We start from the raw sequence: 57,671 nt of genomic DNA on the forward strand, positions 1-57,671 counted from the left end.
GTTCCCGGGGAGGGGGGCGAGCGGGTTGCGAACGGCCTCGTACACGGCGATCGTCCGCGCCGTGACCGTGCTCAGGTCGGTGTCCGACGTGCCCGAGTCCGGCACCATGTCCGGGGTGGGCGTGACGGCGCCTGCGTCCGGACCGGTCGCGAGGAGGTCGGTGATCGCCGCGGCCAGCCGGTCAGGGGCGCCAGGGGGGACCGCCCACGGGGAGCCCTCGAACAGCTCGGCCAGCCCGCCCGCGGTGGTCGCGATCACCGGTACGCCGAAGGCGCGGGCCAGGTTGGCCACCCCGCTCTGCTCGGCGTCGCGGTAGGGCAGGACGACGGCCTCCGCCGCGGCGAACCAGGCCGCGATGTCGCCGTCCGGCACGTACCCGGTGAACACCAGCCGGTCGCGCAGCCCGTGCCGGCGCGCCAGGCGGCGCACCATCGCCTGGTGCAGGTGGTCGCGTGCCTCGAACACCCGGAACGGGCCGTGCCGCCGACGTACCGCGCCGGCGACCACGACCCGCACCGCGCCCAGCGTCGCGGGCGGCAGCGCCGCCATTGCGCGCACCAGGTCGTCGAGCCCCTTGCTGACGTGGATGTGGCCGAAGGCCAGAAGCACGCGGGCGTCGCCCAGCCCGAAGCGGGCCCGCAGGCCGGCGGCGGTGCCGGTCGCGGGCGGCGGCGGTGCGGAGAAGTGCGGGACCACCGTGGCGTTGTCATCCAACCCGAGGGCGCCGAGGGTGTCCCGCGCGGCCCGCGTGTGCACGATGAGCCGGTCGCAGCCCCGCGCGATGTGCCGATACAGCGCCCTCCCGGGCCCACGCAGCAGCGCCGTGTCGCGGGTGACCTCGTGCAGCGTGGCCACCACCGGGACCCCGGGGCCGGCCAGCCAGCGCGCCACGGCCAGGGTGCGGACGCCGAAGGCGGGCACCGCGAACTGCACGTGCACCACGTCCGGCCGGAACCGGGCCACGGCCGCGCGCAGCGGCGCCACCCCTCCGCCCAGCGTGCCGATGACCTCCTCGGGCGCGTCGGGATGCGGGCGGGCGGCGACCACCGCGACCTCGTGGCCGCGGTCGCGCACGGCGCGGGCGAGCACGTGGGTGTAGGTCCCGATGCCGTCGCGGGCCGGCGGGTAAGGGCTGACGTAGAGGATCCTCACGGCAACATCGCCTTCACCACGTAGAAGGCGATCGAATCCAGGGCGTACTCGCCGACCCACGGCTCCGCCCGCGCGTCGTCCGCGGGCCCGTCGAGGGCGTCGGCCAGGGCTCCGGCGAACGCGTCCAGCGTGTGGTCGCAGACGATCCCCCGTCGGCTGCGCCGCACCAGGTGCTGGGCCAGGTTGTCCCTGGCCGAGGTGGTCACCACCGGCACGCCGCAGGCGATCGCCTCCAGCACGGCGATGCCGAACCCCTCCCTCGTGGACGGGAAGGCGAACACCCGGCCCGCCTTGACCAGCGAGTACACATCCTTCTGCTCGCTGACGTCGTGCCGGAACTCCACGGCGTGCGCGATGCCGAGCCGTTCGGCCTCCTCGAGCAGCGTGTCGCGTTCCGGGCCGTCACCGATGATCCGGCAGGTGACCGCGCGGCCGCGCTCCCGCAGCCGGGCGATCGCGGCGAGCAGCAGGTCCAGGCCCTTGTGCCGCATCAGCCTGCTCACCACGACCAGGTCGGTGCGCTGCTCGTGCGGCGTGGCCTGGTTCACCCCGTCGAGGTCGACCCCGTTGGGTGCGATCGTGATGGGGGCCCGCTCGCCGAGCTCGGCCCGCAGCCGGCGGGCCGTCTCGGGGGAGACGGCGATGATGCGATCGGGCGCCCGCATCGCCAGCCGCTCGATCCACCACGCCGGCCGCCAGCCGGCGCGCATGCTGTCGCGCCAGTACTCCGGGCCCCACACCTCGTGCCAGGTCGCGATCAGCGGTTTGCGGCGCAGTGTGGCGACCAGGCGCAGCGGCAGCAGGTGCAGGAACGGGATCTGGTCGACGTTGAGCACGTCGAACCGATGCCGCAGCAGCCGGAGGCAGGCCACCGCGAAGACCAGCGCCTGCCAGGTCGAGCGGACACCGTGCCGGTACATCGGCAGCAGCGGGGAGATCGCGTGGAACGTGACGCCACCCTCGGTGCGCACCCGGGGACCGTGCCACCAGCGCATGGTGAACACGTGGAGGTCGGCGTGCGGCGTGAGGTGCGCGTACAACTCGTGGTAGCGGATCTCCCTGCCGCCGAAGCTGTACGGGTGGATGGCATCGGTGACCAGCGCCACCACGGGCCGTCTGGGCACGCGCCTACCCCTCGTCGATGTCCGCGGAGCAGGTGGCGCGGAACGCGATGGCCTCGCCGCCTTCCAGCAGGACCCCGAGGGTGATCGGGCCGGGCTCGCACAGCGCCTTCGTGGGCGGCGTGATCGTCACCGGCTGCCCGTCGGCCAGGGTCACCCGCCCGCCGGCGACGGTCCGGGTCCTGCCGGACTCGGTCAGGCGTACCGACCAGCCGTACTCGCGCTGCCGCCCGGTGACGTTGCGGATGGTGAAGGAGGGCGGGGCCAGGAAGGACGTGGCGGGCATCCGGGCCGGCAGCGCCTGGGGCGCGGCGAACGCCAGCTCGGTGTACCCGGCGGGCGCGCCGGCCAGCCCGGCCGTGCGGAGCAGGTGGCCCCCCTGCTCGGTCTGCGCGCCCAGCGCGGCCACGACGACCGCGCCGAGCAGGGCGGCAGTCGCTGAAGAGGTGAAACGGGGAAATAATCGCGTCATTTACGGCGTGACTTCACCATGATGCCAATGGGACGGTTGATCCTAATGTCCCGGAAGGGGCTGGTGCTCCAAAATGACAGTCACAACGGTACAAACGTTATTAAGGACCGTTCCAATTGGACACTTCGCAATTTCGAGCATTGCGGCGAAAGAGTGGGCTCAGCGCTGGCGGTACACCCGCACCCAGTCGACGACCATCCGCGCCGGGAAGCGCGTCGTGGTGGTCGGGTTTCCCACCCAGCTGCCGCCCACCTGCAGGTTGAGGATCAGGTAGAAGGGCTTGTCGAACGGCCAGCCGGGATAGCGCGGGTATTGGGCGTACGGCTTGCCGTCCACCCACCAGGTGATGCTCTGGGGCGTCCAGTCGACGCCGTACACGTGGAATCCGGCGTCCAGCCGCTCCGGCAGCTTGATCTGGCCGCCGCCCTTGCGGCCCTTGGAGTGGGTGTAGGCCCTGACGAGATGGGTCTCGTGGCCGCGGTTCTCCATGATGTCGATCTCGCCGTACGTCGTGGAGCCGGATCGGCCGGCGTCGCTGCGCTTGAGCCAGAAGGCCGGCCACAACCCCTTGCCGAGCGGCAGCTTGATCCGCGCGGTGAACCGCCCGTACGCCTGGTCGAAGGTCTTCCTGGTCTCCAGCCGGGCGGAGCTGTAGTCGCACGGGCCGTACCAGCAGGCCGGCCGGGTTGCGGCCCGCGTCCGTAGGGCGGAGATGACCAGGCGGCCGGAGCCGTCCTGCACCGCGTTCGCAGGGGTGTAGTAGTGCAGCGCCTTCCGGTTGGACCAGCTCGTGCCGGACAGGGCGGTCCATTTGGCGGCTCGGCCCCGCCCGTTGAACTCGTCGGACCAGCTCAGTTTCCAGGACGCCTCGGGCAGCGCCAGCGGCGGAGGCTCGATCGACTGTGCGGGCGGCGGCGTCGTCCCCCCGTTCCGAGCCCCGTCCGAAGGCGTCTCACCGATGGTGCGGACCCCTGCCGCGCCGGCCGCGACCACGGTGGCGCAGATCGCCGCGGCGAGGATCCAGGTGCGGGAACGGGCCGGGCCGTCAGCCGCCGTCATCGGGCCGGCTGGCGCTCGGACTTCGTTTCGTCGCGCTTCCCATAAATAATGACTTCCGGCGAGGGGCTCCGTCCTGGCCGGGAGAATACCAAAGGGAGAGGCTGCGGTGACCGGAGGTGGCTGGAGGAGCGAGACGGGCGATCCCGACGGTTCGCCCGAGCAGGTGAACGAGCGGCTCTCCCAGCCGTCCCTGCCACCGAACGAACGGTTGTCCCAGCCCTCGCTACCGCCGGTCGAACGCTTCTCGCAACCCTCGTCACCGGTCTCTCAACCGTCGCTGGCGTCATTACCGTCGTTACCGTCATTGCCACCTACCACCGAGCTGACCGACCCCGACGTCGGCTACCCGGCGACCGACCCGATGCCTCCGGGCCGGCAGAAGCGCTTCCGTTCGCTGCTGATCGGCGGCGCGTCCGTCACGTTCGCGATCATCGTGGCGGCCGGTGTGCTGGTGGCCTCCCGCCAGAGCGACGAGCCGGCGGCCGCGGAGCTGGCCGGCAACCTGTTCGCGGCGAGTCCGGCCGGCGGCGCCGACGGCCGGCAGCTCGAGCTCAACGGCGTCGCCGCCGTGGGCGCCACGGTGGTGATCGCGGGCGGCGAGGACGCCGACTCCGGCTACCGGACCGAGTTCTTCCTGTCCAAGGACGCGGGCCGCACCTTCGCCCGCGCCCAGGTGCGGACCGCGAAGGGCGAGCCGCCCGTCGCCGGCGAAGTCCCCCGCCATCTCGCCGCGGGCCCCGCGAGCTCCGGCGGCTGGGTCGCGCTCGGCGACCGCGTCGGCGGCACGGTCGTCTGGACCAGCCCCGACGGCGCGGCCTGGACCCGCCAGCCCGACGCCACCGCCAGCCTCGCCTTCGGCCCGCGCGACCGGGTCGCCGACGTCGCGTGGACCGGAAACGGCTTCACCGCCGTGGGACAGACCTCGGACAAGGGCGACTTCACCGACGCCTCCCCGGTGGTGTGGCTGTCCCGCGACGGCCGGAGCTGGGAACGCCGGGCCGGCTGGCGGCTCCACCCGCCGACCGGCGGCACCCTTGCCCTCACCGACGTGGCCAGCGTCAAGGGAGCCATCGTCGTCCGCGGCGAGAGCTCCAACAAGCCATATGACATCACCTGGCGCTCGACCGACGCCGGCAACACCTGGCAGGCGTTCGCCGTCCCTGGCGAGTCGCGCAAGCCGGAGCTGACCTTCGCCGCGACCGCGACGACCATGCTCGCGGTGCGCCAGAGTGGCTCCCGCGCCACCACCTACACCTCGCCCGACGGCGTGCGCTGGACGACAGCGGCGAGGATCGACGTGCCGGGCTTCCGGCGCCTGTTACGGCTGACCGCCACGTCGCATGCCGCGGTCGCCGCGATCGAGACCGACAGCGGGATCCGGCTGGTCCGCAGCACGGACGGCCGCTCCTGGCAACCCGCCGGCACGACGGCCGGCGGCGCCGAGGTGCGCGACGCCGCCGCGGCCGCGGACAACACCGTCGTGGTGGGCGCCGACGCGGCCCACGGCGGCACGGGCGCCCTGCTCGCGGTACGCGACAAGGCCGGGAAGGACGTCCCCACCGGCATCCCGAACGCGATCGGGAGCGGCAAGGTCGTGGACGCGCTCGGCGCGGCCGACGGCCGGGTGGTCGCAGTCGGTGGGGCCAATGGGGAGGCCGCCGTCTGGACCTCCGCGGACGGGGCCACCTGGCGGCCCGTCCAGGACAAGGAGAAGGCCCTGGCCGGCCAGGGGCGGCAGCGGCTGACCGGCGTCACGCCCGGCTTCGCCGGCTGGCTGGCGGTCGGGTCAAGCGGCCGGGCGCCCGGCCGTCCCCTGGTCGTCACCTCGGCGGACGGCGAGAGCTGGCGGCGGGCAGACGGCGCGGCGGCGTTCCAGCCGGACGGCACGAACCCGCTGATCGCCCGCGGCGCCGCCGCCGGCCCGGACGGCTACGTGATCGTGGGTGAGGACGGCTTCGGCGCGGGCACCTGGTGGTCGCCGGACCTCAAGACCTGGGAGCGCGGCATCCCGGCGGGCGAGGACAACCTCGTCGGCACGCCGGCGACCAGGCGGTGGATGCACTCCGTGACCAGCGGCATGTTCGGCTTCGTCGCCGCCGGCGGCGTCACCGACCCCAACGCCTACGGCGGCGTCTTCATCCGCCGCCCCACCGTGTGGATCTCGCCGGACGGCCGCAAGTGGTCGCTGGTACGCCTGCCGATCCCGGCCGGCGTCAACGAGGGCTGGCTGCCCCACATCGCCTCCCACGACGACGTCCTGGTGACCGCCGGTACGGCCGTCACGGGCAACGGCACGGGCACTGCCGCGTTCGGGTACGCGTCGGTCGACGGCGGCCGGAGCTGGCAGCCGATCTCCCTGCCGGTGGTGGCCGGCGAGCAGTCCAGCGTCACCGCCGTGGCCGTGACCCCCCGGGGCTTCGTCGTGGCCGGCACCGTGGGCAGGCCCGGCGACGTGGTCATCTGGACCTCGGCGGACGGCCGCTCCTGGAAGCCGGAGCAGCCGCGCGGCATCGGCATGTCCGGCCCGGGCGACCAGCGGCTGACCGCGTTCACCACGGTGGACGGCGAGCTCGTCGGCGTGGGTTCCACGGCCACCGGCCAGGGCGACGAGCCGACCGTGTGGCGGCGCCCGCTGTCCTCGGACGAGACCGGCACTCCGTAGCGCGTGCCCCGCACTCTCAGCACGGACCGGCACTCCCTAGCGCGTGCCCGCACTCTCAACACGGGACCGGCACTCTCTAGCGCGTGCCCCACACTCTCAGCGTGGCGTCACCGGCGACCCCGGTGATGGTCGTGCCGTCCCGGCTGAACGCCACCGAGTAGACCCAGTCGGCCGGCCCGTCCAGCTCGCCGGTGCCGCGTCCGCTCGCCACCTCCCACAGCCGTACCTTGCGGTCATAGCCGCCGCTGGCCAGCGTCTTCCCGTCCGGGCTGAAGGCGACCGCGGAGGCCCAGCCCCGGTGACCGGCGAGCACTGTGCGCTCCTTGCGGGCGGCGACGTCCCACAGCCGGACGGTGCGGTCGGCGCTCGCGCTCGCCAGGGTCTTCCCGTCCGGACTGAAGGCCACCGAGAAGACCCAGTAGCGGTGGCCGGAGAGCACGGCGGTGCTCTCGCCGGTCGCCGGATGCCAGAGCCGTACGGTCCGGTCGTGGCCGCCCGTGGCGATCGTGGCGCCGTCCGGGCTGAACGCCACCGAGTCCACCCAGTCGGTGTGGCCGGCGAGGATCGCGGTGCCGTCGCCGGTCGCGGCGTTCCACAACCGCACGGTCCGGTCGCGGCTGGCGCTGGCCACGGTCTTGCCGTCCGGGCTGAACGCCACCGACCCGACCCCTCCGGTGTGGCCGGTGAGCGTGCCCCTGCCACGCCCCGAGGGCAGGCTCCACAGCCGTACGGTCCCGTCGTCGCTCCCCGTCGCGAGCGTCTTGCCGTCCGGGCTGAACGCCACCGCGTGGACGCCCTTGGTGTGGCCGTCGAGCGAGGCGGTGACGCGGCGGGTGGCGGCGTCCCACAGCCGCACGGCCCCATCGGCGCCGCCGGTCGCGAACGTCTTCCCGTCCGGGCTGTACGCGACGGCGTAGGCCGGGTCCGGGGAGAGGGTCCGGGTCACCTGCGGCTGGATCACCGGCGTCGTAGGTCCCGGGACGACGGTGGGTCGCGTCACGACCGTGGGCGTCGCCGGGGTGGCCAAGGCGAAGTAGGCGCCCGTGGCGACGGCCCCGGCGGCCACCAGCCCGAGGGACGCGGTGACCAGGGTGCGCCGTGACCTGAGACCGCCGCGGACGCGCGGACCGGCCAGCGATTCGGTGGCCGGGACCATCCCCGCGTCAGGGAGCGGCACCCCGGCCGAGACCAGGGACGGACCCGAAAGCGAGGGAGGACCGGACCGCGACAACGGACCCGACGGGGATGGCGGACCCGACGGGGATGGCGGACCCGACGGGGATGGCGGACCCGACGGGGATGGCGGAGCCCACTGCCACGACGGACTCGACTGCGAGGACAAGCCCGGCGGCGAGGACGACCCCGCGAGGGACGGTGCGCCCGTCTGGGACGCGGCACCCTCGCCACCGTCCTCCTGCGGCCGCGTCCCGACCGGGAAGAGGGATTCCTGGCCCGTCGCCTCCCGCGCGGGATGGGGGACGCCGTGGCCGAGCAGGTTGAACAGCAGGTCGGTTGCCGACGGCCGGGCCGCGGGACTCTTGTCCAGGCACGCCACCACCAGTGACCGCACCGGCTCGGTGAGCCCGGTGAGATCCGGCTCCTCGTTGAGTATGCGCTGGAAGATGGCCGGGATGCTGTCGTTCCCGAACGGCGGCCGCCCGCTCGCCGCGTAGGCCATGGTGGCGGCCCAGCTGAACATGTCCGACGCCGCCGTCACCACGCCGGCGCTGAACTGCTCCGGCGCCATGTAAGCAGGCGTTCCGAGGATCTCGCTGCTCTCGGCGACCGTGGAGTCCAGGGCCCGCGCCAGCCCGAAGTCGATCACCCGGGGCCCGTCAGGACCGCAGACGACGTTGCTGGGCTTGAAGTCGCGGTGCACGATGCCGGCCTGGTGGATGGCGACCAGCGCGGTGACGGTGGCGACCGCCAGCCGCTCCAGCGCGTCAGGGTCGCGGACCCCCTGCGTGGTGATGAGCCGGCTCAGCGAGATGCCCTCGACGTACTGGCTGACCACGTACGGCTGGTCCCCGCTGGTGTCGGCGTCCAGCACCCGGGCCGTGCAGAACTGCCGTACCTGCCGGGTCGCGGCGATCTCCTGGAGGAACCGCTCGCGGGCCTCGGGTTCCTCCGACAGCCGGGCGTGCAGCACCTTGATCGCGACGACCTGGCCCTCGGGTGACTCTCCGACGTACACGGTGCCCTGGCCGCCCGCGCCCAGATAGCCCGTCAGCCGGTAAGGACCCACCTGGCGCGGGTCGGTCGGCCGCAGAGGACTGAAACTGGGCACACGTACCTTCCCCAAGAAGGATGCTCAGCAGAACGATGGCTTACGGACGCTTATGCACGAAATGCAGCGCTAAAAGCCTACTCTCATGAGGCGCGCATCCGGCCTATCCGGCGGGGCGGTTGGCGAGGAGGTGGGCCTGCGGGATGCCCCGCTGGGGATCGACACGCGCGGCAGCCGCAGGAACGTCAACCCATCGCCGTCAGGGTGTCCCGCAACCGGCGCAGGTCCCGCATGCGGGCCTCGTACGTCGCCCCGACCACCACGAGCAGCAGCCCGCCCACGGCGATCGGCACCCAGCGCGGCACTGCGAGGAACATCTCCGACACGTACGGGGCCAGTTCGCGCACCGCGACCCCGGCGCCCACGACGGCTCCGATCGCCGTGGGCGCCTGGAGGCGGGACCGGGCTCCGGCGAACAGCACCACCAGCGCCAGCGCGCCCAGCGCCAGCGACCGCCGCCATTCCGTGTCCGAGTAGACCGCCACCAGGCTCGGCAGCATCGTGAAGCAGAGGCCCGCACCGTAGGCCGCCCACGACGAAACCGGTGCGCCGCGCCGCCGCAACCAGCCGGATCCCAGCAGGACCAGCGAGCACGGCACCGTGTACGCCTCGACGACGGTGACCTCGTCCGCCCCCAGCCGCAGCCACGAGGCCAGCAACAGCAGGGCGGCGCCGGTGTACCTGAGGCCGTTCACGCCGCCTCGGCCGGCCGAGCCCGCCCACAGCGACATGAGCAGCACCAGCACACCGGCCACGGCGAATCCCACGCTCGCCGCAACCAGGACGCGCAGGCCGAGCGATAACCCCACCGCCATCGCCTCCAGCCCGAGGAACAGCGCGGCGAAGCCCAGCCCCCAGACCCGGAGCTCCTTCAGCCTGGCCACCAGCGCCATGGCGGCGGCCGCCCCCGCCAGGATCGGCAGCACGATCAGCGTCGCCGGCTCGCTGCCGAACGCGAACGCCGCCGCATGTACCGAGGCCGGACCGGCGGCGAGCGCGCATGCCACCGCCCACCAGGGCGCCCGGCCGAGTGTGGCGGCCACCGCCAGCGCGACGGCCGGCGCCGCCTCCACCGCCACCGCGGCCGGGTAGGGCAACGCGAAGGCTTGGGGGACGACCGCGACCATGAGCACCCCGGACACCAGCGCGCCGGACGCCGCCGCCTTCATCGGCCGCCCGCCGGTGCCGCGTACGGCCGCCGCCTTCATCGGCCGCCCGCCGGTGCCGCGCACGGCCGCCGTCAGGAGGCCGGCCGCCACCACGCCCAGCACCACCACGTCCACCGGCGACGCCATCTCGAACGGCTGCCACTGCCGTCCGTTCCACGTGCCCGTCCAGAGCACGTCCAGCCAGGCCAGCGGCGCCGCCAGGGTGGCCACGAGCCGAGGCAGCAGCGTCAGCGTGACCAGCACCGTCACCAGCCCGCCGGTGGCCATGCCCGCCAGCCGTGCCCTCCGCCAGGGCAGCCAGGCGGCGGCGAGCACCACCGCGAGTGCGGGGACGAGGTAGGCCAGGGGCCGCCAGTCCGTGCCCGGGCCCTCCAGTGCCGGCCCCGCCAGCGCGGCCGGCACGGCGATCAGCGTGAGCGCGGTTCCGACGGTGACCGCGGGAGCCCAGATCTCCCCCTCAGGCTTGCCCGGCCTGGCCAGTAGCCATGTCACGAACCCGCCGAGCAGGGCCAGCGCGACCAGCGGCGCCGACCTGACCATGGCCTGACCGACGGACGGGGACACGAGCGCGTACGGCGCGCCGCCCAGCAGGGCGAGGGTTGCGACCCCGCTGCCGGCCAGGGCGGCCGTCACCCGCACCGCTCCCCCGCCGTAGCGGACCACTGCGACGTCGAGCGCCGCCGTGGCCACCAGCATGGCCACCAGCCAGGTCGGCGACAAGTCTCCGGCCAGCAGCGGCAGGACCGGCTGCGCCAGCACCACGGCGACCGGAGCGGGTCCGCGAAGCCGGGTGACCCGGGCATAGACCACCAGGATGAGCGCGGTGAGCCCGAACACCCCCGCCGTGTAGTGCAGCGCGTCGAGGCCGCCGACCCCGAGGAATCCCACCCGCCTGGCCGCGTAGCCGTCGAGCAGCAGCAGCGCGACCGCGAACCCGGCCACGGTCTCGGCCGTCGCGGTGAGCCTGCGCCGGATCAGCACGACCGGCGCCAGCATGACCAGCGCGGTGAACGCGGCCAGCACGGCCGCGCGCCCGCCGATGCCCAGCCGCCCCCAGCTCACCATGGTGAACACCACCGCCGCCACCGTCAGCAGCAGGCCGCCGAGAATGAGCAGGACGTTCCTCGCGGCGCCCGGGGAGACCTCCCGCGTCGGGACCCCGGGCCCCGTGGCTCCGGCTCCGGCCGCCGCGCCGGCGCGTAGGACGCCGAGCAGTTCCGTACGGCGGGCCCGCAACCGCGCCTCCTGATCCCTCAGCCCGGCGAGAGCCTGGTCCACCTGCCAGAGCTCGTGCGCGGCGGGTCCCTGCAGAGGCAGCTCACACCTCGGGCACCTGGACACCGGCTCCTGGGGGCCAGTTCCGGACAACATCGCCCCGCAGTCCGGACATTTCATACTTCCACGCACCCGATACTCCGTTTAAGCCTGTCGAGATGACCCATAGTTCACCGCGACGTCCTTGCGAACCACTGTCACCGGGAACCACGAGGAAGGAAGTTGAGAGGCGCCTAATCTGATGCCGGCCGACTCCTTCTCTGGACGGCCTCGGACTTCGATCCCGCGGTCGACGCGGCCCTGATGGCCTGGCACGGCTGGGACACCATCAGGAACGCCGTGGATTCCGAGACCTACCGACGCGCCCGCGTCTACGACGCCCCGTTCGGGGTCGGGCATCTCGTCGGGGTCCTTGACGGCCGTCCGCTGGCGAACGTCGAGGGGTACGTGCGCAGCATCGTCGCCTGGCTTGAGAGGAACGCCTAGCGATCTTCGTAGCCAGGACGGGCTCCCATGGCTTACCCAGTCCTCAGCTCACCGCTTTCTTCACGAGCGCGGATCGTGGAGGCGGTCACCCGGGTCGCGAGCACGAGGTGGCGCTCGCCATCGCGCGCGGCCGTACGAACGCGGACATCGCCGCCGAACTCGCCATGGGCATCACGACGGTGAAGGCGCACGTCTCCAGCATTCTCACCAAGCTCGGCCTGGACAATCGCACTCAGATCACGCTGCTCGCCCACGACTCGGGCCTTGCCTGACCGGCACCTGTCCGAGGACGACATCGCCGTCCTGGCTGCCCCCCGCTGATTCTGCACGCAACCTCCTCGAAGTCCGATCAACCTCGGCGCAGCGCGGACCATCGGATAAGGCGTGAGGTTCTTTGTCGCCCAGATGTTCCGCTTCGCGTGGGCCGAGGCCAGATCGTGCGCGTTCGCGGTCGCCTTGTTCGCGGGGCTGGCCGCTTCGTCGGTCCTGCCGCTGCCCATCCCGCGCTATGACGCGCTGCTGGTCTATGCCGTGGCGGTGACGGTGACGTTCCGTGCGCTGCGGTGGGAGAGCAACCAGGAGACAGCCGTCATCGCCGGGTTCCACCTGGTCGGGCTGGCCTTCGAGATGATCAAGGTACGGCTCGGATCGTGGAGCTATCCGGAGGATGCCTACACCAAGCTCGGCGGGGTGCCGCTGTACAGCGGTTTCCTCTACGCCGCGGTGGGCAGCTACGTCTGCTCGGCCTGGCGGATCTTCTCGTTGCGCCTCGTGGCCTACCGAACGGTGCCGGTGACCCTGGTGGCGCTGGCGATCTACGTGAACTTCGTCAGCCAGCACTGGTGGATCGACCTGCGGATCCCGCTGGCCCTCGTGCTCGTCCTGGTCACCTGGGGGACGGTGGTGCACTTCACCGTGGGCGAGCACCGGTACCAGATGCCGCTGGCACTGTCGCTCGCTCTCATCGGGTTCTTCCTCTGGGTGGCTGAGAACATCGCGACCTACCTCGGCGCCTGGCAGTACCCGTACCAGCGGGAGACCTGGCAGTTGGTCCACCCCGCCAAGTTCGGGGCCTGGGCGCTGCTGGTCAGCGTCACGTTCGTGATGGTCGCGTCCTGGCAGGCGAGCCGGGGACGGCTGCACCTGCCGATGGCCTCTCGGGGCTGCTCCCGTGGCTGGGCGCTGCCGGTGCGCCGCGTCCCTCCTCAGGTTGCCGCAGCATCTCCAGTTGCGCCTGCTCGCCCGAGCCTTTGGAGGGCAGCGCCTCGCGGCCGCCGACCTCCCGTGCCCGGCGCCGGCGATCGGCCGACATCCGGCTGAGGCGGAAGGCACTTGGCCACGCAAAAGGGTGCGTGCTACTCCAGGGGGAGCAGGCCGCGCTGGAAGGCGACGGCGACGGCGGCCGCGCGGTCGTTGACGCCGAGCTTGGCGTAAATGTGCAGCACGTGGGTCTTGACCGTGGCCTCGCTGATGAACAGGCGTGCGGCGGCCTCGCGGTTGGTGGTGCCCTGGGCGATCAGGGTGAGGATCTCCAGCTCCCGCGTGCTCAGCGGGTCGACGGGAGTGCGTACCTGGCCGAGCAGGCGGGTGGCGACCGACGGGGCGAGCGCGGCCTCGCCGCGCGCCGCCGCGGCCACGGCGCGCACCAGCTCCTCGCGCAGGGCGTCCTTGAGGAGGTAGCCCGTCGCCCCGGCCTCGATCGCGGGCAGCACGTCGCTGTCGGTGTCGTACGTGGTCAGGACGAGCACGCGTGCCTTGAGGCCCAGCCTGGCCAGCTCCCTGATGGCGGTCACCCCGTCCATCCTCGGCATGCGCAGGTCCATGAGGATCACGTCGGGGTCGAGTGCCCGCGCGAGCTCGACCGCCTGGGCGCCGTCGCCGGCCTCGGCCAGCACCTCGAAGGCGGGGTCGCCGGTGAACATGCCGCGCAGGCCGTCCCGGACGATGGGATGGTCGTCGGCGATCAGCAGCCGGATGGGGGCCTCAGACACCAGGGGACTCCTTGAGGATGGCGGGGACGATGGCGGAGATCGCCGTGCCGGTGCCCGGCTCGGATTCGATCTCGAAGCGGCCGGCCAGGCGGGTGACCCGCTTCCGCATCGACGCCAGGCCGAAACCGCCGCTGTCCATGGCCCGCACCGCGTCGAAGCCGGCGCCGTCGTCGCGTACGTCCAGGGTGATCACGTCCTCCATGTACGACAGCGTGACCCCGACCCGGGACGCCTCCGCATGTTTGGCGATGTTGGCCAGGGCCTCCTGCGTGATGCGGAGCAGGGTGGCCTCGACCTCCGGATGCAGGGCGCGGACCGTGCCGGTCGTGGTGACCTCGGCGCGTACGCCGTTCAGGTCCGACCACCCGGCGGTGATCTCCCCCAGCGCGTCCGGCAGCGGAGCCGTCTCCAGTGCCCCTGGCCCGACGGCGTGGACGGACCTGCGGGCCTCGGCGAGGCTCTCGCGGGCCAGCCGGGTCGCGTTGTCGACGTGCCGCCGCCACGCGGGAGGGTCCTCCTCGGCTCGTACGGCCGCCTGGAGCTGGGTGATGATGCCGGTCAGGCCCTGGGCGAGGGTGTCGTGGATCTCCCCGGCCATTCGCTGGCGCTCGTCCAGCACGCCTGCCTCGCGGGCCTGGACGAGGAGCTGGGCGTGCAGGCCGGCGTTCTCCCGCATCGCCTCCTCCAGTCGCGTCACCATCCGCTTGCGCTCGGCGCTGCGTTCGGCCGTGACCTCGCCGACGAAGCTGAACAGGCTGACGACGGCCACGATGGCGGCGGTGAAGAGGACGTGGGTGAGGATCCCGGCCGGGGTGGGCTCGGGCAGCCCGCCGTTGTACGCCGTGATGCTGATGGCCGCCGTGGCTGCCACCCCGGCGAACCTCCACTTCCCGCTCAGCAGATGCCAGGAGTGGAGGTAGCCGGTGAAGGCGAAGAAGCCGGCGAACCAGATCCCGCGCGTACACAACACCGCGATCAGGATGATCAGGCCGGTGACGTAGACGGCCGGTTGACGAGCCGCCATCAGCCGGATCCAGGCCGCGGCGAGCGCGGCCAGGCCGAGCGTGACCAGATGGTACGTCCACGCGTGGTCGCCGGTGAGCCAGGAGAGCACCGTGGAGATCGCCAGCAGCAGGTACGGAACAGCGGCCATGAGGCGCTCGAGGAGCCGCTCCCATCGGTCCAGGCGCGTGTCCGCCACCGTCGACATCCTTCACTCCCAGCGGAAGAACTTGGCTGCGGCGAGGCTCACGACGACCGCGTACGCGGCCATGACACCCAGCGGCAGGAGGCCAGGCGACGCACCCGCCCAGACGTCCTGAAGGGACTCCCGGAAAGCGCCCAAAGGGGTGAATTCACCGATACGGGCCAGAATAAGGGGCATCATCTCGGCGGGCTGCATCAAGCCGGCGAGGTACGCCATCGGGAAGTACAACATCACGCCCACCCCGTTGGCGGTGCGCCCGTTCGCGGCCACGGCGGCGATCAGCAGGCCGATGGCGAACATCGCGGCCGTGCCCAGCAGGAACGCGGCGGCGAGCGGCACCACCTGGGACGGCACGTGCGCGCCCAGGACGGTGCTCGCGACGGCGAGCAGCAGGCCGCAGGCGGTCAACGCGAGCATGAACTGCAGGATGAGCTGAACCCCCAGCAGGCTGCCCGGCCGCACCGGAGTGGTGGACAGGCGGCGCAGGATGCCCCGCTCCCGGTACGTGGCGAGCGTGGTCGGCACCTGGTACAGCCCCACGAGCCCCACGGCGATGGCCAGCGTCATGGGCAGGAGCACCGTGTCTCCCGGCGAGATCGAGCTGCCGAAGACGATCAGGATGAACAGCGGGATGAGAATCGTGAAGATCGAGCCGGGCTCGCGGGCCAGCAGCTTGAGCTCGACGGTGGTGAGCTTGGCGATGACGGTCATGTCGAGATCTCCTCAGAGGTTGAACGAGCGGCCGGTCAGGGCGAGGAAGGCGTCGTCGAGCGTGCGCTTGTCGATGCGCAGGTCGGCGACGGGGATGAGGTTGCGGGCCAGGGCCGAGGTGACGGCGGTGGCGAAGTCGCCCCGTCCGGTGACGGTCACCTTGGAGCCGTCGCGGGTCACGCCGGACACCCCGGGCAGGCCGCTCAGCAGGGCGACCGGGTCGGTCGTGGCCATCAGCGTGAACCGCATCTGGTGGTCGGCGTCGACCCCGTCGATCAGCTGCTCCGGAGTGCCGGTCGCGATGATGCGGCCGCGGTCGAAGACGGCGACGCGGTCGCAGAGCTCCTCCACCTCGTCCATGAAGTGGCTGACCAGGACCACGGTCACGCCGGACGCCCGTACCTTCTTGATCAGCTCCCAGGTGGCCCGGCGGGCCTGCGGGTCGAGCCCGGTCGTGAGCTCGTCGAGGAACGCCACCCGCGGGTTGCCGACCAGAGCGAGGGCGATGAACAGCCGCTGCTTCTGGCCGCCCGACAGCTTGCCGAAGCGGGCGTTCCGCTTGTCCGCCAGACCCCACTCCTCCAGCAGCTCACGCCAGTCGCGCGGCTGGGCGTAGAAGGAGGCGTACAGGTCGAGTGCCTCCCAGACCTTGATGTTCTCGGGCAGCTGGGTGTGCTGGAGCTGCACCCCGATACGCTCGCGCAGCTGGCGGCCGTCCCTGATCGGGTCGAGGCCGAGCACCCGGATGGAGCCGCCGTCGGCGCGCCGCAAGCCCTCCACGCACTCGACGGTGGTGGTCTTGCCGGTGCCGTTGGGGCCGAGGAGGCCGAAGATCTCGCCTTCTTCGACGGAGAACGAGATGCCGTTCAGTACGGTGTGGTCCGCGTACCTCTTGGTGAGGTCGGTGACGTCGATGACTGCCATGGATCAATCATGATTTTCCAGCTCACGGCGCGAATCGCCTCGTTGGCTGTGATTCGCGGTGGATGTGGTTGATCCGGAAATCCACCGAATGGTGGATGGCGCAGGAGGTCGTCAGGGGTCGGCGTGCCGGCGAGCGGCGGCTTTCCGGGGGACAGTGGTAGCTGGGATGCGTGGCGTTACAGACCTTTTGTGATAGGTGGGCGACCTCCCGAGCAGCCGCGCTGTCACAGTCGGGCGCGTGGAACACGACGAGCTCATGGAACGGATGCGGCGTTCCTTCAGCGTGGTGTTGCGCGGCTACGCGAGCGCGGCCCGCCATCTGGTGCCACTGGTGACGCCGGGCGCGCTCGTGCTCGTGCCGCTGAGCGTGGCGTCCACGCTGATCTTCTTGATCGCGGTGAACGACTCCGCGATCGTGGCCAACCGGCAGCTGGAGCTGACGGATGTGCCCCTGGGGATGGTGCTGCTGTGCGCGGCGGTGGTGCCGGTCATCTCGTTGGTCATGGTGGTGCTGGTGTTTCCGGCGGTGCTGATTCTGGCCGTGGGGCTCCTGGTCGAACGGCGGGTGCCGGCCCGTGCGGCATTGCGGGCGGCCGCGCGGCGGGTGCCGGCCATGCTCGCCTTGACCGGGATCGCCGTGCTGGTGCTCGCGTTGATCGTCGCCGCCGGATTCGGGACGCTGCTGGGCACCGGGACGCTCTGGGTGTGCGTCACCGTGATGGCGGTGCTGGTCCTTGTCGCGATGCCGGCTGTGCTGGCCGTGCCGTGCGTCATCCTGGAAGGCCGTTCGCCGCTCGGCGCGGTCGGACGCGCGTACCGGATGTGCGGCCTGCGGGCCGACGCCACCGCGGTCAAGCTGGCGATCGGCGTATGGGTGCTGCCCGTGCTGGCCGTCCGTGCGCTCGACTGGGGCGTGGAGCACCTGACCGGCCCCCTCGCGACGGTCGTGCCCGGTACGGCGGGGCCCGCGCTCGCCCTGATGATCATGCCCTTCCAGGCCGCCGTCGTGGCCCGGCAGTTCCTGCACCACATCGCCCGGATATACGACGACGAGGGATTCGACGCCATCGTCAAAGCGCTGCCCGGCCCGCCACCGCGCCGGGTCTGGGCCGTGCCTGTGCTGGCCGCGCTCTTGGCGCCTGGGCTGGTGTTCAGCGCGGCCTTCTTGGTCAACCCGCTCGGCTGGCCGGAGGTCACCAATCTGCGGAAGTTGACATGGAGCCAACGCGTCGATGACAACCGGCTTCTCGTCTACCCGGAGGATGTACGGGCCCTTTACGCCGATCCCGGCGGCGGCCTGACGGTGTTCTCCGACCATGAACACTACAGCGCCTCCAAGTTGCTCACCTGCGCCGACATCCGCTGCGATGACATGCGAGTCCGCTGGAGCGAGAAGGACGAGGACGAGCCGGGATCGAGCTCACGTCCCCCCGCGACCGCCACCCGGTTGCCCGATGGGCGGCTCTTGCTGCTGAAGTGGGCAAGGATGCCCAAACGCGAGTGGCACGCCCGGCTGCTGATCTGCGACCGAGACGCCTGTGCCCCCGCCCCGGGCGGTCAGCTCATCGCCCGGGCGAGAGACCATGCGCACCTGAACTCGGCACTTGCCCTACGGCCCGGTGGCGGCGTGGTCATCGCCCAGGCCAACGCGGAACCGGAAGAGTGGGGGCCGTCGTATCAGGACACGGTCTCCTTCACCCTCTGTGACGACGTCTCTTGCACACGTCCGCGGACGAAGCAGGCCTCCCGGATGAGTTCGCCGGGATTCACTGACGCGCGGAACACCCTGGCCGTCGCCGTGGGGCCCGACGGTCGCCCGGTCGCGGTGCGGACGGACGTCGAGAACGGCGCCGTCCATGTGATCTCCTGCATGGATCCCGCCTGCGACGAGGTGCGGGCCAGGCGCCCCCTCGGCCCGGTCTGGCCGAACGACATGGACGGGGCGACGGACCAGTACTCGACGCGCCGGGATCAGATCTACGAGTACCGCAACCAGATCGGCGCGAGACTGGCCGTACGGGCGGACGGCCGGCCGGTGATCGCCTACCGGGACGCCGTCGGCGGTGCGGTGCGGCTGCTCGACTGCCGTACGCCGGACTGCGCGCTGGCCGACTCGGTCACGCTCGACCCCGCCGGTCGGGAGCACGCCGTGCCGGCGCTGGCGCTGGACCGGGACGGGCGGGCGCTGGTGGCCTACCAGGATCTCGCCCGCCGCCGGATCATGCTCGCCACCTGTGCCGGCATCCGCTGCACGACCATGACGGTGAGCAAGATGCGCCACGGTCCCGGTCGTGTCATGGCGATGACGCTGGACGCCCAGGGACGGCCGCTGTTCCTGTGGGAGGACGACGACCCGGAAGACGAGGAGCCCTGGGACCTGTTCGTCACCGTCGGGTCCCGGCTCATGACGGAACGGCTGTCGGCTCGTCGTTGAAAGTTTCAACCGTCGTCGCAGATGAACGGGTCACGCCGGACACGAAGATTGAGATCTGGCTGTCCGCATGCCTACGGTGCTGACATCCGCCTACGGCGATCCGGTCAAGGAGTCCGTCATGCGCGCCCGTGTCGTTCCGGCTCTGGTCTTGGCGCTACTCGCTCTGTTCATCAACGTTCCCGAGGCTCGTGCCCAGGTGGTGGGCGGCTTCGACTTCTCCCGGGCCGAGGTCTCCGTCACGGGCCTGCAGGTTCCTTGGGCGCTGGCCTTCCTGCCGGACGGCAGCGCGCTGGTCTCCGAGCGCAACACCGCGCGCATCCTGCAGGTACGCCCCGGCCAGACCCCCACCCCGGTCGCCACGATCAGCGGGGTGAGCGCCTCGGGTGAGAGCGGCCTGCTCGGCATCGCCGTGTCGCCTTCCTACGCCCAGGACGGCTGGGTGTACGCGTACTTCACCAGCACCAGCGGCGACAACCGCCTGGTCAGGCTCCAGCTGAGCGCCCCTCAGACGCAGACGGTGATCTTCTCCGGCGTCCCCAGCGCCACCGTCCACGACGGCGGCCGCATCGCCTTCGGCCCGGACGGCATGCTGTACGTGGCCACCGGCGACGCCGGCAACACCGCCAACGCCCAAAACCTCAACAGCCCGGCCGGGAAGATCCTGCGCATGACGCCCACCGGCGGGGTCCCGTCGGGCAACCCGTTCTCCGGCTCCCGTGTCTGGAGCTACGGCCACCGCAACGTGCAGGGGCTGGCCTGGGACTCCCAAGGCAGGATGTACGCCACCGAGTTCGGCCAGAACACCTTGGACGAGATCAACCAGATCGTCGCGGGCGGCAACTACGGCTGGCCCACGTGCGAAGGCACCTGCTCCAACCCGTCCTTCCGCAACCCGATCGTCACCTGGACGACCGCCCAGGCGTCGCCGAGCGGGCTGGCGTACGCCAACAACACGCTCTTCGCGGCGGCGTTGCGCGGCCAGCGGTTGTGGACGGTGCCACTGACCAGCAGCGGCGGTGCGGGCACCCCGCTGGCCGAGCTCCAGTCCGCCTACGGGCGGCTGCGCGCGGTCGCCGTCGGGCAGGACGGCTGGCTCTGGGTCGCGACGAGCAACCGGGACGGCCGCGGCACTCCGGTGGCCCAGGACGACCGCATCATCCGCATCCCGCCGGCCACGAGCGGAACCGACACCACCGCACCGACCGCCCCGGGCAACCTGGCCGCGTCCGGGACGACCGCCACCGGCGCCACCCTGTCGTGGACCGCCTCGACCGACAACGTGGGCGTGACCGGCTACGACATCCTGCGCGCGACGGGCACGTCCGGCGGCACGTTCGCGCAGGCAGGCACCTCGGCGACCACGTCGTTCACCGACACCGGGCTGGCCGCGAACACCGCCTACCGCTACCAGGTCCGCGCCCGCGATGCGGCCGGCAACCTCTCCCCCGTGTCCAACACGATCACGGTCACCACCTCGGGCGGCACCGGCACGGGTGGATGCACGGCCACGCCGACCACGCAGTCCCAGTGGGGCACCGGCTACGTGATCCAGCCGGTCACAGTGGCCAACACCGGCACGTCGGGGATCAACGGCTGGACGGTGACGTTCACGCTGCCCGCCGGGCACACCGTCACCGGGTCGTGGAATGCCACGCTGTCCGTCAGCGGGCAGACCGTCACGGCCAGGAGCGCCGGGCACAACGGCACGATCGCGGCGGCCCAGAGCACCACGTTCGGCTTCCAGGCCACCCGCCCCAGCGGGAACACGCAGGTGCCCTCCGGCTACCAGTGCACGAGCCCCTGACCGGGTCCCCGATCTGAGGACGCCCACCGGCCGGTCCTGCCCGGATGCGCCGCTCATGACGATGGCGGGCCTGGTCTCTCACGCGCGCTGGACCGAGCACTGCTGGTTCGAGATCCTGTTCCTGGGCCGCGGCCAGGCCGACAACCCGCAGTTCGACGAGACCGTCGAGGACGCCGACATGCGGGTCGAGGGCGTCCCGCTGGCCCGGCTCCTCGACGAGTACGAGCGCCAGTGCGCGGTCTCGAACGAGATCGTCGCCGCCCATTCGCTGGACGACGTGGGCAAACATCCGGAGTTCCGCTCGGCGGGCGCCACCCTGCGCTGGATGCTCATCCACATGGTCGAGGACACCGCCAGGCACGCAGGCCACGCGGACATCATCAGGAGCTGCTGGACGGCCAGAAGGGATATTACTGAGCCAGCGCCTTCTGGTAGCAGCGGGTCAGGGGCGCGTCGACGTACTTGCCGTACGGTTCCGTGAGCGTGTACGCGCACCGCTCGTACAGCGCGATGGCCTCGGGCTGCCGCAGACCGGTCGCCAGCCGCAGCCGGTGGTAGCCCAGCCCGCGGGCCAGCTCCTCCAGCGCCGACAACAACGACGTGGCGATGCCCCGGCCGCGATGGCCGGGGACGACGTACATGCGCTTGAGCTCTCCGGTGACGGCGTCCACGGGCTGGACGGCGCCGCAACCGACGGCTTGGCCGTCCACTGACACCACCAGATATCGGGCGCCCGACTGCACCTGCGAACGTCCCTCGAGCCCGTAGCGGGCGACCAGCTCCGCGAACGCCGCGTCCAGCAACGCGGCCAGCTCGACGTCGTCGGCGGTGCGCTCCTCAATCAGCATGCTGACATGCTAGAGATTGCCGGTTTCGAGGAGTTCACGGCATCCGGGTCCTAGAGGCCGAGCACCTCGGCGGGGTCGGCGAGGATGCGCTGGATGACCAGCCCGGCCGCTCCCAGCACCGCCGCGTCGGCGCCGATCCCGGAGACCACGAGGGCGGGCGGCGTGCCGCGCATCTGCCCGAGCCGTGCGCCGAGGCCGTCCGCCACGGGCCCTTCGAGCCAGGGGAAGAGCCGCGCGAAGATCCCGCCGAGCACGATCCTGCCCGGATCCACCAGGTGCACCGCCGAGGTGAGCGCCACGCCGAGCGCGTGCCCGGCCCGCTCGCACGCCTCCAGCGCCCGCGGGTCGCCCGACTCCAGCCGCGCCACCAGAGCGGCCACCGAGTCCAGCGGCCCGAGCAGGGCGTCCTGGCCGGCGTACACCTCCAGGCAGCCCCGCCCGCCGCACCGGCACGCGGGCCCGTCGGGCACGACCACGACGTGGCCCAGCTCGCCGGCCAGCCCGAACGTGCCGCGGAACACCGTGCCGCCGACGACGAGGCCGGCGCCGATGCCGATCTCGCCGGACACGTAGAGGAAATCCGTGTCCCTGGAGCCGAACCACAGCTCGCCCAGCGCCGCCAGGTTGGCCTCGTTGTCGATCGCCAGCGGCAGGTCGATCACGTCCTCCACCCGCACGTCCCGCCACCCGAGATGCGGCGCGCTCCGCAACACCCCGCCCTCCACGGTCCCCGGCACGGCCAGGGCGGCGCCGATGACCCGCAGCCCGGCGGACTCGGCCTCGGCCGTGGTCTCCTTCGCCAGGTCGCGCAGCCGCTCCAGGATCTCCGCCGGGTTGGAGCTGCGGTTGTCGGCCGGCCGGGTGCGGCGCAGCCGCACGGTGCGGGTGAGGTCGACGACGCAGGCGGCCAGGTAGTCGATGTTGATCTCCAGCCCCAGCGTGGCCACCCGGTGGCCGCTCAGGCTCACCGCGACGCCGGGCCGGCCCCGCTCGCCGCCGCGCACCGCCCCGCTCTCGGTCACCACCCCCGCCTCCAGCAGGTCGGCGACCAGGCTCGACACGGTGGTCTTGGTCAACCCGGTCCGCTCCGCGAGCGCGGCCCGGGTGTGAGGTCCTGTTCGGTGGATGGCGTCGAGTACTACGGCCAGATTACGGGCACGCATGGAATCATGCCGGACACCTCTTGACGACACCCCATCCACCTCCTCAGGATTATGTACAGATTATGGACTAATATCAGGGAGCGCAGGAAAATGACCGCATTCACGCCCACGCCCGACGACCGCTTCACGTTCGGCCTCTGGACCGTGGGCTGGCAGGCCCGCGACCCCTTCGGCGACGCCTCCAGGCCCGCGCTCGACCCGGTCGAGACCGTCCACCGGCTGTCGGAGCTGGGGGCGCACGGCGTCACGTTCCACGACGACGACCTGCTCGCCGTCGAGCCCGACAGGGACAAGGCCATCGCCGCGTTCAGGAAGGCCCTGGACGAGACCGGCATGAAGGTGCCGATGGCCACCACGAACCTGTTCACCCACCCCGTCTTCAAGGACGGCGCGTTCACCAGCAACGACCGCGACGTCCGCCGGTACGCCCTGCGCAAGGTCATGCGCAACCTCGACCTCGCCGCCTCGCTGGGCGCGAAGACGTACGTGTGCTGGGGCGGCCGCGAGGGCGCCGAGTCCGACGCCGCCAAGGACGTCAAGGCCGCGCTCGACCGCTACAAGGAGGGCTTGGACCTCCTCTGCCAGTACGTCATCGACAAGGGCTACGACATCCGCTTCGCCCTCGAGCCCAAGCCCAACGAGCCCCGCGGCGACATCCTGCTGCCGACGATCGGCCACGCGCTGGGCCTGATCAACGAGCTGGAGCACCCCGAGATGGTGGGCCTCAACCCCGAGGTCGGCCACGAGCAGATGGCCGGGCTCAACTTCGTGCACGGCATCGCCCAGGCCCTCTGGCACGGCAAGCTCTTCCACATAGACCTCAACGGCCAGCACGGCCCCAAGTACGACCAGGACCTGATCTTCGGCCACGGCGACCTCAAGAGCGCTTTCTTCCTGGTGGACCTGCTGGAGCACCACGGCTACGACGGCCCGCGCCACTTCGACTACAAGCCGCTGCGCACCGAGGACCCGCAGGACGTGTGGGACTCGGCCGCCGCGAACATGCGCACCTACCTGATCCTCAAGGACAAGGCCACGAAGTTCCGCCAGGACCCCGAGGTCCAGGAGGCCCTGCGGGCCTCGCGCGTGGACGAGCTGGCCCAGCCCACGCTGGCCGCCGGCGAGACCTGGCAGGATCTGGCCAAGGACGACTTCGACGTCGAGGCGGCCGCCCTGCGCGGCTTCCACTTCACCCGGCTCAACCAGCTCGCGCTCGAGCACCTCATGGGGGTGCGCGGATGAGCAAACCCATCAGCGTCCAGCTCTACACGGTCAGGGAGGCGATGGCCGCCGACCGCGACGCCGTGTTACGGCGCATCGCGGAGATCGGGTATCAGGCGGTCGAGCCCTATGACCCGATGACCGACCCCGAGGGCTTCCGCCAGGTGGCCGATGACCTGGGGCTGAGCGTGTCGAGCACGCACGCGTACGCGCTGCTCAGCGAGGAGCCCGCGAAGGTCTTCGACGCGATCGCCACGGTCGGCACCGACCTGGTGATCCTCCCCGGCGGCGTCGCGGAGGAGGAGTTCACCACGCGCGACGGCCTCCAGCGCACCGCCGACCTGCTGAACGGCCTGGCCGAGCAGGCGGCGGGGCACGGGATGCGGATCGGCTACCACAACCACTGGTGGGAGATCGAGCCGCAGTTCGAGGGCCAGCACGCCATCGAGGTGCTGGCGGACCTGCTCGCCCCCGAGGTGTTCCTGGAGATCGACACCTACTGGGCGGCCGTGGGCGGCGCCGACGTGCCCGCCCTGCTCGGCCGCCTCGCCGACCGCACGCTGGCGCTGCACGTCAAGGACGGACCGGTGGTCAAGGGTGAGCCGCACACCGCGGTGGGGCAGGGCGTCATGCCCGTGCCCGGCATCCTGGCCGCCGCCCCCGGCGCCTGGCGCATCGTCGAGCTCGACGAGTGCGCGACCGACGTCTTCGCCGCTCTCGCGGACAGCCACGCCTACGTCACCTCTTTGGAGAGCTCTTGAGTCATGGCCCCGTCGGCGTCGCCCTGGTCGGCGCCGGAAACATCAGTGGCCAGTACCTCCGCAATCTCACTGCCTTCCCCGACGTACGCGTGCTCGGCGTCGGGGACCTCGACGCCGAGCGTGCCACCGAAGTCGCGCGGGAGCACGACGTCCCCGTGTCGGGCCACCTCGCGACGGTGCTGGCCATCCCCGAGGTCGAGATCGTCGTCAACCTCACCGTCCCGTCCGCGCACGCGGCCGTCGCGCTGGAATCGCTGCGCGCCGGCAAGCACGTGTACGGCGAGAAGCCCCTCGCCATGAACACCGACGAGGGGACGAAGATCATGGTCGAGGCCGCCAACCTCGGCCTGCGGGTCGGCGGCGCCCCGGACACCTTCCTGGGCGCCGGGCTCCAATCCACCGTGCACGCCCTGCGCTCGGGCCTGATCGGCGAGCCTGTCGCCGTCACGGCGGCCACGCAGAGCCTCGGCCCGGAGTCCTGGCATCCCAACCCCGAGTTCTTCTACCAGCCCGGCGGCGGCCCGCTCTTCGACCTCGGCCCTTACTACCTGACCGCCCTGGTGTCCCTGCTCGGCCCCGTCGCCCGGGTGGCGGCGGAGAATCGCAGGGCCCGTGACCAACGGGTCGTCGGCTCGGGACCCAAGGCCGGGAAGATCTTCCCCGTGGACGTGCCGACCCACGTCAACGCCCTGCTCGACTTCCCGGGCTCGGCCACGGCGGCGGCCACGTTCAGCTTCGACTCGGCCGTCAACCGCCGCATGATCGAGATCATCGGCACCGAGGGCGCGTTGTCCCTCCCCGACCCGAACACCTTCGAGGGGCCGCTGCTGGCCCGGGGGCTGCACGACGCGGACTGGCGGGAGTTGCCGCTGTCCGGGACCACGGCGGGGCGCGGCATCGGCGTCCTGGACATGGCCAGGTCGATCCGCGCGGGCACGCCACATCGTGCGTCCGGCGAGCTGGCGTACCACGTGCTGGAGCTCATGGTCGCCATCGCGGATTCCGGCGAGCGCTCGGAGTTCCGGCCGATCGCCTCAAGCCTGACCGCGCCGGAGCCGCTCCCGGACGGCTGGGACCCATACGTGGACACGCTGGCCTGATCGGGCATATCCGCAGTTCCGTTGGCTTGAGCCGCCGGGAACCGCGAGAATGGCCCGATGGCTACGAGTGGCGAGACCGATTGGGTGTCCAGGTTCGCGGACCAAGTGATCTCCGAAGCGGAGAAACGCGCACCTGGCACCCCCATCGTCTGCGCCTCCGGGCTGAGCCCGTCCGGCCCGATCCACCTGGGCAACCTGCGTGAGGTCATGACGCCGCACCTCGTCGCCGACGAGATCAGGCGGCGCGGGGTCGCGTGCACGCATCTGCTGTCCTGGGACGACTACGACCGGTTCCGCAGAGTGCCCGCGGGCATCGACCCGTCGTGGGCCGAGCACATCGGCAAGCCGTTGACCTCGGTGCCCGCCCCGCCGGGCAGCCCGCACGTCAACTGGGCCGAGCACTTCAAGGCCCCCATGATCGAGGCCATGGCGGAGCTGGGCGTGCAGTGCCGGATGATCAGCCAGACCGAGCAATACACCTCGGGCGCCTACCGGGAGCAGATCCTGCTGGCGGTGCGCGAGCGGGCCACGATCGACGCCGTGTTGTCGCGGCACCGGTCGAAGCAGGTGGAGGACTACTTCCCGTACAAGCCGTACTGCGACCTGTGCGGGCGCGACCTCACGACGGTCACGGCGTACGACGACGAGACCACCGAGCTGGCCTACACCTGCGAGTGCGGCTTCGGCGAGACCGTACGACTGGCCGAGCACGACCACGGCAAGCTGGTGTGGAAGGTCGACTGGCCGATGCGGTGGGCGTACGAGGGCGTGATCTTCGAGCCGTCCGGCGTCGACCACCACTCCCCGGGCTCGGCGTGGACCGTCGGCGGCAAGATCGTGTCCGACGTGTTCGGCGGGCGGCAGCCGATCGGTCCCATGTACGCGTTCGTCGGGATCACCGGCATGGCCAAGATGAGCAGCTCCAAGGGCGACGTGCCGACTCCGGCCGACGCCCTGGAGATCATGGAGGCACCCGTGCTGCGCTGGCTGTACGCCCGCCGCAAGCCGGCCCAGTCCTTCAAGATCGCCTTTGACCAGGAGATCCACCGGCTCTACGACGAGTGGGACGCCCTGGGCCGGAAGGTGGCCGCGGGCCAGACCCAACCCGCCGAGCTGGCCGCGTACGACCGCGCGGTGCACACGGCCGAGGGCCCGCTGCCCGTAACCCCGCATCCCGTCCCCTACCGGACCCTGGCCTCCATCGTGGACATCACGACCGGCCACACCGAGCAGACCCTGCGGATCCTGCGCGACCTCGACGGCATCGGCGACCTCGACGCGGCCCGGCCGCGCCTGGACCGGGCGCAGCGCTGGGTCGACGCTCACCTGCCCGCCGACCAGCGCACCCGCGTGCGCGAGGCGCCGGACGAGGAATTGCTCGACTCCCTCGGCACGAGCGAGCGGGAGTCGCTGCGGCTGCTGGCCGACGGCCTCGACGACTGGTCGCTCGACGGCCTGACCACGCTGGTCTACGGCGTACCGAAGCTCCAGGCGGGCCTGCCCGCCGACGCCGAGCCGACCCCCGAGCTGAAGGCCGCCCAACGGGCCTTCTTCGCCCTGCTCTACAGGCTTCTGGTCGGCCGCGACACAGGCCCGCGCCTGCCCACGCTCCTGCTTGCCGTCGGCGCCGACCGCGTCAGGAAACTCGTAGGCGCGTGAACGGCGCCGTCCTCATCACCGGCATCTCGGCCGCCGGCAAGTCCACCGTGGCCCAGGCCCTGGCCGAGCGGCTGCCCCGCGCCGCCCACGTTCGCGGGGACACCTTCCGGCGCATGGTGGTCTCCGGCCGCGCCGAGATGACCCCGGAGCCGGCCGACGAGGCGGTGCGTCAACTCCACCTCCGTTACCGGATCGCGGCGACGACAGCGGATCTGTACGCGGAGGCGGGATTCACGCCGATAGTCCAGGACGTCATCCTCGGAGCGGACCTGGAGGGCTTCACGAAGCTCATCCGCACCCGTCCCTTGCACGTGGTCGTGCTCGCCCCGGATCCCGCGGCGGTGGAGGCCCGCGAACGGGCCCGAGCCAAGGACGGCTACGGCGGCGGCTGGACGGTGGCCCTGCTCGACGACATGCTCCATCGCGAAACCCCGCGCATCGGCCTGTGGCTGGACACCGCACGCCAGACCCCTGAGGAGACCGTGGACGAGATCATCTCCCGGGCCGGCGAATCCAGAGTTCATGAAGGTCACACATAGAAAGGACCGATGCAAGGCACTCTCAAGCGCGTTGCATGTATGCGGGAGGACCTTGTTTGCATGAACAAGCAGCTCTCCGCCGCCAGCGTCAGTGTCATCGTTCCCGCGATGAACGAAGCCGAGAACCTTCCCCATGTCTTCGCCACGCTGCCCGACTGGATCGACGAGGTGATCCTGGTCGACGGCAATTCGACCGACGACACCATCGCCGTGGCGCGGAGGCTGCGCCCCGATCTCCGCGTCGTCGTACAGAGCCGCCGTGGCAAAGGCAACGCCCTCATCGAGGGTTTCCAGGCCGCCAGGGGCGACATCATCGTGATGATCGACGCCGACGGCTCCACCGACGGTCGCGAGATCCGCTCCTTCGTCGACACGTTGCTCACCGGCGCCGACTTCGCCAAGGGCTCCAGGTACGCGCCCGGCGGCGGCTCCGACGACCTCAGCCCGTGGCGCTCGCTCGGCAACAAGGTCCTCACCGGGCTGACCAACCTGCTCTACGGCACCAGCTACACCGACCTCTGCTACGGCTACAACGCCTTCTGGGCGCGCCACCTGGAGGCCCTTGACCTCGATTGCGACGGTTTCGAGATCGAGACGCTGATGAACGTCCGCGCCGCCCAGGCCGGGCTCGTCATCCGCGAGGTCCCCAGTCACGAGCGCTCCCGCATCCACGGCGCGAGCAACCTGAACGCCGTGCGCGACGGCTGGCGCGTACTCAAGACGATCATGCGGGAACGTACGCGCGGCACCGCCGTGACGACGCAGACCCAAGTAGCACTTGCCAAATGAGGGATGACATCCTCGGACAATGCGCTACATAGTGATCGGAGCAGGAGCCGTTGGCGGAACCATTGGTGCCCGCCTGCACCAAGGCGGGCACGACGTCCTCCTCATCGCGAGAGGCGCGCACTACGAGGCGCTGAAGAGCGACGGCCTGCGCCTGATCACCCCTGAGAGCACCGAGACCCTCGACATCCCCGCCGCCGACGGCCCCGTGCCGACCCGCGACGACGACGTGCTGATCCTGGCCACCAAATCCCAGGACACGATCGCCGCGCTGGGCGACTGGCCGGCCGACCTGCCCGTGGTATGCGCCCAGAACGGCGTCGACAACGAGCGCACGGTCCTTCGGCGGTTTTCCCGCGTTTACGGCATGTGCGTGTGGCTGCCCGCCCAGCACCTGGAGCCCGGAGTGGTGGCCGCGCACGGCTACCCGTACTCGGGCATGTTGCACGTGGGACGTTATCCCCAAGGTGTGGACGACCTCGCCACGCAGATCGTGGCCGATCTCGGCAAGCGCGGCCTCGTGGCCCGAACGGTCCCCGACGTGATGCGCTGGAAGCACGGCAAACTGCTCGGCAACCTCGCCAACGCCGTGGAGGCCCTCATCGGCCGCCCCGACGGCCCCGTGGACGGCAGGACGGCGGTCGTGGAGCGAGCCCGGACCGAGGCCATGTCCGTGCTGGACAAGGCCGGCATCGCTTACAACACCCCCGAAGAAGAGGCCCAGGTACGTGGCCACCAGGTCGACGTGCGCCCCATCGAGGGCGTCGGTCGCGGCGGCGGCTCGTCCTGGCAGAGCCTGGCCAGGGCCAGCGGCTCCATCGAGGCCGACTACCTCAACGGCGAGATCGTCCTGCTCGGCCGCCTGCACGGCGTGCCCACCCCGGTCAACGAGGTGCTGCGGCGCGAGGCGAACGAGCACGCCCGCGAGAAGCTCCCGCCCGGCTCGATGCCGCTGGAGACGCTGGTCGCGCTCATCGACGAGCGTTGCGCAGCCGAATCCCGCTGAACTCCACCGTGCTCTCGATCACCTCGTGCCAGAACGCCCACAGGTTGGGCAGCACCCGCAGCTGGATCCCCGCCTGCTCGTGCAGCTCGAACAGGTCGCTGACGGGCTCGGGCGGGCCCAGCGGTTCGACGGGGACCTTCGAGACCATCGCGTGCGGCGGGTCGCCGACGGGCGCGAAGTCGTCGGCAGGCAGACGGTAGGCGTACAGCTTGACGTCCATGAGGGCTTTCAGCCAGCAGTATTCAATGGCGTGCACCCGATCACCGCAGCCCCGCCCGATGATCCGGGCCCGGTCCTCGTCGGTCGTCCGCGCGCCCACCCATGCGATCGCGCGCGGGCAGGCACGCGGAAACCAGTAGTCAGGGCATCGGTCATGGCCGACCGCCCACACGTACGGCTCGGTCAGCGCGCTCGTGACCGCCACGTGCGGGACGAACCGCTCGATCGTCGGGTCCTCGGAGAAGTGCAGCACCTGGCCAGGCTCGGGTCTCATGAACGTCATCATCGCGCATACCCCGACGCCGTCTGGGAAGGTGAACCGCGCTCTGACGACAAGGGGTGAGTTGGATGATTCTTTTGGGTCTTCTCCTGGTCCTGCTCGCCGGCGGCGCGGTCGCCCTGGTCCTCACCGAGGAGAGTGCCAGGTACATCCTGTTCGGATACACCTTCGAGCTCAACCACGTGGAGATGTTCCTGGCGGGGGCGGCCACCGCGGCCGTCCTGCTGGTGGGACTCTGGCTGCTGGGCTCGGGTTCGCGCCGGACGGCACGACAACGCCGCAGGCTGCGCCACGCGAGGGCCGAGGCCTCAAGCGAGGTGGCTCGGCTGGAGGACGAGAAACGCGATCTGGAACGGCGGCTGGACCACGAGAACACGGCCGGCGACCGGCTCGTGGCCCGCGGTCCCGACAATCCGTGATCAGGCGGTCTGGCGCGAGGGCATCAGTTTGCCCTCGCGCCAGAGCGCGAACCCCGTGATCACCGCCCCCAGCCCCTCCCAGAGCCCGACGCCGAGGAATCCCGACGGCGCCGTCCCGGTCACCACCAGCGTGGTGAAGACGGCGAACGTCACGAGCCTGAACGGCACGGTCCAGCGGAAGAACGGCGTGTAGTCCGCCGACGCCGCGAACATGTAGTAGACACCCATGTTCACCGCCGCCATCGAGGCGGCGGCCATGAAGACCGCCGTATGGTCACCGGCCGGACGCACGTCGAGCACCTCGAACCCCATCATGGCCAGCTGCGTATCGGGCGAGATCAGCCCGATCAGGCCGAGGGCGAAGGCGAGGGATCCGAAGACCGCGATGGTCCAGCCGGAGAAAGAACGCGGAAGACGCACAGAAATCCTTCCAAAGGGGGGTGTAATCTGCGAGGCGATCTCATCATGCACCCGGAGGTCGCATGCCCCCCAAGCGTGGCCGTCCCATCGCTGTGAAACTCCTCATCCTGCTGCTCGTCCCGCTGCTGTCCCTGGTCGGGCTGTGGGCGTTCGCCGCGGGCCTGACCGGCGGCGATGGCGTCCGCCTGCTCGCGATCAACGATTTGGCCACGAACCTGGCCACGCCGTCCGAGCAGATCAACATCGCGCTGCAGGAGGAGCGGCTGTCCTCCGTGGAGTTCCTGGTCAGCGGGCGCGGCGCCGACGCGCTCGCCAAGCGGCGCGACCACACCGACCGGACCGTGACGACCTTCCGCAGCCTGGTCAAGAACGTACGCGACCTGTCGCCCGAGATGACCACGCAGCTCAACGCGCTGAACGGGGAGCTCGGCCAGCTCGCCGACCTACGCAAGGACGTGGACGGCGCGACCGTCGCGCCGCTCGACGTGATCGGCGGCTACAGCCAGATCGTGGACGCGTCCTTCCGCATGTACGACGCCATGGTCCTGGTGCCCGACATGGCGCTCTACCGGCAGGCCAAGGCCATCACCATGCTGGGCGAGGCCAAGGACCTGCTGTCCAGGGAACGGGCGATGATCGCCGTGGTGCTGGGCAAGGGCCAGGTGGAGCCCAGGGACCGGGAGGCGTTCACGGGGATGGTCGCCACCAGGCGGCTGCTGTTCTCGCAGGCGCTCTCGCATCTGGACGCCGACCTGCGGGGGCCGTACGAGACGTTGTCCGCCTCGCCCGTCTACCAGGAGTTCCTGAAGGCAGAGGACGCCATCAGAGGGCTGGCGGCCACCAACGGCCTGCCCGCGACGGCCGCCACCTGGCCCATCGACGGCGAGAACCTGTGGCGGGCGGTCGAGCGCAGCCAGGCCGCGGCCGTGACCGGCATCACGCAGCGGGTCACCCCGGCGGCCATCGGCATGCTCGTCAAGATCGGCGTGGCGGGCGGCGTGGGCCTCGTCGCCGTCATCGCCTCGATCATTCTCTCACTCCGCTTCCGCAAGCGCCTGGTGAGCGAGCTGGCCGGGCTCCGCGACGCCGCCACCGAACTGGCCGAGGTACGGCTGCCGGGGCTGGTCAAGCGGCTGCGGACGAACACGGCCACGCCCACGCCCGCCGAGATCGCGCCGCTGGAGGTCAGGACGCACAGCGCCGAGGTGGACGACATCGTCGAGGCGTTCAACCGCGTGCAGTCCACGGCCGTGGCGGCCGCGGTGGACCAGGCCAGGCTGCGGCACGGCGTCAGCCAGGTCTTCGTCAACCTGGCCAGGCGCAACCAGTCGCTGCTGCACCGGCAGCTGCTCCAGCTCGACACCATGGAGCGGGCGGCCGAGCAGCCGGAGATGCTGGCGGACCTCTTCAAGCTGGACCACCTCACCACCCGCATGCGGCGGCACGCCGAGAGCCTGATCATCCTGTCCGGCCACGCCCCGGGGCGCGGCTGGCGCAACCCGGTGCCCGTCCACAACGTGTTGCGCGCCGCGGCGGCCGAGGTGGAGGAGTACGAGCGGGTCGAGGTGCTCCAGACGCCGCCGGTCGCGCTGCTCGGCTCGGTGGTCACGGACGTGGCCCACCTGATGGCGGAGCTGATCGAGAACGCCACGTTGTTCTCGCCGCCCCAGACCAGGGTGGACGTGCGGAGCACGGCGACCCCGCACGGCCTGATGGTGGAGGTGGAGGACCGGGGGCTCGGCCTGCCCCGCGTCGAGCTCGACGAGCTGAACGACCGGTTGACGAACACCCCCGAGTTCGACCTCGCGCAGAGCGACCGGCTCGGCCTGTTCGTCGTCAGCAGGCTGGCCGCCAGGCACGACATCAAGGTCACCCTGACGCCCTCGCCGTACGGCGGCCTGACCGCGATGGTGGCCCTGCCCGCCTCGCTACTGGCCGACCAGCCGGTCATGAGCGGGCGGTAGGTACGACACCGCACCGGACTCCCGTGCGGCGGTCGCCGCCAGCAGCCGCCGGAGCGCGTGGCTCGACAACAGCCGCTCGGCCTCTTCGAGAGTGAAGAAGCCGTAGTCGTCCAGTTCCTCGGCCTGCAGCGTGATCGGCGTGTCCGAGCCGACCTCGCCGCAGTCGAACATGAAGTTCACCAGCGGATACGGCACGTCCGGCAGATTGTCCACCCAGGCCACGGTCAGCAGCCTGCCCACCTCCACCTCGAGACCGACCTCCTCGGCGACCTCCCTGGCGCACGCCTGCGCGGGATGCTCGCCCGCGTCGATGATGCCGCCGGGGAAGTTCCAGTGCTCGCGATAGTTGGGATCGACCAGCAGGACCCGGCCGCGCTCGTCCGTGATGTACGCCGCCGCCCCCGTGACCACCCGATTGACCGTGGCCCAGAAATCATTCACACCGGCACTATGGCAGAACTTGGAGCAGCGCCTGGTTCTTGGCCTTGGCCGGCTCCTCGATCCGCTGGAGCTCCGCGCCCGCGCGGTCGAGCACGACCAGGGTGTTGTGCTCGGTGCCGGCCACCCGCACCACCATCCGGCCGTCCGGCAGGTAGAGCGCGCCGATCAGCCGGCCCTTGACCTTCGGCGTACGCCTCTTGCCGGTGGCCGTGTCCACGACGACCGGCTTGAACCGGGACGGCCAGCTGCCGTCCCCGAGTGTGTCCGCGTTCCGCGGCACCTCCACGATGGCGTGGCGGCCGTCCGGCGACATGCTCTGCACGTGGGTGATGAGGCTGACGCCTTTGGCCTGGGCGGACTTGCCGGTCTTGACGTTGAGCCGGTAGAGGGCGTCGGCCTCGCCGGTGTAGCCGGCGACGTACCGGCCGTCCGCCGACCAGGCCAGGTGGCAGACGCCCCTCGACCTGCCGAGCCGGCGCGGGGCGGCGGTGGCGTCGGCCTTGACGGCCATGATCGTGTCGCCCTGCGGGTACGCCACCTCCGTCGAGTCGGCGGACCAGACCGGAGTGAGACATGGCGTGCCGCCCTGGAGGCCGCTCACCATCGTGGTGGTCCTGCCGCCCTGCCTGATCTGCAGCCGGCCGTCCGACGTCAACCAGGCCGCCTTCCGCCCGTCGGGCGAGGCGGCGAACTGCGGCAGGTCGCCCGTCTTGGCCAGCGTGCTCCACTCGCCGCCCTGGTAGCGGCTGAGCTGGTTATTGGAACCGGCATATATCGCCGCACCCGACAATTCAGGCGCGGCGGAGGCCGACGCCGCCGTAGGAGCCAGCACGACGACGGCGGCGGCCAGTACGCATGTCTTCATACGACGTCATGTTGCCCGACCCGCTCAAAGACGCAGGAAAGGCTCGCTGAAGTGGGCGGTGGCGAGAATCGCGTGCTCGGCCCTGAGCGTGGCGAGCATCTCCGCACGGATACGAGCGGCCGCTTCCTGGTCGTCGTCGTACAGGTAACGCACGCCGGGGTCGTCGAGCTGAACGGGATGCAGGACGAGGTCGCCGGTCATGGCCACGTCACCGGCCCGCACGATCTGGTGGCCCGGCGTGTGACCGGCCGTGAGGTGCACGTGGATCCCGGGCGCGACCTCGGCCTGGCCCTCGACGACGTGCAGCTGCCCCTTGATCGGGTCGAGCAGCCGGTCGAGCACGGGGCCTTTCGCGGCGTCCAGCTCGGCCTGCTGGAGCACGTAACGCGCGTTCTCGAACGCCGGAGTGCCGTCGTCGGTGACCACGCCGCCGGCGTGGTCGCTGTGCAGGTGGGTGAGGACGACGGTGTCGATGTCGGCGGGCGTGACGCCGGCCGCGGCCAGCTCACCGGCCAGGGTTCCAGGAACCGGCGCCCAGCTGGACGCCGGGGAATCGGCGCCGCCGATGCCGGTGTCGACCAAGGTGATGCGGCCTGCCGCCGAACGCAGCAGATAGCAGTGGAAGTGCAGGACCCACGGCTCGTCCCGGAGCCTCGAACCGGGGAACATCTCGGCGAGCGGGCGGCGGATCGCCGTCCCCATCGGCCCCACGGCGTCGCAGAGCGGTGTCACCTCGACGCCGGACACGTTTATCGGTTGATGCGGCACGCGCCCCAGATTAGGCGGCGATGGGGTGGCGCGGAACGTACTCGTTCTCGAGGTCGGCGGCGTAGACGGCGCGGCAGCAGTTCGCGCACCGGTACATGATCGGGCCCTCGTCGAGCTCGTGGTGGCACCGCGGGCAGTGGTTGATGGTCTTCATGATGCTCCCCCAAGGAGTGCTGTTGGTCTTATGGAACCCTCACCGAGTTGCAGGGGTCCTGCATGTCGCTTGACACACGATGACGCTGCTCTGGAGGGGGCTCGGTGCCCTTCGATACACCGGCCGCGGTAATTTTCCTCGCAGTACGGCGTTGAGAAGAACATTGTCACGCGGCGTGTCCCGCGCTTGTGCGCGAAGACCCGAGAATCGCCCGGGAATAGCCCAAGAGGGCTAGGCGTTTACTGGGTCAGATCGTGTGGTATGTTCCCACCAGCGTTGAGCTACGGCTCCGCTGATCTTCGATCTCAGCCCCGCTCCTCGGTTCGAGGGCCCGGCTTTCTTCATCACTCGCCGACCTTCGTGGGTTCGGCGCGTTCTCCCCCAGAGGGGTTCACCATGTCTGTACAAACCATTCCTGAACAGCGCACGGCCGCGGCCATGCGGCAGGTGATCGGTCTCCTGGACGTACGCGACAACTCCGCGTTCATCCGGGCCGGGCACCTGCCGGGGCCGGGCGACGTGCGCGTGCCGCCCGACAAGATCAAGCGGTTCGACCTGCGGCCCGGCGACCACGTGGTCGCCACCTTCGCCGGCAACAGGCTCGCCGACGTCGAGTCCGTCAACGGCGCCACGCGGTGGCGCGAGCGGCCCGGCTTCGCCGACCTGACGCCCGTGCATCCGACCGAGCGGCTCGTCATCGAGACCGAGTCGCTCAGCACACGCGTCATCGATTTGATCGCACCCATCGGCAAGGGACAGCGCGGCCTCATCGTCGCGCCGCCCAAAGCCGGCAAGACCATGGTCCTGCAGGCCCTGGCCGCCGGGATCGCCCGCAACCACCCCGAGGTGCATCTCATGATCGTGCTCGTGGGCGAGCGGCCCGAGGAGGTCACCGAGATGCGGGCCACCCTCGCGGGCGAGGTCTTCTCCTCGACCTTCGACCACCCCGACCGCGACCACGCCGCCGTCGCCGAGCTTGCCGTCGAACGCGCCAAGCGACTCGTCGAGTCCGGGCGGGACGTGGTGGTGCTGCTCGACTCGCTGACGCGGCTGGGGCGGGCCTACAACAACCTGGCGCCCAGCGGCGGCCGGGTGCTCACCGGCGGCATCGACGCCCGCGCGCTCTACCCGCCCAAGCGCTTCTTCGGCGCCGCCCGCAACGTCGAGGGCGGTGGCTCGCTCACCATCCTCGCCACCGCGCTCGTGGACACGGGGTCGCGGATGGACAACAACCTGTACGAGGAGTTCAAGGGCACGGGCAACATGGAGCTGCACCTCACCCGCGAGCTCGCCGAGCGGCGGCTGTTCCCGGCCGTGGACCTGGAGGCCTCGGGGACGCGTCGGGATGAGATGCTGCTGCACCCGGAGGAGCAGAAGGTCGTCTGGCGGTTGCGGCGGATGCTCGTCGGGCTGGAGAAGCAGCAAGGACTCCAGGTCCTCGTCGACAAGCTCCGCTCCACTTCCTCCAACGCCGCCTTCCTCCTCGAAGCGGCCGCCACCACCGCCTGACCATCGGCCCACGCGCCGTCGCCAGGGCGAGCCCCGCACCACGGGCCGTCTGGCCACCGCCTCGCAGCCCCCACACCGGCAGGCCGATGGAGCCCGCCAGGCCGCCCGGCACCCGGCGGGTGGACGGTGGGGTGGTGCACGAGAATGGGGCGCATGTTGGCTGACATCGTCGAATACCTGGTCTGCCCCGTATGCCGCGCCGACGTGCGGCTGGAGGAGCGGGCGGTGCGGTGTGCCAACGGGCACGCGTTCGACGTGGCCAAGCAGGGATACGTCAGCCTCCTCGTCGGCTCCAGGCCACCAGGCACGGCCGACAGCGCGGCGATGGTGGCCGCCAGGGCCGATTTCCTCGACGCCGGCCACTATGCCCCCCTTGCCACCGCCGTGGCCGAGAGCGTGCGGGCGCACACATCGGGGCAGAACGCTCCACTAGAACATGAGTCGTCCACCGAAACGAATGACGGCAGCGGGCTGAGGGCGTACCGTGGGGCGGGAATGGAGGCCGGTTACGGCGTGGGACCAGCAGGAGGTCCTGTGTCAGACCGGGACTACGTCGAGGGTCGCCGCGCGGAGGGCAGGACCGCACCGGTGATCGTCGACGCCGGCACGGGAACCGGGCATTATCTGGCGACCGTGCTCAATGCCGTGAGCGATGGCATCGGGATGGCATTCGATGTGTCGAAGCACGCTGTACGCCGGGCGGCGCGGGTGCATCCGAGGGCGGGAGCCTTCGTGGCCGACGTGTGGCGGCCGCTTCCCATCCGAGATGGGGTGGCCGACGTGGTGATCGACGTTTTCGCGCCCAGGAACGGGCCCGAGTTCAGGAGGATCCTGCGGCCGGACGGCGCTGTGGTGCTCGTCACGCCCGCGCGGACACACCTGAGTCCGCTCGTCGAAAGGCTGGGGCTGCTCTCCGTGGACGAGGAGAAGGAGCGCAGGGTCGCGCGCAGCATGGAGGGCTTCGCGGAGACCGGCCGGCGCTCGATCGAGTTCGACATGGAGCTGGGTCCGGGCGACATCGCCCAGGTCATCGGGATGGGCCCGAGCGCCTGGCACACCGACGCGCCCGACCTTGAAAAGCGCATCGAGGGATATGTCTCCCGAAATGTCACAGAAAAAGTAGTAACGCGCGCGGCGTTTCATCTGTCTATCTTCGAGCCCGCACCCCGCTCAAGACCTGTTCCTTGACGGACATGTGCGACTGGTGTTACTGATGGGGTATTTAGTCCGAAATTCCCCCACATTCCGTGAGTATTTCCCTGGTGCAGGCGCAATACTGGACGGCATCCCAGGCCGGGAAACGCGGGACGACAACGGGAGGGGGCGCGCGGGATGAAGGCGGAGGAACGCTGGCAGGCCAGGTTCCAGGCCTCGCGCATGACGCTGCCCTCCTGGGCGCGTCAGGCTCCGAACCGTTCGATCTACCGCTCCAACGCCACGGGGAAGTGGGAGGTCTACGCCTGGGATCGCGTGATGGGCTCCATCCGGCAGGTGACCGACCGGCCCAAGGGCACCGCGTACGCCGCCATCGACCCCACCGGCCAGTGGATCTACTGGTTCGCCGACACCGAGGCCGACGAGTTCGGCATGTGGTGGCGTCAGCCGTTCACCGGCGGCCCCGACGAGCCGGCCGCCCCGGGCCTGCCGCCGGGCCAGCCCGGCGGCATCGCACTGTCCACGACCGGGCTCGCCGCCATCACCCTCGCCAGCGAGGGCATGTTCCGCACTCATCTGGTACGCGAGGGCGAGCCGTACCAACTGCTCTACGAGCACGCCGAGGCCGCCTGGGTGTGCGATATGTCCCTCGACGGCTCTCTTATTGCGATAAATCACGGTGAATACGGCGATTTCCGTCACCCGGCGCTCCGCGTCCTCCGCGCCAACGGCGACACGATCAGCGAGCTGTACGACGGCCCCGGCAAGGGCGTGATCGGTCTCCACTTCGCCCCGGTCCTGGGCGACCGCCGCCTGCTCGCCCTGCACGAGCGCCGCCAGCGCCACGAGCCCCTGGTCTGGGATCCGGTGACCGGCGAGCAGCGCGAGATCTGGCTGAAGGACTCCGGCGATCTGGACGCCGAGTGGTACGACGACGGCCGCGGCCTGCTGATCCTCCGCGACGACCGGGCCCGCAGCTACCTGCACCGCTACGACCTGGCCGGCGGCGGCCTGACCCTCATCGACACGCCGCACGGCGTGATCGACGAGGCGGTGCCCCGGCCCGGCGGCCATGTCGAATACTCCTGGTCCAGCGCTTCCCGCCCGCCGGTCATCCGCTCCAGCACCGGCCAGGTCGTGGTCAACCCCGGCGGCCCGGCCGCGCCGCCGAGCGTGCCGGTCGAGGACATGGACGTCGAGGGCGAGGGCGGCCGCATCCACGCGCTGATCTCCAAGCCCGAGACCGGCACCGCGCCGCACCCGGCGGTCTTCCTGCTGCACGGCGGGCCGACGGCACACGACCGCGACGCCTTCTCCGCCGAGGTCGCGGCCTGGGTGGACGCGGGCTTCGCCGTGGTGCGGGTCAACTACCGCGGCTCGACCGGCTACGGCTCGGCCTGGCGCGACGCGCTCCACGGCGACGTGGGGCACATCGAGCTGGCCGACGTGGCCGCCGTACGCCACTGCGTGGTCGAGCGCGGCATCGCCGACCCGGACCGGCTGGTGCTGACCGGCTCGGGATGGGGCGGCTACCTCACGTTGCTCGGTCTCGGCACCCAGCCCGAGTTGTGGGCGGCCGGCATCGCGGCGGTCCCGATCGCCTGCCACGAGACCGCGTACGAGGACGAGGCCGAGAGCCTGCGCGCCTACCACCGCGCGCTGCTCGGCGGCTCACCCGACGAGCAACCCGAGCGGTACGCGGCCAGCTCCCCCATCACGTACGTCGACCAGGTCAAGGCCCCCCTGCTGATCCTCGCGGGCGAGAACGACACACGTTGCCCGCTACGCCAGATCGAGAAGTACGTCGCCAAGCTCGCCGAGCACGGCCGCGAGCACGAGGTCTACACCTACGACGCCGTCCGCGGCTGGCTCGTGGTGTCCGAGCGAATCGCGCAGCTCGCGGCGCAGTTGGAATTCGCACGGAAGCACGTAAACTCACACTGACCTTGACAACCTGTAAAGAGTTCCTGACCAGGCGGACTTGACCGTCGGGCCTGACCGCTGTCACGATTCGCGCGCACGGCCGCACACCGGGAGGTCCATATCGAGCACCACGCCGCGTCAGCGGGCGCGCAGCACCACGATGGCGAGGTCGTCGGCGCTCGGTTCGGAGGCGAATTCGGCCGCGCCCCTGCGGATGCGCTCAGCGACCGCCCTGGCCGACAGCCCGGCGCACTCGCCGAGCAGCTTGGCCAGGCCACCGTCGTCGTCGAGCAGGCGCCCGCCGGAGCGCCGCTCGGTCACCCCGTCCGTGACGGCCAGCAGCACGTCGCCGTGGTCGAGGTGGACGGTGTCGGCCTCGAACACGACCTCATGGAAGACCCCGAGCAGCGACTGCGGCGTGGTGACGGCTTCGACCTTGCCGTTCGGCTTGAGCCGCAGCGCCTCGGGATGCCCGGCCGACACGAGGCGGACCTCCAGACCGGTCTCCACGGGGGTGATGTCGCCGTGCAGGAGCGTGAGGAATCTCGCCCGCTCCCCCTCCTCCAGGATCGCCTGGTTGAGCCGTCCGAGCACGGCGGCCACGCCGTACCCCTCCCGCGCCAGCAACCGCAGCGTGTGCCGCGCGAGGCCGGTCACGGCCGCGGCCTCGGGACCGGTGCCGCAGACGTCGCCGATCGCGAACCGCCAGGAGTCGTCCCCCGCCTTGAACAGGTCGTAGAAGTCACCGCCGACCTCGTTGGCCTCGCCCGCGGGCTCGTAGATGACGCCGTAGTCCAGCCCCGGCACCTCGGGCTCGTTGGGCGGGAGCAGGCTGCGCTGGAGCGCCCGGTTGGCGGCGGCCTGCTGGGCGTAGAGCCGCGCGTTGTCCATGGCGAGGGCGGCGCGCCTGCCGATGTCGTCGGCGAACTGGATGACGTCGTCGCGGAAGCGGTCGGGCCGGCCCAGGCACATCATGCCGAGGCTGCGGCCGCGTGCCGTCAGCGGCACCGCCAGCACCTGGGAGTCCGCCAGGTGAATGGTGGAGGTGACGCTGGTGCCGGCGGCGGCGACGTCCATGTCCGCCAGCTGCCCGCGCAGACCGTCGATCCTGGCCTCGTCGGCGTGCCAAAGGTAGACCAGCCGCAGCGGTCCCGCGGCGCCGTCGGAGGTGTAGACGGCACACCAGCTCGCCAACCTCGGCACCACGATCTGAGCGATGATCGCCGGCACCATGTCGGGGTCGAGAGTGCCTGCGAGCAGGTCGCTCGCGTCAGCCAGGAACCCCAACCAATGCGGCCCGGCGGACCTCTCCTCCAGCCATTCAGCGGCCACCCTGTCCACGGAGCCAGGTAGCGTGAGCCTAGCCCAATGGACACGGGAATCGCCCGCGAAGGTGACTCCCCACTCTTCGACGTTCGCGGAAGGAGCTTTCGGATCACTCTGGGAGACGCTTCGTTGTCGGAATTCGACCTGTACGGCATCCCCGAAATGCTTCCAAATAACCTCAAACGGCTCGTCAGCGACTTGCTCGGCCAAGTCCCCAGCGACTTGCTCGGCGGTATGGAGCACGCCACCGGTGGCCCACGCGGTCATGACCTCACGCGTGAACCTCATCGCAGCCGTCACAGCGGTCTCGCCGGGCGCGAACGTCGCAGCCAGCACCGCATGGGGAGAAGCAGTCATCCCACCGTGCCTACCACACTTCTCACTGACTTGGGGTAAATCCAAGGACAGGACTACGAGCTACTCATCGTGACAGACTTGAATCACTCGCCGAGGCAGCAGCGAGTGAAGGAGGCCCCATGACCACGGCCAAGGCCGCGCTAAGCCCCGAGGAGAGGACGTACACCGAATCGGATCTCGTGCCGATCCTGGAGACCCTTTTCTCTTGGCGTGACGGCGATTTCCGGCGTCGGGTGCCTCATGCGCCTCCCGGCATTCTCAGCGAGGTTCGGCTGCTGCTCAACGAGGTGGCGGACCGTCGCGAACATCTGGCCAACGAGCTCGTCCGCGTCCGCAAGGAAGTGGTCAAGGAGGGCCGGTTCAACGAGCGGCTGACGCCCGGACCCGGCGTGGGCGCGTGGGCGGAGAGCGTCGAGTCGGTCAACCAGCTGATCGAGGCCCTGGTGAGCCCCGTGAGCGGGGCGGCCGACGTGATCGACGCGGTCGCCAAGGGCGACCTGTCGCGGCGCATCGACCTCGACCGGTCGGCCCGTGGCGAGGTGCGCCGCCTGGGCAAGGCCATCAACGGCATGGTGGACCAGCTCGCGCTGTTCAACTCCGAGGTGACCAGGGTGGCCCGCGAGGCCGGCACCGAGGGCCGGCTGGGCGGCAGCGCCAACCTCCGCGGCATGTCGGGAAGCTGGCGCGACCTCACCGAGGCCGTGAACACGATGTCCTCGCGCGTGGCCGCGCAGGTGCGCGACATCGCGGTCGTGACCACAGCGGTGGCCAAGGGCGACCTGAGCCGCAAGGTGACGGTCGACGCCGTGGGCGAGATGTTCGAGCTGAAGAACACCGTCAACACGATGGTGGACCAGCTGTCCGGGTTCGCCGAGGAGGTCACCCGAGTCGCCCGCGAAGTGGGCACCGAAGGCCAGCTCGGCGGTCAGGCACAGGTCACCGGCGTGTCCGGGGTCTGGAAAGACCTCACCGACAACGTCAACTTCATGGCCAACAACCTGACCTCACAGGTACGCAGCATCGCGACCGTGGCGACGGCGGTGGCCCAGGGCAACCTGTCGAAGAAGATCACCGTCGACGCCCAGGGCGAGATCCTGCAGTTGAAGGACACCCTCAACACGATGGTGGACCAGCTGTCGTCCTTCGCCGACGAGGTCACCCGAGTCGCCCGCGAGGTCGGCACCGAAGGAAAGCTCGGCGGCCGCGCCGAGGTGAAGGGCGTGTCGGGCGTCTGGAAGGACCTCACCGACAACGTCAACTCCATGGCCAACAACCTCACCTACCAGGTGCGGAACATCGCCCAAGTGACCACGGCCGTGGCCAACGGCGACCTCACCCGCAAGATCGACGTGGACGCCCAGGGCGAGATCCTGGAGCTCAAGTCGACCATGAACACGATGGTCGAGCAGCTGTCGTCGTTCGCCTCCGAGGTGACCCGAGTCGCCCGTGAGGTGGGCACCGAGGGCCAGCTGGGCGGCCAGGCGCAGGTCCGCGGTGTGTCCGGGGTCTGGAAGGACCTGACGGACAACGTCAACTCGATGGCCAACAACCTGACCTCGCAGGTGCGCCAGATCGCGGCCGTCTCGTCCGCGGTGGCGCAGGGCAACCTGTCCAAGAAGATCACGGTCGACGCCCAGGGCGAGATGTTGCAGCTGAAGGACACCCTCAACACGATGGTGGACCAGCTGTCGTCCTTCGCCGACGAGGTCACCCGAGTCGCCCGCGAGGTGGGCACCGAGGGCAAGCTCGGCGGTCAGGCGCGGGTGCAGGGCGTGTCCGGTGTGTGGAAGGACCTCACGGACAACGTCAACTTCATGGCCAACAACCTCACCTACCAGGTGCGGAACATCGCCGAGGTCACCACCGCCGTCGCCAACGGCGACCTCATGCGCAAGATCGACGTGGACGCCCAGGGCGAGATCCTCGCGCTCAAGACCACCATCAACCGCATGGTGGACCAGCTGTCGTCGTTCGCGTCCGAGGTCACCCGAGTGGCCCGCGAGGTGGGCTCCGAAGGCCAGCTCGGCGGCCAGGCCCGGGTCGAGGGCGTCGAGGGCACGTGGAAGCGGCTCACCGAGAGCGTCAACGAGCTGGCCGGCAACCTCACCACCCAGGTGCGTGCCATCGCGACCGTGACCAGCGCCGTGGCGCGCGGCGACCTGACCCGCTCGATCGCCGTCGAGGCCCAGGGCGAGCTGGCGGAGCTGAAGGACAACATCAACTCGATGGTGGCCAACCTCCGCGAGACCACCCAGGCAAACCAGGAGCAGGACTGGCTCAAGTCCAACCTGGCCCGCATCTCCCGGCTCATGCAGGGCCATCGCGACCTGTTCGAGGTGGCCAAGCTCACGATGAGCGAGCTGACGCCGCTGGTGTCGGCCCGCTACGGCGCCTTCTACGGCATCGACCCCGAGGGCGACCACGAGCTGGTGCTGATCGGCGGCTACGGCGTACGCCCCGGCCGGGGGCCGCGCCAGCGCTTCGCCATCGGCCAGGGCATCGTCGGCCAGGCGGCGGCCGAGGGCCGGCACATCGTGCTCGACGACGTGCCGCCGCAGTTCATCACCATCGAGAGCGGGCTCAGCCAGTCCACGCCCGCGCAGATCGTGGTGCTGCCGATCCTGTTCGAGAACCGCGTGCTCGGCGTGCTCGAGCTGGCCTCGTTCACCCCGTTCGGCGACGTGCATCTGGACTTCCTGCGGCAGCTCGTCGAGACCATCGGCGTCACGATGAACACGATCATCGCCAACTCCCGTACCGAGGACCTGCTGACCGAGTCGCAGCGGCTCACCCGCGAGCTACAGGAGCGCTCGGACGAGCTGCAGCGCCAGCAGGAGGAGCTGCGCAGGTCCAACGCCGAGCTGGAGGACAAGGCGGCGCTGCTGGCCAAGCAGAACCGCGCGATCGAGATCCAGAACTTCCAGATCGAACAGGCCCGCCGCACGCTGGAGGAGCGCGCCGAGCAGCTCGCCGTCTCCTCGCGCTACAAGTCCGAGTTCCTCGCGAACATGTCGCACGAGTTGCGCACGCCGCTCAACAGCCTGCTGGTGCTGGCCAAGCTGCTGACGGAGAACGCCGAGGGCAACCTGACCTCACAGCAGGTCGAGTTCGCCCGGACGATCCACAGCGCCGGCTCGGCGCTGCTGCAGCTGATCAACGACATGCTCGACCTGTCGAAGGTCGAGGCGGGCCGGATGGACATCCATCCGATCCAGGTGTCGTTGCCGAAGATGGTCGATCTGCTGGAGGCGGCGTTCGCGCCGCTCGCCCAGGACAAGGGGCTGTCGTTCAGCGTGGATGTCGAGTCCGATGTTCCGAACGAGTTGCGTGCCGACGAGCAGCGGCTGCAGCAGGTGCTGCGTAACCTGCTGTCCAACGCGGTGAAGTTCACGCCGCGGGGCGAGGTGAAGCTGCGGGTCGCGATGGCGCCGCCCGGGGTGGACTTCGACGACGACACGCTGCACGACGCCCGCGACCTGCTGGCGTTCCAGGTGGTCGACACGGGCATCGGCATCGCGCCGGACAAGCGGGACGTGATCTTCGAGGCGTTCCGGCAGGCCGACGGCACCACGAGCAGGAAGTACGGCGGCACGGGCCTGGGCCTGGCGATCTGCCGGGACATCGCCAGGTTGCTCGGCGGCGAGATCCACGTGGACAGCGAGCTCGGCAAGGGCAGCACGTTCACGCTCTACCTGCCGGCCTCGTACACCGGGCCGCTGGCCGCGACCGACGGCGGCGTGGGCCGCCGGCAGCTGATGGCCTCGCCGGCGGACGAGCCCGCCACCGTCACCCTGCCCGAGCCGCCGATGCCGCTCGACATGCCGATGCCCGAGCTGGTCGAGCCGCCGCTCGAGACGCCTGTCCAGTGGCAGGGCGACGACCCGCTCAGCGGCGCGAAGATCCTCATCGTGGACGACGACATCCGCAACGTGTTCGCGCTGACCAGCGTCTTGGAGCGGCACGGCTCGACGGTCGTCTACGCTGAGAACGGCCGGGAGGGGATCGAGCAGCTCGAACGGAACGAGGACGTCGCGCTCGTGCTGATGGACATCATGATGCCGGAGATGGACGGCTGGGCCACGACCTCGGCGATCCGGCGCATGCCGCAGTTCGCCGACCTGCCGATCATCGCGCTGACGGCCAAGGTCATGCGAGGCGACCGGGAGAAGAGCATCGCGTCGGGCGCGTCCGACTACGTGCCCAAGCCAGTCGACGTGGATCGCCTGCTCGAACGCCTGCGTGGCTGGCTCAGCCGCGGCCGGGGAGCCACATCCGACTCATCAGTCGAAGGGTCGTGATCGATGCCGGAGCGAGCGAAGATCCTCCTGGTCGATGACCGCGAGGAAAATCTCATCGCGCTGGAAGCCATCCTCAGCTCACTCGACCTGGTGCCCGTGCGTGCCCGGTCGGGTGAGGAGGCGCTCAAGGCGTTGCTCAACACCGAGTTCGCGCTCATCCTGCTCGACGTGCGGATGCCGGGCATGGACGGGTTCGAGACGGCTGCCCATATCAAGCGGCGCGAGCGGACCAGGAACATTCCGATCATCTTCCTGACCGTGGTGGACAGCGCGCCCGACTACGCCTTCCGCGGGTACGCGGCCGGCGCTGTGGACTATCTGACCAAGCCGTTCGACCCGTGGGTGTTGCGGGCGAAGGTGTCGGTGTTCACCGAGCTGTACAACATGAACAAACGGCTGGCCGAGCAGGCGTCCCTGCTGCGTGATCGGGTCAGCGGCGAGCTGCCGCCCGGGACCGGGGATCAGGCGTCGGTGTTGCCGGAGCTGTCGCGGCGGCTGACGGCGGTCGAGGACGAGCTGGCCCGGATCCGGGAGCTGGCCCGGAAGATCCAGGACCCGGCGCTGGCGGCCCCGCTGTCGGACCTCACGGACCGGGTGACGCATCTACGCGCCGGCTTCGACGCCCTGTCCTGATCTCCCCTGCACCGGTGGCCGGCCGGCACGTCCACGTCCTGCGCCCGGCCGCCCAGGGCGTGGGCGGCGGCGCGCATGTGCAGGGACAGCGGGTGGCCGGAAGGCGGCGGAGGGATGGCCGGAGAAGGCGGCGGCCTGAGGAAGGCGGCGGGCCGGGCTGCCGGAGAAATGGTGTAGCGGGAAGGTGCTGGTGCGGGGCGTTCAGTAAGGGAAGGGTGCGGTCAGTGACGGGCGCGTTCGAGTGCGTCCCAGAAGCCGCGACGCAACGCGTGGCGTACCTCATCGTGCAGCAGGAAATCGATCGGCAACGACGACCCCTGCAGCAGCCGCGCCTCCAGGTCGGACGGCATGCGCGGTTTGCGGGCCAGCACCGCCTCCAACCACAGCGCCGGCGCGTCCCTCGCCACGGACTCACCGAAGTCGTGGCCTTCCCGGTGGGCGGCCTTGACGGCGTCGGAGAGCGTGGTGGCGCCCGCGGTCGCGGCGGGCGGCGGCGTGACGGGCGCGGGCTGCGGCCCGGTGTACGGCCCGAGCTGCGACGGCTGGTACGTCCCCCCACTCGACGGCGAGGCGAACTGCCCGGTGCTGGGCGACTGCGGCTGCGCCTGCAGGGGCCCGGTCACCGGAGCCGATGACGTCGGCTGCTCCGCCTGCTGATAACTGGAATAGGTGGGCAGCACGGGCGGTGTGGAGGACGAATGCCCGCGTCCCGACGTCGACGGCCCGTTGGAGGACGGCTGGCTGCTCGACGTGGAAGAGGAGGACGACCCGGCCGCGTGGCTGCCGGTGGACGGCGTGGCCGGGGGCAACGACGACGGCATCGAGGACGGCGAGGGCGGCAGCGAGGCCTGCCCGTTGCTGAGCGGCTGGTGGTGCCCGTTGGAGGCGGCCTCGGTGATGCCGGTCACCAGGGAGATGTATGGCCGCAGGTGGACGGCGCCCAGCTCGACGAGGTCGTCGCACTCCTGCCGGAGCGAGCGGGAGACGGCCCAGCCGCCGTCGGCCGCGATGTGGATGACGCTCACCCTGATGCCGAGGTCCTGCGCGTCGCACACGACCTGCGCCAGGTCCTCGTCCCCGCTGACGACCACGGCGTCGCAGATGGCGTTGTTGCGGGCGAGCGTCATGAGGTCGCGGTGGACCTGGGCGTCGACGCCTTCGCGCCGCCCGGGCCTGATGCGCGACAGTCTGAGCTTGAGGCCGGGGATGTCGGCCAGCGCGTCGTGTTCCGGCGTGCGGCGGCCTTCGACCGTCGCCTCGTACCAGTAGCACCGCAGCAGGGGCAGGCCGGTGCGCTCGCGCGACAGGCTGGTCATCAGCTGGAGCAGCCCCGGGTAGTCCCAGGCAACCGCTTCTCGATGACGCGTGCCGTGCACGGCCATCGCTCCGTCAGCCAGCAGATAGCCGGCGTCTACGAACAGCGCACAGCGATCCACTGACACCGCCCCTTTCATGGTGGTCCGACCTTGCTGGCTCTGCACCGTCAGAGACCGGACTCGGCGGCCCTCTCTCAGGGTAATGAAAGCAGGAGATCGTGCGAGGGTTAATCCCGACGATTCGACGCCTGCCTGCGCACGCGCCAGACCGTTTAGGCAGACCGTACCAGTTTGTCCCGTTCGCGGTCACTGTCGCGCACGCACGCTCAGCGCGGCCACTCCGAACAGGACGACGTCCTTGTCCGTGGCGATCGTCAACCCCGGATCGACTCCGAGCTCAGCCCCGACCGTATCGACATCGACGCCGAACGTCATCTCCGCCGCGCCACTCGACGAGCCGTCGAAGACGTTCGCGGGATCGCGGCCGCCGCCCTCGGGGCTGAGGGCGCCGGAGCCGAGCGAGACCTTGTCACCCGTGAGGTCGGCGTCGCCCTCCCAGGTCACCAGTTCGAGCCTGGCGGGCGGGGCGGCGGGGGTCAGGCCGCCGAGCGGGATGTGTACCCGCCGTGACCGGCCGCCGATCACGGTGGCCGCGTCGAGCACCACGGCCTGGCTGTACGCCGCCGACGGGTCGGTGACGATCAGCACCAGGCTCCAGCCGGCGTGCCGTGCCACTCCCTCCTCCATCGGCGCGTCGGCCGCCCACCACGTGCCGTTCCTGCGTACGCCGGCGACCAGCTCGCTGACGTCGGCGAACGCCTGGTAGACCGGGCCCGCGGGCAGCTCGCGGACGGCCACGTGAGCAGGCCGGACCGGCACGTACGTCCGCCGCCCGGGCGGCCGGAGCTTGATGGGCCCGGCGCGTTCCCCGCTCGCCGACCAGTAGAGCCCGGCCCACACGACCCGGCCGCCCTTCGGCAGGGACAACTCGGCCGAGCTGGAGACGGCGGTGTCCGCCACGTCGTCCCGGTCGAGCGGGGTCATCTGCCACAGGTCGTTGTCGCGCTGGTCGCCCTCGCGCCGCCGGGCGGGCACGCAGCCCGACTGCTCCTCGGGACAGCTCAGCAGCGAGTTGCCGATCGCCCTGACGGTCACCTTGCCGTCGGTGGCGAACCTGGCCGGCGCCCCGGACGTGCGTACGCCTTCCTCGGCCCGCGCCGTGACCCGCAGCGAGCCGGCCTCGACCCGCACGGCGGGCCCCGCGCCCTCGGGCGCCTTCTCGGCGACCAGCACTCGAAGGAACACCGCCGTGCCCTGCCCCGCCGCGAGCGCCTCCCTGGCGCACCGCGCGCCGCCGGCGGCCGGGCGGCAGGCCCAGCCGTCCACCGTGCCCGCCGGCCCGACGAGGGCGGCGGCCTGGTGGCGACGTGCCGCCGGGATGAGCGTCACGCCCCGCGGCAGGTCCACGATGGCCGACAGTGCCGCGCTGGACGCGTCGCCGTAGTTGCGCAGGCGGATGCCGACGATGCCGGGCTGGGCGCGTACGAGTGCGCCGAGCGGGTCGATCGTGGCCCGCAGCCGCGCCTTGCCCGGCGGCTGCTCCGCCCGGACCGGCGGAGGCACCCGCGCGGGCACCTCGCTCGGCTCGGGCAGCGCCCGCAGCACGGACGGCGGCGGCTGGGGGATCGGTGCGGGCGTGCGCTTGTCGATCGGCCGCGCCTCCGAGACCAGCAGCAGCCCGATGGCCGCGGCCACCACGACGGCCATGCCACCGGCCACCGCGGCCTGCTGGTGCCTGGGCACCCGCCGCAACCACACCAACGCCCGCAGCAGCCCGCTCACCCCACCGATGACCGCCGACTTGGTGATCGCGGCCGCGTAGCCGCCGAACAGCGGCCCGCCGATCAGCGGTCCGACGATGACACGCAGCCCGCGGTTGACGTCGGCCAGCTCCAGCAGGACCCCGTGACACTCCTCGCAGCCGCTCACGTGATCGTCGACCGCCTTGGCGTCGCGCCTGGTCAGCCCGCCCCTGACGTAGGCGCTCATCTTGCCGAGCACGGGACGGCACTCGTGCTGCGGCTGCGTGCCCATGTGCAGCTGCAGGTACGCCTGCCGCAACCCCTCCCTGGCCCGGTACGCCAGCGCCGCCACGCCGTTGGCCGACAACCCCAGCAGCGGCGCCACCTCGGCCTGCTTGCTCCGCTCCACCTCGATGTGCCAGAGCACCGCCCGCCATCGCTCGGGCAGTGACAGATACGCCTTGGCGATCGGCGACTTCTCCAGCCCGACGAGCGCCGGATCGACGAACGGCAACCCCGGGTCGTACTCCTCGACCTCCTCCGTGCTCAGCCGGCCCTCGATCATGGAACGGTCGTGGACCGTGCGCCGCACCACGGTCAGCAGGTAGGTGCGGAAGGCGGACTCGGGGCCTCCACCCCTGCCGACCAGGTCGAGGATCTTGGTGAACGCCTCGGCGACCACGTCCTCGGCCTCGGTGTTCGTGACGAGCTGCCGGGCCAGTGCGCGGGCAGCGGCGACGTGGCGCTCGTAGAGCTGCCCGTAAGCGGCGGCATTGCCCTCTCTGACCGCTTGCAAGAGCTCTGCGTCGCTTTGCGGCGAATCGACACCCATGGTGACCTCACGATTACGAAGGGTTGCCCCGCGCAATCATTCCGCATTCCCGCCCATGACTAAACCGCGACGCCGCTTTTGCCCACGTGGGGTGCCTAAGCTTGGACCCATGACAGATCGCGACAACCTGCTGGCCGAGATCAAGAAGAAGGCCGTCGTGCACGGCAAGGTCATCCTCTCCTCGGGCAAGGAGGCTGACTACTATCTCGACCTGCGCCGGATCACTCTCGACGGTGTGGCCGCGCCGCTCGTCGGCAAGGTGATGCTCGACCTGACCGACGACCTCGACTACGACGCGGTGGGCGGGCTCACGCTGGGAGCCGATCCCATAGCGGCGGCGATGCTGCACGCGGCGGCGGCGCGGGGGCGCGTGCTCGACGCATTCGTGGTGCGCAAGGCGCTGAAGGAGCACGGCATGCAGCGCAGGATCGAGGGGCCCGAGGTGAAGGGGCGGCGGGTGCTGGCGCTCGAGGACACCTCGACGACCGGCGCGTCGGTGCTGACCGCGGTGGAGGCGTTGCGGGAGGCCGGGGCCGAGGTGGTGGCCGTGGCCACGATCGTGGACCGTGGGGCGCGTGACCGGATCGCCGGCGAGGGGCTCGACTACCGGACCGCCTTCACCCCTCAGGAGCTGGGTCTCTAGCCGACACCCCTCAGGAGCTGGGTCTCTAGCCGGGCGCGCGGACGGTGAACGCCTGCCTGGCGCCCTGCTCGCCCTGCTCGCGCGGCTTGCCGTTCTCGGTGACGCTGACCGTGCCCGCGTCGCTGAGCACCACGTCGAGCTCGGGCTCGAAGTAGCTGACCTCTTCGCCCTTGCTCATCTCGCGGTGCTGGAGCACGTCGCCGCCCGGCACCCGTACGGTGACGGTGGGGCAGGTGTCGGCCAGGCACTCGACGCGCACCGTCGGCACCTGGGCGGTGGTCTCCTCCGTGGCGGTGCCGGTGGTGGCGAGGCCGCTGGCGCGCTCACGCTCGCGTTCGGCCTGGGTCGGCGTGCCGACCGAGGCGAGCAGCGCGCGACCGCCTATGACCAGGAGTGTCACCACGGCCCCGACCGCCAGGACGGCGAGCGCAAGGCGGGCGAGGCCCATCGGATCTGACCTGTGGCGTCCCACAGTGGGCAGCGTACCGTGACGTACGCCACTCTCACCGGTAGTCGCCTACGCGGTCAGAACGGATCGCCCACGCGGTGGTGCTTGCCGTTGGGAGTGGGGAGCCGCTTGGCTTCGCGGCGCTTCTTGACGACCTCGACGAAGATCGGGATCAGCGAGATCAGCACGATGAGGAAGACGCCCGGCAGGATGTACCTGTCGATCTGCTTGGGATCGACCTGCCCGCCGAGGAAGTGGCCGATCAGGAGCAGGCTCTCGACCCAGAAGACCCCGCCGACGACATTCCACAGGAAGAAACGTTTGGGCGGCATCTCCAGCACGCCGGCGACGGGATTCATGAACGTGCGGACGATCGGCACGAACCTGGCCAGAATCACCGCCTTGGCCGGGCCGAACTTCTCGAAGAACTCCTCGGCCCTGAGCACGTGCTCCCTCTTGAACAACCGCGAATCCGGCTTGTCAAAGAGTTTGCGGCCGAATCGGAAGCCGAGGAAATGCCCGAGCTGGGCTCCCGCGATCGCGCACAGCGGGGTGCCGATCAGCAAGACCGGCAGCGAGAGCGGCTCGATGCCCATTCCCGCGGCCACCGACGCCGAGCTGAAAATCCCCGCGGCCACCAGCAGCGAGTCGCCAGGCAAGAAGAACCCGAGCAGCAGACCCGTTTCGGCGAAGATGATGGCCAGCACGCCGACCGTGGCGAAAGCGCCGAGAATCGTGAGCCACCACGTCGGGTCGAGGAGATTCAAAAGCCAGTCCACGCCGAGAGCCTACCCGGAGCGGGCATCCCGGGCGTCGCCATCGGGCCACGCGCCGTCAAGAACGCGTTCTATCTACCAGTTGGGGTAGTGAGCCGGGATACTGGGCCCTGGCGCGAAGCCGTAACTTCTCAGGGAGATGAATCATGCCTATTGCGACTCCAGAGGTCTACGCCGAGATGCTCGACCGGGCCAAGGCCGGCGGATTCGCCTACCCGGCGATCAACGTGACCTCGTCTCAGACGTTGAATGCCGCTTTGCGCGGCTTCGCCGAGGCCGAGAGCGACGGCATCGTTCAGGTCTCCACCGGCGGCGCCGAGTTCCTCGCCGGCGCCACCGTCAAGGACATGGTCACGGGGGCGACGGCGCTGGCCGAGTACGCCCGGATCGTGGCCGCGAAATACCCGGTCACGGTGGCGCTGCACACCGACCACTGCCCCAAGGACAAGCTCGACGGCTTCATGCGTCCGCTGATCGACATCTCGCTCGAGCGGGTCTCCAAGGGTCTGGACCCGCTCTTCCAGTCGCACATGTGGGACGGCTCGGCCGTGCTGCTCGAGGAGAACCTGGAGATCGCCAAGGAGCTCCTGGAGAAGTGCGCGCGGGCCCGGATCGTCATGGAGATGGAGATCGGCGTCGTCGGCGGCGAGGAGGACGGCGTCGTCGGCGAGATCAACGAGAAGCTCTACACGACCGCCGAGGACGCGCTGGCCACCGCCGAGGCCGTGGGCATCGGGGAGAAGGGCCGCTACATGCTGGCCGCCACGTTCGGCAACGTGCACGGCGTCTACAAGCCGGGGCACGTCAAGCTGCGGCCGAGCGTGCTGAAGGAGATCCAGGACGCGGTCGGCGCCAAGTACGGCAAGGAGAAGCCGTTCGACCTGGTCTTCCACGGCGGCTCCGGCTCGCTGCTCGAGGAGATTCACGAGGCCATCTCGTACGGCGTCGTCAAGATGAACGTCGACACCGACACCCAGTACGCCTTCACCAGGCCGATCGCGGACCACATGTTCCGCAACTACGACGGCGTGCTCAAGGTGGACGGCGACGTGGGCAACAAGAAGACGTACGACCCGCGCTCGTACGGCAAGGCCGCCGAGGCCGGAATGGCCGCGCGCGTGGCGGAGGCGTGCCAGAGCCTCAAGAGTGCTGGGACGAAGATCTCCTAGCCACTGGTGCGGCCTGGCGGGTATGACTTGTCCTATGGATAACCTTCTCGCCGGGCCGCCCCCGACTCATCTGCCGGACCAGCCCGAGGCCAGAGAGGCGCTGGAAGCCGGCGCCAAGGCCGCCGACGTGGCCGCCCGCTTCCCCGCCTTCCCGGCGGCGTGGGCCGCGCTCGCGGAGGAGTACTTCGCCCAAGGGCACGCGGTCACCTCGTACGCCTTCGCGCGCACCGGCTACCATCGTGGGCTCGACCAGCTGCGCCGCAGCGGCTGGAAGGGCCACGGGCCCATTCCTTGGGAGCATGCGCCCAACCGTGGCTTCCTGCGCTGCCTGTACGCGCTGTCGCGAGCCGCCCAGGCGATCGGCGAGAAGGACGAGGCCGAGCGGTGCCTGCAGTTCCTGAAGGACAGCACGGAATCCGGTTACGACGCGCTGTCCAAGGGTTAGCCCTTGGGGTGTTTAGGCACGTTCGGGTAGTCTCACTACGCAAGAGCCCCTGTCGCGCTTGCGCCAGGGGTTTCGTTTTGTGCTCAGGAGACTGAACCATGCCGGCTGCCGTTCTCGTTGGTGCCCAGTGGGGCGATGAGGGCAAGGGCAAGGCCACCGACCTGCTCGGTGGCGACGTCGACTACGTCGTCCGCTATCAGGGTGGCAACAACGCGGGGCACACGGTCGTCATCGGCGACCAGAAATACGCCCTCCATCTGCTTCCCACCGGAATCCTCTCGCCGGAAGTCGTGCCGGTCATCGGCAACGGCGTGGTGATCGACCCAGGTGTGCTACTAAGTGAGATCGACGGCCTGGCCGCGCGGGGCATCTCCGCCGAGCGGCTGCTGATCTCCTCGAACGCGCACCTGATCATGCCCCACCACAAGGCGCTCGACAAGGTCACCGAGCGTTACTTGGGCAAGGCCAAGATCGGCACCACCGGGCGCGGGATCGGGCCCGCGTACGGCGACAAGATCGCCCGCATGGGCGTGCGCGTGCAGGACCTGCTCGACCCGGGCATCCTGGCGAAGAAGATCGAGGTCGCGCTGACCGAGAAGAACCAGGTGCTGACCAAGGTCTACAACCGGCGCGGGATCGACCTTGAGGCGGTGCTCGAGGAGTACCTCGCCTACGCCGAGCGACTCAAGCCGCACATCGCCGACACCTCGCTGGTGCTCTCGAAGGCGCTGGACGAGGGCAAGTTCGTGCTGCTGGAGGGCGGGCAGGGGACGCTGCTCGACATCGACCACGGCACGTACCCGTTCGTCACGTCGTCGTCTCCCACGTCGGGCGGCGCGTGCGCCGGAGCCGGGATCCCGCCGAACCGGCTCACCAAGATCATCGGAATCCTGAAGGCGTACACGACCCGTGTCGGCTCCGGGCCCTTCCCGACCGAGCTGACGGACGAGATGGGCGACTGGCTGCGCCAGACCGGCGGCGAGTACGGCGTCACCACGGGCCGCAACCGCCGCTGCGGCTGGTTCGACGCGGTGATCGCCCGCTACGCCACCCGCATCAACGGGATCACGGACTACTTCCTCACCAAGCTGGACGTGCTGTCGGGGCTGGAGCGGATCCCGGTGTGCGTGGCATACGAAGTGGACGGGGTGCGGCACGACGAGATCCCGATGACGCAGACCGACTTCCACCACGCGACGCCGATTTACGAGGAGTTCCCGGGGTGGCAGGAGGACATCACCAGCGCCAAGTCCTTCGATGACCTGCCGCCGAACGCGCAGGCGTACGTGCGGACGCTGGAGGAGATGAGCGGCGCGCCGATCTCGGCCATCGGCGTCGGCCCTGGCCGCGACCAGACCGTGGTGGTGCGCTCCCTCGTCTGACCGGGCTTCGGCGTTCCTCAGGCGGACGCGCTGACGTCCGCACGCGTTGCGCCGAGCTTCACCCCTCACCTTCGCGCCGCACCGGCGCCGGGGTGAGGGGCTCGGCACAGTGCGTGCGGCCCATGACCAGGCGCGGTGGTCAGGGGGTCAGGACGACGGCCGTCATCGGGGTGTGGAGGGTCCAGCCCACCGTCTCGTACAGCGCCTGGCCCTGGGCGGTGGCCACGAGGATGCCCGTCCGCGCCCCCAGCGACGCGGCCGCCGACGACATCGTGCGCATGATGATCGTGCCGAGGCCGCGGCGGCGGTGGTCGGCGGCGGTTTCCACCTGGTCCATCACGGCGGCGGAGCCCGCCACGGCGAACTGGCCGCGGGCCGCGACCTCGCCTGCCGCCGTCAGGAGCCGGGCCGCGGTGACGCCGGCCCTGGTGGTGACGGCCAGGGTGTAACCCGGTGGAGCCTGCGGGGGTGCGGTGCGGGCCAAGGAGGCGGTCATCATGAACTCCCGGTCCATGACCGTCCAGGCCGGCGGCAGGAAGGAGGCGACGGCCTCGGCGGGGGCGCAGAGTTTGAGCCAGGTGCCGGGCGTCGTCAGCGTCGTGGTCAGGTGGTGGAGGACCTCCGGGGTCGGGGTGGGGATGACGTGGCGGGCCACGTGGCCGGGCAGGCCGACGTCCACACGCAGGCCCCACGGTTCGCGTACGGGACTGGGTGCGCTGCGGGAGATGACCCAGCCGTCGACCCATGCCCGGACCGTCCCTGAATCGGCGGGTTTGAGAACCTCCGTCATAGACAACAGCCTATTGTCCGCCGGTCACCACACGACGGGGCGTAGCAGGATAAAAAGGACACGGCGTGGCACCTCCTAGTCGTGCCCGGCGGCGGGTAGGGTCCCGGGTGTGCACGTTGAGATTCATGGTCACCGAGGTGCGCGGGGCCTCTGGCCGGAGAACACCCTGCCAGGTATGAGCCGCACGATGGAGCTCGGCGTTCACGCGCTCGAGCTCGACGTGGCGCTCACCGCCGATCGGCGCCTCGTGCTCACGCACGATCTCACGGTCTCCGCGGTGACCAGCGCCGACAGACGGCCGCTGCACGCCGGCGACCCGCTCTTCCCGTACGTCGGCAAGCCCATCAACGCCCTCACGCTGGCGCAGCTGCGCATGCTGGACGTGGGCGTGCGGCTGCCGAGGCATCTCGACGACCCCTTCGCGCTGACGCAGGTCGCCATGCCGGAGACCAGGATGCCGACGCTGGGCGCGGTCCTGGGGCTGGTGAACGCGTACGAGGCGGAGAGCGTACGGCTGCACGTCGAGCTCAAGTCCGATCCCACCAGGCCGGAGCTGACGCCGGACCCCGAGATGTTCGCCCAGCTCGTCGTCGACGAGCTCGACCGGCACGGCAGGCTCGGCAACGTCGCCATCCTGAGCTTCGACTGGCGGATCCTGCGGCACGCGGCGCGGATCGCGCCTGGCACGCGCCGGTTCGCGCTGATCGAGCCGGACACCCTGCACTGGCACGAAGGCGGCCTGGGGGACGACATTCCCGCCGCCGCCCGCGCGGCAGGGGCCACCACGCTCTCGCCCGAGCACGTCATGGTGGACGAGGCGCTGATGGCACAGGCGGCCGCGGCGGGACTCGATGTGGCGGTATGGACGGTCAACGAGCCGGGGCTGGCCGGGCGGATGCTGGATCTCGGGGTGGCGGGCATCGTGACCGACTATCCCGATCGCATGCGGGAGGTGTGGCGGGAGCGGGGGCTGGAGCTGCCCGAGCCGGTCGGACCGCTCAGGCCCGTCGGCGTCTGACCCCCGCCATCAGCCGGCGCCGACCCCGGCCATCAGCTAGAGCCAGCCGTTTCTGCGGAAGCCGCGATGCAGGAACACACAGGCGGTGACCATGAGGGCCAGCACGGCCGGGTAGCCCCAGACCTGCTTGGTCTCCGGCATGAAGTCGAAGTTCATGCCGTAGATTCCGGCGATCATCGTGGGCACGGCCAGGATGGCCACCCATGAGGAGATCTTGCGCATGTCCTCGTTGGCCAGCGCGTTCGAGCGGGCCAGCGCGGCCTGCAGGATCGAGCTGCACAGCTCGTTCGAGGACTCCACCTGCTCGCACACCCGGGACAGGTGGTCGCCGACGTCGCGGAAGTACTCGCGCATCTCCGACGGGATCACCCGGCGCTGAGGCAGGGCGGACAGCGGGGCCTGCAACGGGGTGACGGCCCGCTTCATCTCCAGCATCTCCCGCTTGAGCTGGTAGATCCGGTTGATGTCGCGGGAGCTGACGT

General features: G+C 70.6%; 50 protein-coding genes and 1 pseudogene (1 of these 51 running past the window's edge). 26 read left to right on the forward strand and 25 right to left on the reverse strand.

Annotated elements, in window-relative coordinates:
• The 4 genes from ETD86_RS03575 to ETD86_RS03590 all read right to left on the reverse strand — a co-directional run.
• A partial coding sequence (locus tag ETD86_RS03575; RefSeq protein ID WP_138664634.1) for a glycosyltransferase occupies positions 1-1,152 on the reverse strand: 1,152 nt, incomplete at its 3' end.
• On the reverse strand, positions 1,149-2,276 hold the full coding sequence (locus tag ETD86_RS03580; protein WP_138664635.1) for a glycosyltransferase family 4 protein: 1,128 nt from the start codon (positions 2,274-2,276) through the stop codon (positions 1,149-1,151). The genes ETD86_RS03580 and ETD86_RS03575, both read right to left, overlap by 4 nt.
• A gap of 4 nt (positions 2,277-2,280) precedes the next feature.
• On the reverse strand, positions 2,281-2,745 hold the full coding sequence (locus ETD86_RS03585; RefSeq protein ID WP_138664636.1) for a hypothetical protein: 465 nt from the start codon (positions 2,743-2,745) through the stop codon (positions 2,281-2,283).
• Between the two features lie 159 nt (positions 2,746-2,904).
• Entirely contained in the window at positions 2,905-3,804 is a 900-nt protein-coding gene (locus ETD86_RS03590) for a glycoside hydrolase family 16 protein (protein WP_138664637.1), read from the reverse strand.
• A gap of 304 nt (positions 3,805-4,108) precedes the next feature.
• On the opposite strand from ETD86_RS03590, the gene ETD86_RS03595 reads away from it, so the two are divergent.
• Complete coding sequence (locus tag ETD86_RS03595) at positions 4,109-6,466, forward strand: beta propeller repeat protein (protein WP_138664638.1); 2,358 nt, start codon at positions 4,109-4,111, stop codon at positions 6,464-6,466.
• A gap of 76 nt (positions 6,467-6,542) precedes the next feature.
• On the opposite strand, the gene ETD86_RS03600 is transcribed toward ETD86_RS03595, so the two are convergent.
• Both ETD86_RS03600 and ETD86_RS03605 read right to left on the reverse strand, forming a co-directional pair.
• Entirely contained in the window at positions 6,543-8,753 is a 2,211-nt protein-coding gene (locus tag ETD86_RS03600) for a WD40 repeat domain-containing serine/threonine protein kinase (protein ID WP_170222864.1), read from the reverse strand.
• Between the two features lie 185 nt (positions 8,754-8,938).
• Positions 8,939-11,263 carry an SCO7613 C-terminal domain-containing membrane protein gene (locus ETD86_RS03605; protein WP_138664640.1) on the reverse strand — a complete coding sequence of 775 codons (2,325 nt, stop codon included), beginning with the start codon at positions 11,261-11,263 and terminating at the stop codon, positions 8,939-8,941.
• Positions 11,264-11,536: 273 nt separating this feature from the next.
• Between ETD86_RS03605 and ETD86_RS03610 the strand changes: the two genes are divergently transcribed.
• The 3 genes and pseudogenes from ETD86_RS03610 to ETD86_RS03620 all read left to right on the forward strand — a co-directional run bounded on the left by ETD86_RS03610 (position 11,537) and on the right by ETD86_RS03620 (position 13,003).
• The gene (locus ETD86_RS03610) at positions 11,537-11,683 is read left to right on the forward strand and encodes a hypothetical protein (RefSeq protein WP_211369812.1); all 147 of its coding nucleotides are present in this window, start codon (positions 11,537-11,539) and stop codon (positions 11,681-11,683) included.
• 92 nt (positions 11,684-11,775) lie between these two features.
• Positions 11,776-11,955: pseudogene (locus tag ETD86_RS03615) on the forward strand (response regulator transcription factor); the annotation flags it as partial.
• Positions 11,956-12,067: 112 nt separating this feature from the next.
• Positions 12,068-13,003, forward strand: a complete 936-nt coding sequence (locus ETD86_RS03620; protein ID WP_246147573.1) for a DUF817 domain-containing protein — start codon at positions 12,068-12,070, stop codon at positions 13,001-13,003.
• Positions 13,004-13,038: 35 nt separating this feature from the next.
• Here ETD86_RS03620 and ETD86_RS03625 read toward each other — a convergent pair whose 3' ends face one another.
• The 4 genes from ETD86_RS03625 to ETD86_RS03640 are packed head-to-tail and all read right to left on the reverse strand — an operon-like array spanning position 13,039 to position 16,516.
• Positions 13,039-13,674, reverse strand: a complete 636-nt coding sequence (locus ETD86_RS03625) for a response regulator (protein ID WP_138664642.1) — start codon at positions 13,672-13,674, stop codon at positions 13,039-13,041.
• Complete coding sequence (locus ETD86_RS03630; RefSeq protein ID WP_138664643.1) at positions 13,667-14,884, reverse strand: sensor histidine kinase; 1,218 nt, start codon at positions 14,882-14,884, stop codon at positions 13,667-13,669. Before ETD86_RS03630 ends, ETD86_RS03625 begins: the two co-directional genes overlap by 8 nt.
• 3 nt (positions 14,885-14,887) lie before the next feature.
• On the reverse strand, positions 14,888-15,592 hold the full coding sequence (locus ETD86_RS03635; RefSeq protein WP_211369813.1) for an ABC transporter permease: 705 nt from the start codon (positions 15,590-15,592) through the stop codon (positions 14,888-14,890).
• A gap of 12 nt (positions 15,593-15,604) precedes the next feature.
• Positions 15,605-16,516 carry an ABC transporter ATP-binding protein gene (locus tag ETD86_RS03640; RefSeq protein ID WP_138664644.1) on the reverse strand — a complete coding sequence of 304 codons (912 nt, stop codon included), beginning with the start codon at positions 16,514-16,516 and terminating at the stop codon, positions 15,605-15,607.
• Between the two features lie 238 nt (positions 16,517-16,754).
• Here ETD86_RS03640 and ETD86_RS03645 point away from each other — a divergent pair, with 238 nt between their 5' ends.
• The 3 genes from ETD86_RS03645 to ETD86_RS03655 all read left to right on the forward strand — a co-directional run bounded on the left by ETD86_RS03645 (position 16,755) and on the right by ETD86_RS03655 (position 21,235).
• Positions 16,755-18,950 carry a hypothetical protein gene (locus tag ETD86_RS03645; protein WP_138664645.1) on the forward strand — a complete coding sequence of 732 codons (2,196 nt, stop codon included), beginning with the start codon at positions 16,755-16,757 and terminating at the stop codon, positions 18,948-18,950.
• Between the two features lie 67 nt (positions 18,951-19,017).
• Positions 19,018-20,754: a PQQ-dependent sugar dehydrogenase gene (locus ETD86_RS57885; RefSeq protein WP_246147575.1), complete on the forward strand. Its 1,737-nt coding sequence runs from the start codon at positions 19,018-19,020 to the stop codon at positions 20,752-20,754.
• Positions 20,755-20,809: 55 nt separating this feature from the next.
• The gene (locus tag ETD86_RS03655; protein ID WP_246147576.1) at positions 20,810-21,235 is read left to right on the forward strand and encodes a mycothiol transferase; all 426 of its coding nucleotides are present in this window, start codon (positions 20,810-20,812) and stop codon (positions 21,233-21,235) included.
• Here the strand turns inward: ETD86_RS03655 and ETD86_RS03660 are convergent.
• Together ETD86_RS03660 and ETD86_RS03665 are read right to left on the reverse strand one after the other, a co-directional pair.
• Entirely contained in the window at positions 21,165-21,602 is a 438-nt protein-coding gene (locus ETD86_RS03660) for a GNAT family N-acetyltransferase (protein WP_138664647.1), read from the reverse strand. The two genes, ETD86_RS03655 and ETD86_RS03660, sit on opposite strands and share 71 nt — an antisense overlap.
• Before the next feature lie 50 nt (positions 21,603-21,652).
• Positions 21,653-22,765, reverse strand: coding sequence for an ROK family transcriptional regulator (locus tag ETD86_RS03665; protein ID WP_138664648.1), 1,113 nt, complete (start codon positions 22,763-22,765; stop codon positions 21,653-21,655).
• A gap of 90 nt (positions 22,766-22,855) precedes the next feature.
• On the opposite strand from ETD86_RS03665, the gene xylA reads away from it, so the two are divergent.
• The 7 genes from xylA to ETD86_RS03700 are packed head-to-tail and all read left to right on the forward strand — an operon-like array spanning position 22,856 to position 29,837.
• A complete protein-coding gene (gene xylA / locus ETD86_RS03670; protein WP_138664649.1) occupies positions 22,856-24,007 on the forward strand; it encodes a xylose isomerase in 1,152 nt (383 codons plus the stop codon).
• Positions 24,004-24,747 carry a sugar phosphate isomerase/epimerase family protein gene (locus ETD86_RS03675; protein WP_138664650.1) on the forward strand — a complete coding sequence of 248 codons (744 nt, stop codon included), beginning with the start codon at positions 24,004-24,006 and terminating at the stop codon, positions 24,745-24,747. Before xylA ends, ETD86_RS03675 begins: the two co-directional genes overlap by 4 nt.
• Complete coding sequence (locus ETD86_RS03680) at positions 24,744-25,847, forward strand: Gfo/Idh/MocA family protein (protein ID WP_138664651.1); 1,104 nt, start codon at positions 24,744-24,746, stop codon at positions 25,845-25,847. Before ETD86_RS03675 ends, ETD86_RS03680 begins: the two co-directional genes overlap by 4 nt.
• 57 nt (positions 25,848-25,904) lie before the next feature.
• Complete coding sequence (gene lysS, locus ETD86_RS03685) at positions 25,905-27,506, forward strand: lysine--tRNA ligase (protein WP_138664652.1); 1,602 nt, start codon at positions 25,905-25,907, stop codon at positions 27,504-27,506.
• Positions 27,503-28,045: an AAA family ATPase gene (locus ETD86_RS03690; RefSeq protein ID WP_138664653.1), complete on the forward strand. Its 543-nt coding sequence runs from the start codon at positions 27,503-27,505 to the stop codon at positions 28,043-28,045. The genes lysS and ETD86_RS03690 overlap by 4 nt, the downstream gene beginning before the upstream one ends.
• A gap of 9 nt (positions 28,046-28,054) precedes the next feature.
• The gene (locus ETD86_RS03695) at positions 28,055-28,834 is read left to right on the forward strand and encodes a glycosyltransferase family 2 protein (protein WP_246147577.1); all 780 of its coding nucleotides are present in this window, start codon (positions 28,055-28,057) and stop codon (positions 28,832-28,834) included.
• A gap of 19 nt (positions 28,835-28,853) precedes the next feature.
• Positions 28,854-29,837 carry a ketopantoate reductase family protein gene (locus ETD86_RS03700; protein ID WP_138664654.1) on the forward strand — a complete coding sequence of 328 codons (984 nt, stop codon included), beginning with the start codon at positions 28,854-28,856 and terminating at the stop codon, positions 29,835-29,837.
• Here ETD86_RS03700 and ETD86_RS03705 read toward each other — a convergent pair.
• A complete protein-coding gene (locus ETD86_RS03705; protein ID WP_138664655.1) occupies positions 29,803-30,330 on the reverse strand; it encodes a DUF6886 family protein in 528 nt (175 codons plus the stop codon). The genes ETD86_RS03700 and ETD86_RS03705 overlap by 35 nt on opposite strands.
• A gap of 74 nt (positions 30,331-30,404) precedes the next feature.
• Here ETD86_RS03705 and ETD86_RS03710 point away from each other — a divergent pair, with 74 nt between their 5' ends.
• The gene (locus ETD86_RS03710) at positions 30,405-30,755 is read left to right on the forward strand and encodes a hypothetical protein (RefSeq protein WP_138664656.1); all 351 of its coding nucleotides are present in this window, start codon (positions 30,405-30,407) and stop codon (positions 30,753-30,755) included.
• Here the strand turns inward: ETD86_RS03710 and ETD86_RS03715 are convergent, their stop codons facing one another.
• Positions 30,756-31,175, reverse strand: a complete 420-nt coding sequence (locus ETD86_RS03715) for a hypothetical protein (RefSeq protein ID WP_138664657.1) — start codon at positions 31,173-31,175, stop codon at positions 30,756-30,758.
• 62 nt (positions 31,176-31,237) lie between these two features.
• Here ETD86_RS03715 and ETD86_RS03720 point away from each other — a divergent pair, with 62 nt between their 5' ends.
• Positions 31,238-33,139 carry a sensor histidine kinase gene (locus tag ETD86_RS03720; protein ID WP_138664658.1) on the forward strand — a complete coding sequence of 634 codons (1,902 nt, stop codon included), beginning with the start codon at positions 31,238-31,240 and terminating at the stop codon, positions 33,137-33,139.
• On the opposite strand, the gene ETD86_RS03725 is transcribed toward ETD86_RS03720, so the two are convergent.
• From ETD86_RS03725 to ETD86_RS54805, 4 genes are read right to left on the reverse strand one after another with little or no spacing between them, the layout of a single operon-like run.
• On the reverse strand, positions 33,104-33,580 hold the full coding sequence (locus tag ETD86_RS03725; protein WP_138664659.1) for an NUDIX domain-containing protein: 477 nt from the start codon (positions 33,578-33,580) through the stop codon (positions 33,104-33,106). The genes ETD86_RS03720 and ETD86_RS03725 overlap by 36 nt on opposite strands.
• A 7-nt stretch (positions 33,581-33,587) precedes the next feature.
• Positions 33,588-34,445 (reverse strand): TolB family protein, encoded by an 858-nt coding sequence (locus ETD86_RS03730; protein ID WP_138664660.1) that lies wholly within the window; start codon positions 34,443-34,445, stop codon positions 33,588-33,590.
• A 24-nt stretch (positions 34,446-34,469) separates the two neighbouring features.
• Positions 34,470-35,213 (reverse strand): MBL fold metallo-hydrolase, encoded by a 744-nt coding sequence (locus ETD86_RS03735; protein WP_246147579.1) that lies wholly within the window; start codon positions 35,211-35,213, stop codon positions 34,470-34,472.
• Between the two features lie 10 nt (positions 35,214-35,223).
• A complete protein-coding gene (locus ETD86_RS54805) occupies positions 35,224-35,367 on the reverse strand; it encodes a hypothetical protein (RefSeq protein WP_170222865.1) in 144 nt (47 codons plus the stop codon).
• Between the two features lie 396 nt (positions 35,368-35,763).
• Between ETD86_RS54805 and rho the strand changes: the two genes are divergently transcribed.
• From rho to ETD86_RS03750, 3 genes are all read left to right on the forward strand, one after another.
• Positions 35,764-36,876 carry a transcription termination factor Rho gene (rho, locus tag ETD86_RS03740; RefSeq protein ID WP_138664661.1) on the forward strand — a complete coding sequence of 371 codons (1,113 nt, stop codon included), beginning with the start codon at positions 35,764-35,766 and terminating at the stop codon, positions 36,874-36,876.
• A 153-nt stretch (positions 36,877-37,029) separates the two neighbouring features.
• The gene (locus ETD86_RS03745; protein ID WP_138664662.1) at positions 37,030-38,064 is read left to right on the forward strand and encodes a putative RNA methyltransferase; all 1,035 of its coding nucleotides are present in this window, start codon (positions 37,030-37,032) and stop codon (positions 38,062-38,064) included.
• Between the two features lie 144 nt (positions 38,065-38,208).
• Positions 38,209-39,975, forward strand: coding sequence for a S9 family peptidase (locus ETD86_RS03750; protein ID WP_138664663.1), 1,767 nt, complete (start codon positions 38,209-38,211; stop codon positions 39,973-39,975).
• 117 nt (positions 39,976-40,092) lie between these two features.
• On the opposite strand, the gene ETD86_RS03755 is transcribed toward ETD86_RS03750, so the two are convergent.
• Positions 40,093-41,295 carry a PP2C family protein-serine/threonine phosphatase gene (locus ETD86_RS03755; RefSeq protein WP_246147581.1) on the reverse strand — a complete coding sequence of 401 codons (1,203 nt, stop codon included), beginning with the start codon at positions 41,293-41,295 and terminating at the stop codon, positions 40,093-40,095.
• Positions 41,296-41,756: 461 nt separating this feature from the next.
• Here ETD86_RS03755 and ETD86_RS03760 point away from each other — a divergent pair, with 461 nt between their 5' ends.
• On the forward strand, positions 41,757-45,935 hold the full coding sequence (locus tag ETD86_RS03760; protein ID WP_138664665.1) for a HAMP domain-containing protein: 4,179 nt from the start codon (positions 41,757-41,759) through the stop codon (positions 45,933-45,935).
• 3 nt (positions 45,936-45,938) lie between these two features.
• The gene (locus tag ETD86_RS03765) at positions 45,939-46,568 is read left to right on the forward strand and encodes a response regulator (RefSeq protein ID WP_138664666.1); all 630 of its coding nucleotides are present in this window, start codon (positions 45,939-45,941) and stop codon (positions 46,566-46,568) included.
• A 221-nt stretch (positions 46,569-46,789) separates the two neighbouring features.
• On the opposite strand, the gene ETD86_RS03770 is transcribed toward ETD86_RS03765, so the two are convergent.
• Positions 46,790-48,004, reverse strand: coding sequence for an NYN domain-containing protein (locus tag ETD86_RS03770; protein ID WP_138664706.1), 1,215 nt, complete (start codon positions 48,002-48,004; stop codon positions 46,790-46,792).
• A 186-nt stretch (positions 48,005-48,190) separates the two neighbouring features.
• Complete coding sequence (locus ETD86_RS03775; RefSeq protein WP_170222866.1) at positions 48,191-50,482, reverse strand: sigma-70 family RNA polymerase sigma factor; 2,292 nt, start codon at positions 50,480-50,482, stop codon at positions 48,191-48,193.
• Positions 50,483-50,627: 145 nt separating this feature from the next.
• On the opposite strand from ETD86_RS03775, the gene pyrE reads away from it, so the two are divergent.
• Positions 50,628-51,161 carry an orotate phosphoribosyltransferase gene (gene pyrE, locus ETD86_RS03780; protein ID WP_138664668.1) on the forward strand — a complete coding sequence of 178 codons (534 nt, stop codon included), beginning with the start codon at positions 50,628-50,630 and terminating at the stop codon, positions 51,159-51,161.
• Between the two features lie 25 nt (positions 51,162-51,186).
• On the opposite strand, the gene ETD86_RS03785 is transcribed toward pyrE, so the two are convergent.
• Both ETD86_RS03785 and ETD86_RS03790 read right to left on the reverse strand, forming a co-directional pair.
• Positions 51,187-51,609: a hypothetical protein gene (locus tag ETD86_RS03785; protein ID WP_138664669.1), complete on the reverse strand. Its 423-nt coding sequence runs from the start codon at positions 51,607-51,609 to the stop codon at positions 51,187-51,189.
• 77 nt (positions 51,610-51,686) lie between these two features.
• On the reverse strand, positions 51,687-52,388 hold the full coding sequence (locus ETD86_RS03790) for a DedA family protein (RefSeq protein WP_246147583.1): 702 nt from the start codon (positions 52,386-52,388) through the stop codon (positions 51,687-51,689).
• A gap of 143 nt (positions 52,389-52,531) precedes the next feature.
• Here ETD86_RS03790 and fbaA point away from each other — a divergent pair, with 143 nt between their 5' ends.
• From fbaA to ETD86_RS03805, 3 genes are all read left to right on the forward strand, one after another.
• Complete coding sequence (gene fbaA / locus ETD86_RS03795; RefSeq protein ID WP_138664670.1) at positions 52,532-53,554, forward strand: class II fructose-bisphosphate aldolase; 1,023 nt, start codon at positions 52,532-52,534, stop codon at positions 53,552-53,554.
• A 34-nt stretch (positions 53,555-53,588) separates the two neighbouring features.
• Entirely contained in the window at positions 53,589-53,999 is a 411-nt protein-coding gene (locus tag ETD86_RS03800; protein ID WP_211369814.1) for a DUF3151 domain-containing protein, read from the forward strand.
• Between the two features lie 98 nt (positions 54,000-54,097).
• Complete coding sequence (locus ETD86_RS03805) at positions 54,098-55,381, forward strand: adenylosuccinate synthase (protein ID WP_138664672.1); 1,284 nt, start codon at positions 54,098-54,100, stop codon at positions 55,379-55,381.
• Positions 55,382-55,520: 139 nt separating this feature from the next.
• Here the strand turns inward: ETD86_RS03805 and ETD86_RS03810 are convergent, their stop codons facing one another.
• Positions 55,521-56,171, reverse strand: coding sequence for a GNAT family N-acetyltransferase (locus ETD86_RS03810; RefSeq protein WP_246147585.1), 651 nt, complete (start codon positions 56,169-56,171; stop codon positions 55,521-55,523).
• Between the two features lie 109 nt (positions 56,172-56,280).
• Here ETD86_RS03810 and ETD86_RS03815 point away from each other — a divergent pair, with 109 nt between their 5' ends.
• Positions 56,281-57,189, forward strand: coding sequence for a glycerophosphodiester phosphodiesterase family protein (locus ETD86_RS03815; RefSeq protein WP_138664673.1), 909 nt, complete (start codon positions 56,281-56,283; stop codon positions 57,187-57,189).
• A 36-nt stretch (positions 57,190-57,225) separates the two neighbouring features.
• On the opposite strand, the gene corA is transcribed toward ETD86_RS03815, so the two are convergent.
• A protein-coding gene (gene corA / locus ETD86_RS03820; RefSeq protein WP_138664674.1) for a magnesium/cobalt transporter CorA crosses the window boundary here: on the reverse strand, positions 57,226-57,671 show its 3' portion. The gene runs 622 nt beyond the window's last position; only the last 446 of its 1,068 coding nucleotides appear in the window; the start codon falls outside the window, past its right edge; it ends in the stop codon at positions 57,226-57,228.

The sequence above is a fragment of the Nonomuraea turkmeniaca genome (assembly GCF_005889735.1).
Classification (GTDB): domain Bacteria; phylum Actinomycetota; class Actinomycetes; order Streptosporangiales; family Streptosporangiaceae; genus Nonomuraea; species Nonomuraea turkmeniaca.

Excerpts from the sequence above, each read along its gene's own strand:
- ETD86_RS03585 (WP_138664636.1), bottom strand. The coding sequence starts at position 2,745 with ATGACGCGATTATTTCCCCGTTTCACCTCTTCAGCGACTGCCGCCCTG.
- ETD86_RS03590 (WP_138664637.1), bottom strand. The coding sequence starts at position 3,804 with ATGACGGCGGCTGACGGCCCGGCCCGTTCCCGCACCTGGATCCTCGCC.
- ETD86_RS03630 (WP_138664643.1), bottom strand. The coding sequence starts at position 14,884 with ATGTCGACGGTGGCGGACACGCGCCTGGACCGATGGGAGCGGCTCCTC.
- ETD86_RS03635 (WP_211369813.1), bottom strand. The coding sequence starts at position 15,592 with ATGACCGTCATCGCCAAGCTCACCACCGTCGAGCTCAAGCTGCTGGCC.
- ETD86_RS03640 (WP_138664644.1), bottom strand. The coding sequence starts at position 16,516 with ATGGCAGTCATCGACGTCACCGACCTCACCAAGAGGTACGCGGACCAC.
- ETD86_RS57885 (WP_246147575.1), top strand. The coding sequence starts at position 19,018 with ATGCCTACGGTGCTGACATCCGCCTACGGCGATCCGGTCAAGGAGTCC.
- ETD86_RS03655 (WP_246147576.1), top strand. The coding sequence starts at position 20,810 with ATGACGATGGCGGGCCTGGTCTCTCACGCGCGCTGGACCGAGCACTGC.
- ETD86_RS03660 (WP_138664647.1), bottom strand. The coding sequence starts at position 21,602 with ATGCTGATTGAGGAGCGCACCGCCGACGACGTCGAGCTGGCCGCGTTG.
- ETD86_RS03665 (WP_138664648.1), bottom strand. The coding sequence starts at position 22,765 with ATGCGTGCCCGTAATCTGGCCGTAGTACTCGACGCCATCCACCGAACA.
- xylA (WP_138664649.1), top strand. The coding sequence starts at position 22,856 with ATGACCGCATTCACGCCCACGCCCGACGACCGCTTCACGTTCGGCCTC.
- ETD86_RS03675 (WP_138664650.1), top strand. The coding sequence starts at position 24,004 with ATGAGCAAACCCATCAGCGTCCAGCTCTACACGGTCAGGGAGGCGATG.
- lysS (WP_138664652.1), top strand. The coding sequence starts at position 25,905 with ATGGCTACGAGTGGCGAGACCGATTGGGTGTCCAGGTTCGCGGACCAA.
- ETD86_RS03695 (WP_246147577.1), top strand. The coding sequence starts at position 28,055 with ATGCAAGGCACTCTCAAGCGCGTTGCATGTATGCGGGAGGACCTTGTT.
- ETD86_RS03700 (WP_138664654.1), top strand. The coding sequence starts at position 28,854 with ATGCGCTACATAGTGATCGGAGCAGGAGCCGTTGGCGGAACCATTGGT.
- ETD86_RS03705 (WP_138664655.1), bottom strand. The coding sequence starts at position 30,330 with ATGAGACCCGAGCCTGGCCAGGTGCTGCACTTCTCCGAGGACCCGACG.
- ETD86_RS03710 (WP_138664656.1), top strand. The coding sequence starts at position 30,405 with ATGATTCTTTTGGGTCTTCTCCTGGTCCTGCTCGCCGGCGGCGCGGTC.
- ETD86_RS03720 (WP_138664658.1), top strand. The coding sequence starts at position 31,238 with ATGCCCCCCAAGCGTGGCCGTCCCATCGCTGTGAAACTCCTCATCCTG.
- ETD86_RS03730 (WP_138664660.1), bottom strand. The coding sequence starts at position 34,445 with ATGAAGACATGCGTACTGGCCGCCGCCGTCGTCGTGCTGGCTCCTACG.
- ETD86_RS54805 (WP_170222865.1), bottom strand. The coding sequence starts at position 35,367 with ATGAAGACCATCAACCACTGCCCGCGGTGCCACCACGAGCTCGACGAG.
- rho (WP_138664661.1), top strand. The coding sequence starts at position 35,764 with ATGTCTGTACAAACCATTCCTGAACAGCGCACGGCCGCGGCCATGCGG.
- ETD86_RS03745 (WP_138664662.1), top strand. The coding sequence starts at position 37,030 with ATGTTGGCTGACATCGTCGAATACCTGGTCTGCCCCGTATGCCGCGCC.
- ETD86_RS03750 (WP_138664663.1), top strand. The coding sequence starts at position 38,209 with ATGAAGGCGGAGGAACGCTGGCAGGCCAGGTTCCAGGCCTCGCGCATG.
- ETD86_RS03760 (WP_138664665.1), top strand. The coding sequence starts at position 41,757 with ATGACCACGGCCAAGGCCGCGCTAAGCCCCGAGGAGAGGACGTACACC.
- ETD86_RS03765 (WP_138664666.1), top strand. The coding sequence starts at position 45,939 with ATGCCGGAGCGAGCGAAGATCCTCCTGGTCGATGACCGCGAGGAAAAT.
- pyrE (WP_138664668.1), top strand. The coding sequence starts at position 50,628 with ATGACAGATCGCGACAACCTGCTGGCCGAGATCAAGAAGAAGGCCGTC.
- ETD86_RS03785 (WP_138664669.1), bottom strand. The coding sequence starts at position 51,609 with ATGGGCCTCGCCCGCCTTGCGCTCGCCGTCCTGGCGGTCGGGGCCGTG.
- fbaA (WP_138664670.1), top strand. The coding sequence starts at position 52,532 with ATGCCTATTGCGACTCCAGAGGTCTACGCCGAGATGCTCGACCGGGCC.
- ETD86_RS03800 (WP_211369814.1), top strand. The coding sequence starts at position 53,589 with ATGGATAACCTTCTCGCCGGGCCGCCCCCGACTCATCTGCCGGACCAG.
- ETD86_RS03805 (WP_138664672.1), top strand. The coding sequence starts at position 54,098 with ATGCCGGCTGCCGTTCTCGTTGGTGCCCAGTGGGGCGATGAGGGCAAG.
- ETD86_RS03810 (WP_246147585.1), bottom strand. The coding sequence starts at position 56,171 with ATGACGGAGGTTCTCAAACCCGCCGATTCAGGGACGGTCCGGGCATGG.